Annotated in this window: 65 protein-coding genes, 1 pseudogene and 1 riboswitch (1 of these 67 running past the window's edge); of the genes and pseudogenes, 55 read left to right on the top strand and 11 right to left on the bottom strand. The window is 34.3% G+C overall.

Going from position 1 to position 57671, the window contains the following annotated elements:
- Positions 1-515: 515 nt before the first annotated feature.
- The 13 genes and pseudogenes from JOC48_RS15515 to JOC48_RS15575 all read left to right on the top strand — a co-directional run bounded on the left by JOC48_RS15515 (position 516) and on the right by JOC48_RS15575 (position 9899).
- Positions 516-740, top strand: coding sequence for a helix-turn-helix transcriptional regulator (locus tag JOC48_RS15515; RefSeq protein WP_163536240.1), 225 nt, complete (start codon positions 516-518; stop codon positions 738-740).
- Complete coding sequence (locus JOC48_RS15520) at positions 741-1025, top strand: hypothetical protein (RefSeq protein ID WP_204501225.1); 285 nt, start codon at positions 741-743, stop codon at positions 1023-1025.
- A 369-nt stretch (positions 1026-1394) separates the two neighbouring features.
- Positions 1395-2533: pseudogene (gene tnpB, locus JOC48_RS15525) on the top strand (IS200/IS605 family element RNA-guided endonuclease TnpB).
- A gap of 164 nt (positions 2534-2697) precedes the next feature.
- The gene (locus JOC48_RS15530) at positions 2698-3057 is read left to right on the top strand and encodes an alpha/beta fold hydrolase (protein ID WP_204501227.1); all 360 of its coding nucleotides are present in this window, start codon (positions 2698-2700) and stop codon (positions 3055-3057) included.
- A gap of 167 nt (positions 3058-3224) precedes the next feature.
- Complete coding sequence (locus JOC48_RS21315; RefSeq protein WP_239584416.1) at positions 3225-3530, top strand: magnesium chelatase domain-containing protein; 306 nt, start codon at positions 3225-3227, stop codon at positions 3528-3530.
- Positions 3531-3668: 138 nt separating this feature from the next.
- Positions 3669-4208 carry an RpnC/YadD family protein gene (locus JOC48_RS15540; protein WP_204501229.1) on the top strand — a complete coding sequence of 180 codons (540 nt, stop codon included), beginning with the start codon at positions 3669-3671 and terminating at the stop codon, positions 4206-4208.
- 108 nt (positions 4209-4316) lie between these two features.
- Positions 4317-4523, top strand: coding sequence for a hypothetical protein (locus JOC48_RS15545; RefSeq protein WP_204501230.1), 207 nt, complete (start codon positions 4317-4319; stop codon positions 4521-4523).
- A gap of 244 nt (positions 4524-4767) precedes the next feature.
- Positions 4768-5424, top strand: a complete 657-nt coding sequence (locus JOC48_RS15550; protein ID WP_239584417.1) for a thermonuclease family protein — start codon at positions 4768-4770, stop codon at positions 5422-5424.
- 548 nt (positions 5425-5972) lie between these two features.
- Positions 5973-7103: a phospholipase D-like domain-containing protein gene (locus JOC48_RS15555; RefSeq protein WP_204501231.1), complete on the top strand. Its 1131-nt coding sequence runs from the start codon at positions 5973-5975 to the stop codon at positions 7101-7103.
- A gap of 39 nt (positions 7104-7142) precedes the next feature.
- Complete coding sequence (locus JOC48_RS15560; protein ID WP_204501232.1) at positions 7143-7436, top strand: hypothetical protein; 294 nt, start codon at positions 7143-7145, stop codon at positions 7434-7436.
- A gap of 289 nt (positions 7437-7725) precedes the next feature.
- Positions 7726-8313, top strand: coding sequence for an ATP-binding protein (locus JOC48_RS15565; protein ID WP_204501233.1), 588 nt, complete (start codon positions 7726-7728; stop codon positions 8311-8313).
- Positions 8314-8317: 4 nt separating this feature from the next.
- Complete coding sequence (locus JOC48_RS15570; RefSeq protein ID WP_204501234.1) at positions 8318-8881, top strand: transposase; 564 nt, start codon at positions 8318-8320, stop codon at positions 8879-8881.
- Positions 8882-9263: 382 nt separating this feature from the next.
- Complete coding sequence (locus JOC48_RS15575) at positions 9264-9899, top strand: hypothetical protein (protein ID WP_204501236.1); 636 nt, start codon at positions 9264-9266, stop codon at positions 9897-9899.
- A 350-nt stretch (positions 9900-10249) separates the two neighbouring features.
- Here JOC48_RS15575 and JOC48_RS15580 read toward each other — a convergent pair whose 3' ends face one another.
- Positions 10250-10561: a hypothetical protein gene (locus tag JOC48_RS15580; RefSeq protein ID WP_204501238.1), complete on the bottom strand. Its 312-nt coding sequence runs from the start codon at positions 10559-10561 to the stop codon at positions 10250-10252.
- A 28-nt stretch (positions 10562-10589) separates the two neighbouring features.
- Positions 10590-10769, bottom strand: a complete 180-nt coding sequence (locus tag JOC48_RS15585) for a hypothetical protein (RefSeq protein ID WP_204501240.1) — start codon at positions 10767-10769, stop codon at positions 10590-10592.
- Between the two features lie 214 nt (positions 10770-10983).
- Here JOC48_RS15585 and JOC48_RS15590 point away from each other — a divergent pair, with 214 nt between their 5' ends.
- Positions 10984-11190 (top strand): hypothetical protein, encoded by a 207-nt coding sequence (locus JOC48_RS15590; protein ID WP_204501242.1) that lies wholly within the window; start codon positions 10984-10986, stop codon positions 11188-11190.
- Between the two features lie 142 nt (positions 11191-11332).
- Here the strand turns inward: JOC48_RS15590 and JOC48_RS15595 are convergent, their stop codons facing one another.
- Complete coding sequence (locus JOC48_RS15595; RefSeq protein WP_204501243.1) at positions 11333-11581, bottom strand: hypothetical protein; 249 nt, start codon at positions 11579-11581, stop codon at positions 11333-11335.
- 686 nt (positions 11582-12267) lie between these two features.
- On the opposite strand from JOC48_RS15595, the gene JOC48_RS15600 reads away from it, so the two are divergent.
- The 10 genes from JOC48_RS15600 to JOC48_RS15645 all read left to right on the top strand — a co-directional run bounded on the left by JOC48_RS15600 (position 12268) and on the right by JOC48_RS15645 (position 22202).
- Positions 12268-13587: an ABC transporter substrate-binding protein gene (locus tag JOC48_RS15600; RefSeq protein WP_204501244.1), complete on the top strand. Its 1320-nt coding sequence runs from the start codon at positions 12268-12270 to the stop codon at positions 13585-13587.
- Positions 13588-13743: 156 nt separating this feature from the next.
- The gene (locus JOC48_RS15605; protein WP_204501360.1) at positions 13744-14625 is read left to right on the top strand and encodes a carbohydrate ABC transporter permease; all 882 of its coding nucleotides are present in this window, start codon (positions 13744-13746) and stop codon (positions 14623-14625) included.
- A gap of 2 nt (positions 14626-14627) precedes the next feature.
- Positions 14628-15464: a carbohydrate ABC transporter permease gene (locus JOC48_RS15610; RefSeq protein ID WP_204501245.1), complete on the top strand. Its 837-nt coding sequence runs from the start codon at positions 14628-14630 to the stop codon at positions 15462-15464.
- Positions 15465-15558: 94 nt separating this feature from the next.
- The gene (locus JOC48_RS15615; protein ID WP_204501246.1) at positions 15559-16326 is read left to right on the top strand and encodes a sugar phosphate isomerase/epimerase family protein; all 768 of its coding nucleotides are present in this window, start codon (positions 15559-15561) and stop codon (positions 16324-16326) included.
- 21 nt (positions 16327-16347) lie between these two features.
- Positions 16348-17370, top strand: a complete 1023-nt coding sequence (locus tag JOC48_RS15620; RefSeq protein ID WP_204501247.1) for a Gfo/Idh/MocA family protein — start codon at positions 16348-16350, stop codon at positions 17368-17370.
- Positions 17367-18353: a hypothetical protein gene (locus tag JOC48_RS15625; RefSeq protein ID WP_204501249.1), complete on the top strand. Its 987-nt coding sequence runs from the start codon at positions 17367-17369 to the stop codon at positions 18351-18353. Before JOC48_RS15620 ends, JOC48_RS15625 begins: the two co-directional genes overlap by 4 nt.
- A gap of 60 nt (positions 18354-18413) precedes the next feature.
- Positions 18414-19559, top strand: coding sequence for an ROK family protein (locus JOC48_RS15630; protein WP_204501251.1), 1146 nt, complete (start codon positions 18414-18416; stop codon positions 19557-19559).
- An 84-nt stretch (positions 19560-19643) separates the two neighbouring features.
- Positions 19644-20282, top strand: a complete 639-nt coding sequence (locus tag JOC48_RS21785; protein WP_420829226.1) for a YesL family protein — start codon at positions 19644-19646, stop codon at positions 20280-20282.
- Positions 20283-20341: 59 nt separating this feature from the next.
- The gene (locus tag JOC48_RS15640; RefSeq protein WP_204501255.1) at positions 20342-21121 is read left to right on the top strand and encodes a sugar phosphate isomerase/epimerase family protein; all 780 of its coding nucleotides are present in this window, start codon (positions 20342-20344) and stop codon (positions 21119-21121) included.
- A 211-nt stretch (positions 21122-21332) separates the two neighbouring features.
- Complete coding sequence (locus JOC48_RS15645) at positions 21333-22202, top strand: sulfite exporter TauE/SafE family protein (protein WP_204501257.1); 870 nt, start codon at positions 21333-21335, stop codon at positions 22200-22202.
- Positions 22203-22974: 772 nt separating this feature from the next.
- On the opposite strand, the gene JOC48_RS15650 is transcribed toward JOC48_RS15645, so the two are convergent.
- The 6 genes from JOC48_RS15650 to JOC48_RS21560 form a co-directional block, all read right to left on the bottom strand.
- On the bottom strand, positions 22975-24075 hold the full coding sequence (locus tag JOC48_RS15650) for a hypothetical protein (protein ID WP_204501259.1): 1101 nt from the start codon (positions 24073-24075) through the stop codon (positions 22975-22977).
- Between the two features lie 255 nt (positions 24076-24330).
- Positions 24331-24663, bottom strand: a complete 333-nt coding sequence (locus JOC48_RS15655) for a DnaD domain-containing protein (RefSeq protein ID WP_239584418.1) — start codon at positions 24661-24663, stop codon at positions 24331-24333.
- Positions 24639-25070, bottom strand: coding sequence for a hypothetical protein (locus tag JOC48_RS15660; protein ID WP_204501362.1), 432 nt, complete (start codon positions 25068-25070; stop codon positions 24639-24641). Before JOC48_RS15660 ends, JOC48_RS15655 begins: the two co-directional genes overlap by 25 nt.
- A gap of 126 nt (positions 25071-25196) precedes the next feature.
- Positions 25197-25688, bottom strand: coding sequence for a competence protein ComK (locus JOC48_RS15665; protein ID WP_204501265.1), 492 nt, complete (start codon positions 25686-25688; stop codon positions 25197-25199).
- 92 nt (positions 25689-25780) lie between these two features.
- The gene (locus JOC48_RS21790; protein ID WP_204501361.1) at positions 25781-25915 is read right to left on the bottom strand and encodes a hypothetical protein; all 135 of its coding nucleotides are present in this window, start codon (positions 25913-25915) and stop codon (positions 25781-25783) included.
- A 5-nt stretch (positions 25916-25920) separates the two neighbouring features.
- Entirely contained in the window at positions 25921-26043 is a 123-nt protein-coding gene (locus JOC48_RS21560) for a helix-turn-helix domain-containing protein (protein ID WP_204501267.1), read from the bottom strand.
- A 233-nt stretch (positions 26044-26276) separates the two neighbouring features.
- Between JOC48_RS21560 and JOC48_RS15680 the strand changes: the two genes are divergently transcribed.
- Genes JOC48_RS15680 through JOC48_RS15690 form a run of 3 tightly spaced genes read left to right on the top strand, consistent with a single transcriptional unit; the run spans position 26277 to position 27578 of the window.
- Positions 26277-26768, top strand: a complete 492-nt coding sequence (locus tag JOC48_RS15680; protein WP_204501269.1) for a hypothetical protein — start codon at positions 26277-26279, stop codon at positions 26766-26768.
- A 32-nt stretch (positions 26769-26800) separates the two neighbouring features.
- Entirely contained in the window at positions 26801-27427 is a 627-nt protein-coding gene (locus JOC48_RS15685) for a hypothetical protein (protein WP_204501271.1), read from the top strand.
- On the top strand, positions 27417-27578 hold the full coding sequence (locus JOC48_RS15690) for a hypothetical protein (RefSeq protein ID WP_204501273.1): 162 nt from the start codon (positions 27417-27419) through the stop codon (positions 27576-27578). The genes JOC48_RS15685 and JOC48_RS15690 overlap by 11 nt, the downstream gene beginning before the upstream one ends.
- 19 nt (positions 27579-27597) lie before the next feature.
- Here the strand turns inward: JOC48_RS15690 and JOC48_RS15695 are convergent, their stop codons facing one another.
- Entirely contained in the window at positions 27598-27750 is a 153-nt protein-coding gene (locus JOC48_RS15695) for a hypothetical protein (RefSeq protein WP_204501275.1), read from the bottom strand.
- A gap of 108 nt (positions 27751-27858) precedes the next feature.
- Here JOC48_RS15695 and JOC48_RS21320 point away from each other — a divergent pair, with 108 nt between their 5' ends.
- The 21 genes from JOC48_RS21320 to JOC48_RS21570 all read left to right on the top strand — a co-directional run bounded on the left by JOC48_RS21320 (position 27859) and on the right by JOC48_RS21570 (position 46207).
- A complete protein-coding gene (locus tag JOC48_RS21320; protein WP_204501277.1) occupies positions 27859-28155 on the top strand; it encodes an NAD-dependent epimerase/dehydratase family protein in 297 nt (98 codons plus the stop codon).
- 1264 nt (positions 28156-29419) lie between these two features.
- Positions 29420-30148, top strand: coding sequence for an IclR family transcriptional regulator (locus tag JOC48_RS15705; protein WP_204501279.1), 729 nt, complete (start codon positions 29420-29422; stop codon positions 30146-30148).
- A 695-nt stretch (positions 30149-30843) separates the two neighbouring features.
- A complete protein-coding gene (locus JOC48_RS15710) occupies positions 30844-31905 on the top strand; it encodes an LLM class flavin-dependent oxidoreductase (protein WP_204501280.1) in 1062 nt (353 codons plus the stop codon).
- Positions 31906-31988: 83 nt separating this feature from the next.
- Positions 31989-32564: an NADPH-dependent FMN reductase gene (gene ssuE, locus JOC48_RS15715; RefSeq protein WP_204501281.1), complete on the top strand. Its 576-nt coding sequence runs from the start codon at positions 31989-31991 to the stop codon at positions 32562-32564.
- Positions 32565-32732: 168 nt separating this feature from the next.
- Positions 32733-33530 carry an ABC transporter ATP-binding protein gene (locus tag JOC48_RS15720; RefSeq protein ID WP_204501282.1) on the top strand — a complete coding sequence of 266 codons (798 nt, stop codon included), beginning with the start codon at positions 32733-32735 and terminating at the stop codon, positions 33528-33530.
- 4 nt (positions 33531-33534) lie between these two features.
- The gene (locus tag JOC48_RS15725) at positions 33535-34344 is read left to right on the top strand and encodes an ABC transporter permease (RefSeq protein ID WP_204501283.1); all 810 of its coding nucleotides are present in this window, start codon (positions 33535-33537) and stop codon (positions 34342-34344) included.
- Positions 34344-35198 (top strand): ABC transporter permease, encoded by an 855-nt coding sequence (locus JOC48_RS15730; protein WP_204501284.1) that lies wholly within the window; start codon positions 34344-34346, stop codon positions 35196-35198. The genes JOC48_RS15725 and JOC48_RS15730 overlap by 1 nt, the downstream gene beginning before the upstream one ends.
- Positions 35199-35303: 105 nt before the next feature.
- The gene (locus JOC48_RS15735) at positions 35304-36332 is read left to right on the top strand and encodes an ABC transporter substrate-binding protein (protein WP_204501286.1); all 1029 of its coding nucleotides are present in this window, start codon (positions 35304-35306) and stop codon (positions 36330-36332) included.
- A gap of 217 nt (positions 36333-36549) precedes the next feature.
- Positions 36550-36831, top strand: a complete 282-nt coding sequence (locus tag JOC48_RS15740) for a hypothetical protein (protein WP_204501288.1) — start codon at positions 36550-36552, stop codon at positions 36829-36831.
- A 46-nt stretch (positions 36832-36877) separates the two neighbouring features.
- Complete coding sequence (locus tag JOC48_RS15745; protein ID WP_204501289.1) at positions 36878-37747, top strand: carbon-nitrogen hydrolase family protein; 870 nt, start codon at positions 36878-36880, stop codon at positions 37745-37747.
- Between the two features lie 280 nt (positions 37748-38027).
- Positions 38028-38594, top strand: coding sequence for an amino acid synthesis family protein (locus tag JOC48_RS15750; protein ID WP_204501290.1), 567 nt, complete (start codon positions 38028-38030; stop codon positions 38592-38594).
- Positions 38595-38724: 130 nt separating this feature from the next.
- Entirely contained in the window at positions 38725-39639 is a 915-nt protein-coding gene (locus JOC48_RS15755; RefSeq protein WP_204501291.1) for an aldehyde dehydrogenase family protein, read from the top strand.
- 40 nt (positions 39640-39679) lie between these two features.
- Positions 39680-40630 (top strand): RpnC/YadD family protein, encoded by a 951-nt coding sequence (locus tag JOC48_RS15760; protein WP_204501292.1) that lies wholly within the window; start codon positions 39680-39682, stop codon positions 40628-40630.
- A 43-nt stretch (positions 40631-40673) separates the two neighbouring features.
- Positions 40674-40874 (top strand): hypothetical protein, encoded by a 201-nt coding sequence (locus JOC48_RS15765; protein WP_204501293.1) that lies wholly within the window; start codon positions 40674-40676, stop codon positions 40872-40874.
- 399 nt (positions 40875-41273) lie between these two features.
- Positions 41274-41486 (top strand): hypothetical protein, encoded by a 213-nt coding sequence (locus JOC48_RS15770; RefSeq protein ID WP_204501294.1) that lies wholly within the window; start codon positions 41274-41276, stop codon positions 41484-41486.
- An 18-nt stretch (positions 41487-41504) separates the two neighbouring features.
- Positions 41505-41633, top strand: coding sequence for a hypothetical protein (locus JOC48_RS21565; protein WP_275580756.1), 129 nt, complete (start codon positions 41505-41507; stop codon positions 41631-41633).
- 913 nt (positions 41634-42546) lie between these two features.
- A complete protein-coding gene (locus JOC48_RS15775; RefSeq protein ID WP_204501295.1) occupies positions 42547-42801 on the top strand; it encodes a hypothetical protein in 255 nt (84 codons plus the stop codon).
- A 213-nt stretch (positions 42802-43014) separates the two neighbouring features.
- A riboswitch (cyclic di-GMP riboswitch) is annotated at positions 43015-43098 on the top strand.
- A 70-nt stretch (positions 43099-43168) separates the two neighbouring features.
- Positions 43169-45013 carry a sensor domain-containing phosphodiesterase gene (locus tag JOC48_RS15780; RefSeq protein ID WP_204501297.1) on the top strand — a complete coding sequence of 615 codons (1845 nt, stop codon included), beginning with the start codon at positions 43169-43171 and terminating at the stop codon, positions 45011-45013.
- 14 nt (positions 45014-45027) lie between these two features.
- Entirely contained in the window at positions 45028-45240 is a 213-nt protein-coding gene (locus JOC48_RS15785; protein WP_204501299.1) for a hypothetical protein, read from the top strand.
- A 136-nt stretch (positions 45241-45376) separates the two neighbouring features.
- Positions 45377-46012: a response regulator transcription factor gene (locus JOC48_RS15790; protein ID WP_204501301.1), complete on the top strand. Its 636-nt coding sequence runs from the start codon at positions 45377-45379 to the stop codon at positions 46010-46012.
- A gap of 42 nt (positions 46013-46054) precedes the next feature.
- Positions 46055-46207 carry an aspartyl-phosphate phosphatase Spo0E family protein gene (locus JOC48_RS21570; protein ID WP_204501303.1) on the top strand — a complete coding sequence of 51 codons (153 nt, stop codon included), beginning with the start codon at positions 46055-46057 and terminating at the stop codon, positions 46205-46207.
- A 1357-nt stretch (positions 46208-47564) separates the two neighbouring features.
- On the opposite strand, the gene JOC48_RS15800 is transcribed toward JOC48_RS21570, so the two are convergent.
- Positions 47565-48437 (bottom strand): AraC family transcriptional regulator, encoded by an 873-nt coding sequence (locus tag JOC48_RS15800; RefSeq protein ID WP_204501304.1) that lies wholly within the window; start codon positions 48435-48437, stop codon positions 47565-47567.
- A 127-nt stretch (positions 48438-48564) separates the two neighbouring features.
- Here JOC48_RS15800 and JOC48_RS15805 point away from each other — a divergent pair, with 127 nt between their 5' ends.
- From JOC48_RS15805 to JOC48_RS15835, 7 genes are all read left to right on the top strand, one after another.
- Complete coding sequence (locus JOC48_RS15805) at positions 48565-50439, top strand: beta-L-arabinofuranosidase domain-containing protein (protein WP_204501305.1); 1875 nt, start codon at positions 48565-48567, stop codon at positions 50437-50439.
- Positions 50440-50523: 84 nt separating this feature from the next.
- Positions 50524-51786: an ABC transporter substrate-binding protein gene (locus JOC48_RS15810; RefSeq protein ID WP_204501306.1), complete on the top strand. Its 1263-nt coding sequence runs from the start codon at positions 50524-50526 to the stop codon at positions 51784-51786.
- A 49-nt stretch (positions 51787-51835) separates the two neighbouring features.
- Positions 51836-52756, top strand: a complete 921-nt coding sequence (locus tag JOC48_RS15815) for a carbohydrate ABC transporter permease (RefSeq protein WP_204501307.1) — start codon at positions 51836-51838, stop codon at positions 52754-52756.
- 21 nt (positions 52757-52777) lie between these two features.
- Complete coding sequence (locus JOC48_RS15820; protein ID WP_204501308.1) at positions 52778-53623, top strand: carbohydrate ABC transporter permease; 846 nt, start codon at positions 52778-52780, stop codon at positions 53621-53623.
- A gap of 32 nt (positions 53624-53655) precedes the next feature.
- Positions 53656-55296 (top strand): hypothetical protein, encoded by a 1641-nt coding sequence (locus JOC48_RS15825; protein ID WP_204501309.1) that lies wholly within the window; start codon positions 53656-53658, stop codon positions 55294-55296.
- 187 nt (positions 55297-55483) lie between these two features.
- On the top strand, positions 55484-57301 hold the full coding sequence (locus JOC48_RS15830; RefSeq protein WP_204501310.1) for a glycoside hydrolase family 127 protein: 1818 nt from the start codon (positions 55484-55486) through the stop codon (positions 57299-57301).
- A 273-nt stretch (positions 57302-57574) separates the two neighbouring features.
- A protein-coding gene (locus tag JOC48_RS15835) for a putative quinol monooxygenase (RefSeq protein ID WP_204501312.1) crosses the window boundary here: on the top strand, positions 57575-57671 show its start. Its footprint extends 185 nt past the window's final position; the window shows 97 of its 282 coding nt (coding positions 1-97); its start codon is at positions 57575-57577; its stop codon lies beyond the right edge, outside the window.

The raw sequence follows: 57671 nt of genomic DNA on the forward strand, positions 1-57671 counted from the left end.
GGGTTATTTGGAAGTTCTGTGATAGGTACTTCCATTTTACACTGAAAATGGTGGTTATTTTTCTTTATTTGAACCTATTTACTACACTAGGCACCACAAAAGGACAAAGGTCGGATTTGTCTATAATGGAAGGACACTTTTGTGGGGGATGACATGAAAGTATCTAATCTAATGAGAGTGTTCTTCTTTAGTTTTATGAACATTAATTTTTCTAATTCCATTATAAACATATCTCCCATCGCTTCATTTCTTATAAAAATAGGCTGTTCTCTAAAACATTGTGGTTTCGGTGAAAACTCATTAGTTCGGGAGAGTGGAAGGCGGCGACATCCTCTCTGTATTTTAGTTACCCCATTGACTTTTAAAGGTTTTATCATTTTTGTGGATTCTTCATTTTAAACTTAAAATGATAAGTATTTATAACTTAAAGAAAAAAAAGTTTTACTTTTTGACAAAAATAGTTTACATTAAGTTAAAAATATATTACAATAAACTTATCATTAGGAGGTTGAATCATGAATGAACATGGTGAAATTAAAAATCAATTACCAGTACTAAGAGCTAAAAAAGGTTATTCACAAAAAGATGTCGCAGAGAAAGTGGGTGTTAGTCGACAGACGATTGCTTCTTTGGAAAAAAATAAATATAACCCCTCACTCAAATTGGCATATGAACTTGCACTTTTATTTGAGGTGGAATTGCAAGAAGTCTTTCAATATCAATTAAAGGAGGAATTGTAAATGTTTTTCTATATTTTTCTTGGTGTTTTAATTGTTGCCATTACCTTTTGGTCTAAATTTCAATTTGGAGATGAAGGAAAGGATGAACGGGGACAAAAAATTCTTAACAGGTCTTATAAGATTATTTTTCCGATGTTTATCATTGGATGGGTGTTTGTTAGACTTTTCGAGGACTTTGTAATGCCATTAGATGGGGAAGGCTGGCGTATGGCTATGTGGTATTTAATAACGGGAATTATGATTCTGCATTCTGTTCTGATTTATATTTTCAGACGGGTTTATTAATCCATTTATCTATACTGTTTTACCCTTCGCTAGGATTATTGGTGAGAAAGTTGATTGTGTTAAACTTTACGTCAGTTGGCACCCTTTTTTCACTTTGAAAGGGACGTTTATAAAAATCAAAATAAGCAAGGTGAAAGTAAACAAGCATATATTTTTATCATTACAGGCGAGAAGACCCCATTCTCAAGGAGTGAGAAGGGCGCTAGCCTAATGAGTAGGGTGGGGATGAATCGCCTTCGGACAAGGGATAGCTTCAGCTATCTCCATTGTCCGACTGTTTAACTCGGTTCCTAGTCCTAAGTCAATTTTAATTAAACCGAACAAATGTTTGTATTTTTGCGAGTTGTATTGTATAATGAATAGAGAGAGATGGAGGTGAATGTATTGCTTGTCCATAGGGCTTATAAATTCAGAATCTATCCTAACAAAGATCAAACGAAATTAATCAACCGAACCATTGGTTGTTCTCGTTTTGTATTCAATCACTTTTTGGAAAAATGGAGAACTACCTATCTAAAAACTGGAAAAGGTATGACCTACAAAACGTGTTCTTCCCAATTAACCCATCTTAAGAAAGAATTGGATTGGTTAAAAGAAGTGGATAGCATTGCCCTTCAAACCTCACTTAAAAACCTTTCCAATTCGTATGCTCGATTCTTCAGAAAACAGTCGAAAGCCCCGCGTTTCAAGTCCAAAAAAACAAGGTCCAATCCTACACCACAAAACGCACGAACGATAATATTGCGATTGTTGCGAACAAAATCAAACTACCAAAACTCGGACTTGTTTCATTTGCTAAAAGTCGTGAAGTGGATGGTCGGATTATCAATGCTACGATTAGACGTCATCCAAGTGGTAAATTCTTTGTATCTATCCTTGTTGAAACAGATATAGATCCATTACCCAAAACATACTTATCTGTTGGTATGGATGTCGGATTGAAAGACTTCGCCGTTCTATCCAACGGAAGCATCTACAAGAACCCAAGATTTTTTAGCACCTTAGAAAAGAAACTTGTAAAAGTGCAAGCGTCATTGGCACGACGTAAGAAAGGTTCTTCTAACTGGCATAAACAACGAATCAAGCTTGCACGAATTCACGAAAAAATAACCAATATAAGAAAGGATTACTTGCATAAAATTTCTTTCCATATTGTCAAAAACCACGACATTATTGGTATAGAAGATTTGCAAGTATCGAATATGTTAAAGAATCATAAATTAGCAAAAGCCATTAGTGACGCGAGTTGGTCCATGTTTCGTATCATGCTAGCGTATAAGGCAAAATGGTATGGAAAACAGGTTGTCATGGTCTCTAAAAACTTTCCTTCAAGCCAACTTTGCTCTTGTTGCGGCTATCAAAATAAAGATATGAAGAATCTTGCGTTACGTGAGTGGGATTGTCCATCTTGTGGTGCACACCACGATAACAGGGATATGAACGCTAGCATAAATATTAAAAAGGAAGCAATAAGAATTCTAACCGTAGGTCCTACGGGGTTAGCCTAATCAAAACCGACTGTTAGGTTGGTGTTCTTAGGAATCTCCCACTTCAAACAGACCGTAAGGTCGTTAAGTGGCGAGAGGGTTCAATAATAGCTCCATATATTCACCATAAGGCACCTACGAATAACAGCGATGAAAATGGATGGGCAAACGTTAGTGTGCCTCGTATGATTGGATTATCAATGTTAAACCAAGTTGGCATTACTCACATGAATGATACAAATGTTATATCCTTTAATATGCCAAATGAATACCGTGATGGTACAGAGACTTTAGCGTACAGTTATCGTTTACAAATATCCATGCATCCTCGAGATGATTATAATCAAGATATTGCTTCGATGGATGGCGATGTACTCGTCCTAGCTGGAAGTGAAGATGAATCATTTCAAGCAGAAAAATATGATGACGTTTTTGACGTACATTACCAAACAGAAGTTGTGCTAGTAGATGGATTATCTCATTTTGCACTTATTCATAATGAGCAGGCACATGAAACAATAGCGGAGTGGTTAATCTCTCAATAGTTATTTAATGTGATAGTAATTTTGTTTTTGGTTAATCTATGTTGCTAATTCGATCTATAAATACTTCGTTTCATTTCTTTTTTCTTTTTATGTTTTCTCTTAAACAAGCATTCTTTTATTCAAAATCCCATTGTATGGAAAAAAACTAAATAATTGGAGGCTGATGTATGACTGTTAAGGTTACTAGTATTGGCTTGAAAGGTTTGGAAGGTTACCGTGTGCAGGTAGAGGTGCGGATTTCACATGATAAGGAATCGGTGGTGATTGTAGGTTTGCCGGATGCTTCTGTAAAGGAGTCTAGGGAGCGGGTGTTAGCATCGATAGCTTATTTTGATCTGGATGTGACCGATAAGAAGGTCCCAACTCCTTCAAAGCAGCAACAGCAATGGCCAAATCACTGCCGGGTCTTGCCGAAAAAATTAACTTTACAAAGAAGCCGGAATTTTTGCAGCAGGAGCTTTATCAAGAGATAATCAAATAAAAGAAGGGCAAACTAGTTGCAGATCAAATCGTGAAGGTATTTTTACACGTTAGGAGTATAAAATTTTATAGCTGAAGTTAATCGACGTAGTAAAAATTTTTAGGAACTAAGTATAAGCGCAACTAGGCGATTGCCTGCGCCTAAAGGCTTGGCACTAGCCAAGTTTTCTTTAAAAAGTGGTGAGGAAAAGTGGATCCTCATTCATATCGAAGTTCAAGGAGATACAGATCCTGATTTCCCAAAGCGAATGTTCCGTTATTATTACCGAATCTATGATAAATTTAATCGAGACACCGTTGCGATTGCATTATTGACAGACGACACCAAACGTTTTCGACCTGACACGTATCACAATGCTTTTGAAGGAACCTCTTTAACATACAAATATAATATGTATAAATTCTATGACCACGAAGAAAGTGAACTGGTCCAATCGAACAATCCATTTGCAATCGCAGTGTTGGCGGCCAAATATGCCAACGAATCCAAAGACGATGAAGAAAAAAGATATCGCTTCAAACGCAAACTTTTTCGAATGATTTTACAAAAGAGCAGTTATCCTCCAGTAGAACGCCGCATTTATATCGCTACACTCATTTACTTCATAGATTATTTACTTCAAATACCGTTAGATTTAATTAGAAAAACTTGGCTTGTCGCCAAGCCATAATGGCGAAAGCCTTAGTTTTACTTATACTTTCAACCGATTTAATTAATAAATTCTGAAAGTGCCAAAAAGTTAAGAGATGAAATAATCCAAACGAAGGAGGGAAAAGAAATGGTTTATGTGGATCGAGACAACTTACCACAGTCTTGGGCAGAATTGGAAAGAGTGTTTAGGGAAGAGGGAAAAGAAGAAGGAAAGGAAGAAAGTGAAAGATCAGTTGCGCGTAGGATGCTAAAAGATGGTATGTCAGTAGAATTAGTAGCAAAATATGTCACGTTATCCAAGGAAAAGATCCAAAAGTTAGCTGATGAGTTGTAGGATGTGAAATCGGGTGGTACTGGTATATGTATGTTACAGTAGTTATGGTCACAGAGACAGCTTGGAATTTGTCGAAGGTTGATATGTGGTAGGGGGATATGAGAGGTGTTCGCGCACTTCTCTTTTTTTCGTACTTTGGTAGACACTAAATAACTTGGTAGCCGCGATTATAGTAATAAGAGAGTTTAAAAGATTTCTTGAAACCGATTAGCTTTGTTTATTCAAGAAAGAGGGAGGAACTAAGTTGGAGCCATTATGCTTTAAAATTACTCTTGTCATATGTATGGAGGAGTGTGAGGCTGAAGAAAAGGGAAAATGTCATCACAACGATGATCATGATAATGATGTAACTGAACTTCCCGGGGAACTCGAATCATCTGAGATAGATACTCCCTCTTCATCCAAAATGCTAAAAAATGATTCACACAAAGATATCGCAAAGGTGATGAGAATTGTGGATGCCGATACGATTGAGGTGAATGTAAATGAAGACATGGTAGATGTTCGTTTACTACTCGTTGACTGTCCTGAAACGGTCCACCCAAAGGGACTAACTGAAAAATTTGGTGTGGAAGCAAGTGCTTTTGCTAAAAAAATACTTACAGGAAAACAAGTGCAGTTGGAATATGATGGTCCAAAATGGGATCATTATGGGAGAATTCTCGCTTATATGTGGGTAGATGGTAAATTGTTTAACCAAATGTTATTGGAAGAGGGCTTTGCGCATATCGCTTATGTATATAATCCTCCGTACAAATATTATGATTTACTCGCCAGAGCACAAGACAAGGCAAAAATTAGGAAAAAGGGGATTTGGGGGATTGTTGGAAGTGAGGGGGGAGTAGATTATCAAGGGCAGATGGATTTGTTTGGAATAGGAAGGGATGGTGGTTTGGAGTGAATGATAGATCGGCAAAAGCTAAGGTACAGTGACGTCCTGAAATTTGTCGAATGGAAACAGAGGAACTCTCTTTATGCTGAAGTTTCCTCTATTAAAAATAAGCCTAGCTGGATAACTTACCTCTTGCTGGTACATAAGTGCTAATTCTCGCCATAAAGCAATCACAGCCTCCTGATATAGTTTTCAAACGACCTAGCATTTTTGTTCGCTAAGAAGGTTGGAATGCCTTTTTATGTTTTCGATCCTTATGAACATATTAAAATTTTTTGCCATTACTTATTTCAATCAATTACTGATATAACTACCTTATATCCGGAATTAGCTAAATATTTAAATGACATAAAGCTACATCCTAATAGAGTTATTAAATAAATTTGTAAGTAAATCATTGTAAGCAAAAATATATATGGTGAAGAAGTAATGAAGGAACCCACTGAGTTGGTTGATTAAGCCACTTGGTGGGCTTTTTTATTTTGCTTATTTATCCATTAAGCTCTATCCTATTATTAATAGGAGTTTATTATTGACGGAATTCTAGGGGGATTATTGTGAAGAAAATTATTCATGATGTTAAGGGGGATGTAATTCTTTCTTATCAAGAGAATGGATATCAATCATTAATAGATCAATTTCAAAAGGCAAATTATATTAATATCGTAACCTATAATATTAATACTTATGAACCTAAAACAGAATTAATTAAAGAGCTTAGGAAAGTGGGTAATTCCACACCAATTACATTAGTATTAAACATACCAGCAAGAAGAGACGATTACATAAATAAGAAGACTGTCCAAATAGATCAAGCTGCTGTAAATGATGCAAAGAATAAAATTAAATACACACTAAATGTACTAGAACGATCAAAGTTTGGAGATTTAAATGTTTATTTTAATTTTGATAATCATTCAAAGCTCATAATGACTGATACAGTAGCTTATATCGGGTCACAGAATTTTTCTGATGCAAGTAAAGATAACTTTGAATTAGGGCTTTTAGTGAATGATCCAAGGGAAGTTAGTAAAATAAACTATAGAATTTTTGAAGAAATTAAAGACAATTCAATCCTTTATGCAACTTCTGAATATGCAATAGTAATGGAAGAGATAGCTGAAATAATGAGGGATTTATTACAAAATATTAGGCAAGATATCTTCACATTGGCAGGGGATGAGCCCTATATACCAGAAATAGAGGTAATAAATATTGATAATGCTTACTTCCCTAAACAAAAGTGGGAGGAATTTAAGGAACTTCATTACAGGTTTGAAGATATAGTAGATAAATTGGTAAATGACTATCCTTCAGAATTTAATAAAGGAAAAGCTGAAAAGAAAGTAGAACAATTAAGGGACTTGGTAGAAGACTTTGCATCTGAATTAGATGAACTTGCTAATTTTATGAATAACAGGGAAGAGTCTATGATGTGGAAGAAGTTTGAACAAATTGATATAGGGGAAGATGTTGATTCTGCTTTAGAAGGTGCATCAGAGTATGTAAGGAATTTTAAACATGATAAATTTCGTGATATAGAAGAAATAGGGGATGAACTAGTTCAATCTTTTGATGACATAGAACAATGCATTAATGATATTGAAACAGTCATTGACGAGATAAAGGATGCTATGATAAATAAATCTGTTTATCAAAATATAGATCTAATCAAGAACTATCAATAAAAATGAAATAAAAAAACAGTTTCATAACTTAATATGGCGGTGATAGATATGAATCCTAAGGTTATACCTAAAAACCAAAGTATGGATATGAAAGAAAAACACCAAGGTAAAGAAGAATGGAAGATGTTTGCAAGGAGAGTTCAAAAAAATCCTTTTGTTAAAAATCACCTACTATATAGAGAAAATCAAAAATGTTCTTGGTGTGGATGGAGTATTGATAAAGAGTTTGTAGTTCATCACATTGATTATGATCATGTATGTGAATATAAAATAATGAGGGAATATCCAAGTCCAACAGTTAAGCGCCCAAAAAAGAATGGTAAAAGTCCCTGACTGCGAATCATGCAATAGGGCTAACCCAAATTTATTTTCTGATTGCATGAGTAGGCTAACTCCAGTTCATAAATTGTGCAATTTTAAGATAGAAAAGAATATGGATTCAAGTAATTAATTCAATAGAAGGAACTCGTCAAATTTTGCTCATCACAATATTGTGGTGGGCATTTTTATTTTGGAATGAAAACCTAAGATTAGGTGGAACAGTGGATAAAACCCTATATATAGCGGGGGTGAATAGAGGGGGATATATTTTGCGTATTTTTATCCATTCGTCCTCACGGCGATGCTTAGGCAACCAATAGAGACAGGACAGGTAACAATCAGTCGTGCTGCATCTACGGTCACTAATCCTGCACAGTTTCTTCTTCTTGGTGCGATGAACCCATGTCCGTGTGGATATTTAGGTTCACGGCATTTCTATTGTACGTGTACACCAAAGCAGATTACCGCCTATACGAACCGTGTATCCGGTCCAATTCAAGACCGAATGGATATATTGCTGTACTTGCAAGTGGTTGCTTTAGATAAGGAATCCCCAGAACATAATGAAGCATCTGAAGTAATGAGAAATAGAGTAGTCGTGGCACGGGAACGTCAATATAAAAGGTACGGATCTGAGATGACAAATGCTGTAGCTGCACCAGAGGTAATCCTTCATTGTACGAAGTTAAATGCTGATCAACAGAAGATGGTACAACAATGGTCGACACAATATAACTGGAGTACTCGAGTACAAATGAAGGTACTCCGTATCACAAGGACGATTGCAGATTTAAAAGGGGAGGACTGTATATCGAATGATGCATTATGGGAAGCGATGACATTGCGGCGAACAATAAAAGGTAAGAATCCAAAATCGGTGGCGAGGTGACACAGTGGGACGGAAGAAAAGAATTTGGTTACCAAACTATTTTTATCACGTCGTTTGTCGCGGAAATAGACGTGATGCGCTATTTAGAGATGACAACGATTTTATCAACTTTCTTTATATTCTCGAACAAATCAATGAGCGCTATCCCTTTGAATTGGCCTCCTTTTGCTTAATGACGAATCACTTTCATCTGCAAATTCGTTCCCACCAGCAGGAAATCTCCAAAGTGATGGCCCTCGTTAATCGCCGCTATGCTAGTTATTTTAATACAAGGCATCACTTAACAGGCCATCTATTTGAAAAGAGATACTATGATAAAATCATCCCCAATTCAAAAGGTTTGTTAGACGTTAGTCGGTATATTCACCTGAATCCTGTTGCTGCCAAAATGATAAAAAAAGCAGAAGATTACCATTGGAGCAGCTTTCAAAATTATCTGGGAAGTGTGCACCCAAACTATGTTTTTTTAAAACCGCAGTTAGTCTTGGATTACTTTTCAGGGACATTAGAGGAGAAGCAGGAGAAGTATCGAGAGTTTGTAAGAGCCGGTACCTGTCACCACCCGTAATATTGAAAAAGTGAAGTATCTAATTTTCAAGAAAGGCTTCCCCTCAATTAAGCACTAGTATTAAACTGATGCTAGAAATCAATGAATTCGTAGGGGAAGTTGTCTTTGTTGCGGATAAACTAGTACCAGTGCAAAAAATTTAAGGTAACGTTTTTTGGTTAATCTGCTGAGGTAGCAGAGAACAGAAAGTTTATCAAGGAACGGTTACGTCAAGGAAGAAAGGCAAAAGTGGTCTACAGCAATCACTTCCGGTCCACATATAGATAAGCGAGCAAAATTATCCTTTATAGCTGATGAACTAGGATAATTATTTTTTGGGTTAAATAAAAATAAAGTGATGTTCTATTTCATAGGTTTATATAAAGGAGAGGGGAGTAATTAAATGTATCAAAATCAGAAAAGTAAGAGAGAAATCGGTTGGAAGTATTTTAATGATTTAGTAGAACCATATGGAGAATGCTTGTACCTTGATTATGGTGTAACAAAAATTAATCCTAAAAACATTATCGGATTATCCTATTCTGGTGTTGTTTCTGAAGAGAAGTTGGTGCGATTAGTAGAATTGGTAAATGCTAGTGGTTGGAATGATAATTCACCTCAAGACTTACATCTTCTACTGCTTCCAAATGGATACTTTACCGTTAGTACTGGAGGAAACCACAGAACTATATTATCCAATAAGATGGGATTGGATTGGATTAAAGCAAATGTTGAAGTGTTAATTCCATATGAACGCGTATCACCTGAAGTAAAGGGACAATTACAATCATTAGAAAAAACGATAGAAAAAGAAGATGAAATATTTACACAGGTATTTAAAGAAGAACAAGCTTATTATGATAAACTTGAAGAACCGCCAAGTGAATTACATGAAAAAAGAAAGCAACAAGAAAAAAAGTTAGGTCGTGTTGAAGAAGAAAAAAGGAATCTTATATTTAATGAAGCAAAACGATTAATGCTGCTTCCATATCAACCTAGATTAAAAGTGACAATAAATAAGATGAGCAGAAAAACTTAAAGGTAAAAATTATGTTTAGGTTTGGTGTCACCACCCATAGATTCAATGTTTTGTTAAAGACCATAGAAACGATTACATTAAGAATAACTTTAAGGTTTATAAAAGGATTGATACAGTGACGTCCCGGAATTTGTCGAGGATTGGTAATGAATAGACAGAAACCGGCAATATGGAATGAAAGGGTGATTAATATGAAAATTGGAGTAGCAGGAACTGGTTGATGTTGGTTTATCAAATGCCCTATATATAAGCTCAATATTAGGTATAGGCACCCCCTCGCAATTTAGCGGGTTTTTCGAAAAATATAGGGTAAGAGGTTTCATTCAGAGAGTGCCAGTTACTGTCCAATATTACTTATTTTCTTTTACCCAATTATCTATATAAGGTTTTAATGTTTTAATGAAGGTTATTGTCGTATCAATGTATTCTTGCTTAATCTGTGATTCATTCCATGTCGAAGGTTCGAATGGTATTTTATATACGAGCCCTTTCCATTTTTGACTCGTACAGTTTAATCTGCTTTTAGGAACCTCCATATCAAAGGCGATGTTACCTAATAGTTGATTGCCAAATTTTTTAAAGGGTTCCTTTCTCTTTGATAATCTGCTGTGTATATTCCAATCTGGTGTAAACATCCACCTAACGGAATCCGGACTATTCATAGTATAAGAGAAAGTATAAGCATCATCATTATGATATGGTTTTGATAACCACCCACATTTTGGCGGTGTCAATTTTCTTATAAATGGTTGAAGGTGATAAAGAATAACTTTCAAAAAGATTGCTTTGATACACATGATCTATTATTCCGTCAGCAATGTCACTAAAACCCTGTTTATACGCTTCACTTATCTTTTTAACGCTACCCATGTAAATCCCTCCCTTTTGATACCAATAAGTGTAAAGGAGAAAATTCAACTTTAAAATTGTTTATTTATTCAAACTACAACTTTAACTTAATTATAACTTTTCCTGGATTCATCTAGACTGGTTTCAGAAAGACAATTCTCAGGTACTGTCACAGTGACGTCCCGGATTAGAGATAATATTGATACTACTGCTTTAGCTAAAGCTATAATCTGTCATGTGTAAAATAGAACGTGATTTAATTGCGGAAAGAACAAAAGCTGGACTGGAATTTTCAAGGGCAAGAGGCAGAAAAGGAGGAAGATCTAAAAAGAACCAAAAGGACAGAGAACGTGAATTAAAGCTATATGATACTGAACAGTATTATGTCAATGGTATTGCTGAAATGACTGGTGCTTCAACTGCAACGATATTTAGAGAATAGAGAAAATCAGAAAGGCGCCAGTTAATAAATTAATGGCGTCATTTTTGTTAGGGTAAACAAGGGGGCGACTTATTGAACAACAAAACAAGTACATTATGTGTCTAATCTTTCTTTCCAAGTAGTAATTCTTTTAAAAATTTCTCTAGCATCTTTTGTGTAATTTATTTACTTCATCATATTTTTCCATAGTTGCGAATGTAGTAACATATAAATCTATTGCCTCTAGTACATAATTATTTTTGTCATAATGAAGCAAATCATACTTAATGTCATCAAATATATTAGTGTCGAATGTTACGTTAAGTTTGTGCTTGTGGGTTAAATTATTATTTCCGTGATCTTTCATTGCATTTAATGTTGAAGGGTGTATTTTTTCAATATTTTTCTTCATTTCATCATATAGAAAGTGAGTAATCATATTAAAAGTTAATCTTTCTCTTTCTATTTTATCCTCTTCTCTTCTTTTTCGTTCTTCTCTAACTTGTATGTATACAACTGAAAATGCAAGAAAAGCACTAATAACGGCACCTAAATAACTACCAAAAAAGCCAATCCAATTGTTATCTTCAAACTCTAATAGTTTTTGTAGGTGATGTCATCAAGGTTTAGAATATCACCATCATTAAGCTCAATAAGATTAAATCCATACTTCTCATAGATTGCTAGCTTCTTCTTCCTGCCGGCATCTTATGGTATGCCTTAATACATATTAACAATAAGGCAGGCTGAAGTGTAGGGAAGGAGTAAATGTTTTCAACGGATTGAATTGGGACTTTCTTTTTCGCCTCCCCCGTATGATAAATGATCGATGAACGTATTCCTTCATAAGAAGAGCCAGCTTCTAAACTGGCTTGCTTGATTAGCTGGTTAGAAAGCCATTCTTAAATTTTTTAGGTGTTTTTTGAAAGCGATTCCAAAAATGTATTGACTTTTGTTTCTTAGTTATTTTATAATTCACCTAACGATTAATTTAATGAATTAACTAATTATGGAGGTGTGATAATTATAAGAAAATGAACTGCAGATACCACTATTTGTTTGTCTAATTTTTAAATTTCCTAAAGGGGGTAATGGAAAATGATGCGAAAATATTTAGTTTTATTTACGGTGTTACTAAGTATAACGTTTTTAGTTATTGGTTGTAGCACAGAGGAGGAAAGTTCTAGCAACCAAGATAATACCGATGATCAAATTGAATTAACTATTGCATGGTGGGGTACATCTGTTCACCATGAAAAATATTTAGACGTAATAGAGTTATTTGAAGAAAAAAATCCAAATGTAAAAATTGTCCCACAGTATTCCGGTTGGAACGGATATTGGGAAAAGTTAGCTACTCAAGCTGCGGGAAGTAATCTTCCTGATGTTATCCAAATGGATTATTCCCGTTTGAATGAATATGTATCAAGGGATTTAATTAAAGATTTGGGGAAGTATCAAGACGAAGGTATTTTAAATTTAGAAGATGTTAGTGAATTATATATAGATAGTGGAAGCATTAACGATAAATTATACGCAATTGCTTTGGGGACTAATTCTAGTGTGCTTGCTTACGATCCGGCAATGTTTGAAGAAGCTGGTGTGGAGCCCCTTGAACCAGGATATACATGGGATGAATATGTGGAGACAGCACGAGAGTTAAAAGATAAATTAGGTGATGAAACCTATGTGAATATCATGGATGGATTAGGGGATGGATTTATCCATTACTTAAGACAACATGGACAATGGTTATACAATGATGAAAATACAGAAATCGGTTTTGATAAGCAAATGTTAGTTGATTATTTAAACATTTTTGAGCCATTAAGAGAGGAAGGTGTTGTACCAACACCAGAAATGGTAGCAGCTGCCGCTAAGGGAAATGAGCATAGACTTATCATTGATGGAGAGTCACCGACAGAATTAATTACTAGCAGTCAAGTTTCTTTTGTTCGAGAATTAACTGGTCGACCTATTGAATTAACTACACTACCAGATTTACCTGGAGGAGAAAAGGGACATTTTATTAAACCTAGTCTATCGTTCTCCGTTACAACTCATGCAACAGATGAAACAGAAAAACTTGCTGCTGAGTTTATTGATTTCTTCACTACTAGTAAAGAAGCAAATGATATCTTGTTAGGAATTAGAGGAACTCCTATTTTCCCTGAGATGCAAGAGTATTTATATCCAAAATTAGATGAGGGCACTCAAAAGGTTTTTGATTATATCACGTTATTGGAAGAGGAATATGCAAGAGAATTGTATCCAGTCCCACCAGCCGGTCAAGGTGAGATTGATTCTCTATATGATCGTTTAATGGAACAATATCGATATGGGAACATTTCTGCTGAGGAACTTGCAGATCAGTTTGTATCAGATGCCAATGAGATTCTGGTTGAAGCTAGCGAATAAAAAAGGTGTGCTTAAAGTTATTTTAATTAAAATAACTTTAAGCACCCAAATTTACGAGTAAATAAAGTTTATATTGAAAGGAGGAATAAGGTGAGTCAACTTAGAACAGATTTATCTACCAACATAAAAACAATTAGTTCAAGAAAGAAAGTTGTAATGAAGAATATAGCAGGTTTTTTATTTATTTCCCCATGGTTAATTGGGTTTATCGGATTTGTAATTGGACCAATGATAGCATCTTTTTATCTCTCATTTACTAGTTATGATATGTTAACAAGTGCAAAATGGGTTGGTTTAAAAAACTATATTAGTATGTTTACAGATGATCCAAGGTTTTGGAAGGCATTGATTGTTACATTGAAATTTGTTGTTATAGCAGTTCCGTTGAAATTGGCTTTCGCTTTATTTGTTGCAATGCTATTTAATACTTCTCATAAAGGTCAGGGGTTGTATTCTACGATTTATTATGTTCCTTCTATATTAGGAGGAAGTGTAGCTGTTGCGGTTATGTGGCGACTGTTATTCGGTCGGGATGGTGCGGTTAATGCAATGTTAGAGGGAGTAGGCTTAGGTATTATTACCACAGATTGGATAAATAGTCCGGATTATGCATTATCTGTAATAATTTTATTAATAGTTTGGCAGTTTGGGGCACCTATGTTGATTTTTTTAGCAGGTTTAAAAAATATACCCAAGGAGTTATATGAGGCAGCCGCAGTAGACGGAGCTGGATTTATATCGAGGTTTATTAAGATAACTATACCTATGTTAACACCTGTGATTTTTTTTAACCTTGTCATGCAAACAATCCATGGTTTTATGATATTTACCCAAGGTTATTTAATAACAGGTGGTGGTCCACTTGATGAGACTTTATTTTTCTCACTTTATCTTTATGAATCGGCATTTGAATATTTTAAAATGGGATACGCATCTGCTATGGCATGGATAATGCTGTTGATCATTGCTTTTTTCACTGCCGTAATTTTTAAAACTTCAAAATCATGGGTTTACTATGAATCTGAAGGTGGGCGATAAATATGAAGGAAAAAATAAATAGTATAACATACCACACATTTGTCATTCTGTTTGGGTTTGCAATGCTATACCCGATAATTTGGTTAATAGTAAGTTCATTGAAGCAAGACTCGGAAATATTTGCTAATGCAGCTTCATTATTAATTACTTCTTTTGAGTTTGAAAATTATACAAAAGGGTGGCAAGGATCAGGAGGTCAAGGGTTTGATGTGTTTTTTAGAAACTCAGCGTTTGTAACGACATTCGTGGTAATAGGGACCCTTTTTTCATCTAGTTTAGTTGCTTTTGGGTTTGCGAGAATAGATTTTAAATTTAGAAAATTACTATTTGCATGTCTATTGGCTACGGTGATGTTACCGATGCAAGTAACATTAATTCCTCAATATATTCTGTTTCATAATTTAGGTTGGGTAAATACCTATTTACCTTTAATTGTTCCGGCATTTGTTGGCGGTATTCCATTTTTTATATTCCTAATGATTCAATTTATAAGAGGAATACCTAGAGAGTTAGACGAGGCTGCAGTTATGGATGGTTGTAGTTATTTTGGGATTTTTTGGAGGATTGTATTACCCCTTTGTAAGCCTGCGTTGATAACAGTGACAATATTTTCATTCATGTGGACTTGGGATGACTTTTTTGCCCCTTTAATATATTTGAACGAATCAAGGTTATTTACAGTTTCATTGGGTCTTAACATGTTTGCTGATCCAGATACCATGACTCAATGGGGACCACTTTTAGCCATGTCAAGTCTATCGTTGTTGCCACAGATAATATTGTTTTTATTTTGTCAAAAGTATCTAGTAGATGGAATGGCTACAACAGGATTAAAATAATCAATTTTGATGTTGACAAAAGATAAATAGTTTAATAATATTTAATTTAATTAATTCAATGTTTTAATTAATTGTTTGGATAGGAGGTAGAAATATGAAATTAGGGTTAAGAATACCGGATATTAAGAATTTAAGTTTAGAGGAAAAAGTAGATTTAGCAGTTGAGTGCAGATTAGATGCTATTGAATTATCCGCATCTGAGTTAATGGATCACGACATCACTAGACGACTAAAAGAATACGCAGAAAAAAGGAATATCACTATTACATCTGCAGGAATAGGCATAGATTTATGTAACCCACAATCCAGAGATGAAGTAAGGGAAAACATGAAATTAATTTTAGAAGGAGCAAAGATTCTAGGTGGTATTCCTCTTTTCAGCCGTACAATGGTAGCTGATGAAGGAGTGGGGCAGGAAGAAACTTGGAAAAATGTAATCGAATTCACAAGGGAAATTACTGAAATTTGTGCTTCTGAAAACATTACATTTTCAATTGAAATTGATCATTCACCATGCTTTGTACACAACCTAGAAAGGTTTGAAAAATTGTATAAGAAAGTAAATCACGTCAATCTTCATTTAAATTTCGATCCAACAAATTTATTAGTAAATGGAAGCGATCCATTTGAATCCATTGAAAAGTGGGGGCATTTGTTTACAGGAGGACATATAAAAGATGGGGTATTTAGGACAGATAAAAGGTCAGAGGTTCCATTAGGCCAGGGAGAAGTAGATTATTTAAATATTTTTAAAGCTTTAGAACAAAGAGGGATTGATTTAACTTTTCAATTCGAACACTTGCAACATCCTGATGAAGTAAAACAAGCAGCAACATATATGCATGGGTTGTTAGGGAAATAAAAAAAGGAAAGGAGAGCTTAAATGACAATAAAATATGGAATTATTGGTGCAGGACGTATGGGATCTCATCACGCTAATCAACTTATGCAGATGAGTGAAGCTTATATAGTAGCAGTTTGTGATAGTGATGAGAAAATAGCAAATAATCTTGGTAATCGAACCAATGCCAAGGTTTATACAGATTATCATAAGATGCTAGAGGAAGAGTCCTTAGATGCTGTATATTTATGTACACCCGTGAGAGGTAGACTTGAGCAAGTTGAAGCCATCACTTCAAAAAAAGTGAACTTATATATAGAGAAACCCTTAGCTGTTAGCATTGAAGAAGGAGAAAAGATTCAGACATTAGTAAGAAAATCAGGGATATTTTGTACGGTTGGTTTTCAATGGAGATCCATGGATATTGTTAAAAAAGCTAAAGAAGTAATCGGTGATGATCCTATTTCTCTAATAACAGGTAGATACTATTGGACTGTACCTCTCGTCAAATGGATTCAGCAAAGACATCTGGGTGGTGGTCAAGTATTTGACCAAAATATTCATATGGTAGACCTAGCTATTTACTTTGCTGGAGAAGTTGACCATCTATATTCTGTATTTACACAGAAGGTAACGACAAAAGAAATGGAAAATTGGGATGGTTATAGCAGTACTGTTTCATTTAAAAATAATACAGTTGGTAATTTCTACTCAACATATGGCCTATACCCAGAAATTGATGAAAAACCATTTTTAGATATTATTCAAAAAAATCGTTTGGTTCGTATAACAGAAGGTCAATTGATTATTAAAACACCTGGTAAAGAAGAAAAGCTTATGAATGAGGACAGGATTGCTGGAATTAACTATGACTTTCATCAAGCACTTTTGAAAAAGGATAAATCTTATATATTAGCGTCAATTGAAGATGGTTTTCATACATTAAAAGTTGTATTAGGAGCTAATTGCTCAGCTGTACAAAATAAAATAATTGATATAGCCGATCTAAATAGTTTTGGCCTAGAAGACTTAAAAAAATTGAATGTAAAGGAGAATGTGAAATGAGTACATTAAAAACATCATATAAAGATAAATGGAGTGCAGCCCCACTTTTTAACCCAGAGGATGGAAAGGTTGTTTGTTCACCAACTGGAGAGGGTGTTGGGTATTGGGTTGGGGCACCTACTATTATGTTTGATGATAAGGATAGCACGTTTTATTTATATTATAGAGTAAGACAGCCAAGAGGATTCGGTGATGACGAAAGAGGGTTTGAAGTAAGGATAGCACGTAGTTTAGATGGTGAAAATTTCCAGGATGCATGGAGCGTCCATAAGAAAGAGTTAAATTCAAGTTCGATTGAACGTTCAGCACTCGTAAAAATTAATGACAATTTGTATCGTTTATATATTAGTTATGTTGACCCGGAGGATAGTAGGTGGAGGATTGATGTTATAGAATCAAAAACTCCTGATTCATTTGATGTTAAAAAGAGACAAAAAGTACTAACTGCAGCTGACCTTGCTGTAGAAGGGGTTAAAGACCCCTATGTAATAAATGTAAATGATAAGTATTATATGTATTTTGTTTTTGCCAAGGGCTTAGAAGATGCAGAAGATACTGATATGCATAAAACTGGAGATGTTCATAATACTGGTCTAGCTGTTGCACCAACTGGTTTAGCTATAAGTGAAGATGGAATTAATTTTAAATGGATAGATACAGTTCTGCCTGTTGGCATGGATGGATGGGATAAATATCAATCTAGATTAACAACTATAATTCCTTATAATAATGCTTATACAGTATTGTGGGATGGAAGTGTTGGAGTAGAGCAAAATTATGAGGAAAAAGGGGCGGTAGCTATTACTTATGATTTAAGAACATTTGCTAAAGTCAACTATAATGAACCACTTTTAGAAACAAGTTCTAAGAAAGCAGTACGTTATGTAGATGCATTAGTTTTAGATGGATATATATGGTACTATTACGAATATACAAGGGATGATGGAGCTCATGAACTAAGGTTATATAAAACAAAAATATAAAAGGTTATGCCCTAGTTCTATACTAGGGCATAACTAATATTTAAGTTAGGAGAAGTGACAGTGAGTAGAATTGGTCAGAACTATTCTAGAGTAAAGCAAAATAATAAATTGCTAATATTACAAACATTATTAAGAAATAACATGATGTCTAGGCAACAAATTGCAAATAAAACAAAGTTAACTCCAGCTACTATTACTAATATAGTGGGTGAATTAATTGAGGAAGGATTATTAATTGAAATAGGGGACCTACCTGATCAAAAACCACGTGCAGGTAGAAAATCTGTTGCTGTTGACTTTAACCCCAATACCATTTATGTAATTGGATTGCATATTCGGACAGATAGAATAGAACTTGCCATTGTTAATTTAAAAGGTCAAGTCATTGCAGATAATACAGTAAAATTTCCTGAGAATACAGATATACAAGGTTTCTTGGATTTAGTATCTAAATTAATTAAAGAAATAATAGATCAAAACCCTACTATTAATATTATGGCTATTGGAATTGGATCTGTAGGACTAATTAATTATAAAGATGGAATTATTTTAAATATCCATCATTTAGGGTGGGAAAATCTTGATATATCAACATTTATTTCTGAAAAATTCAAGTTACCTGTTTATGTAGATAACAACGCGAGAGCAATGACGTTAGCTGAAAGAATGTATGGAAATAACAAAAAACTTGAAAATTTCTTATTTGTATTTATTGGTCATGGAATAGGTGCTGGTTTAGTAATTAATGATGATGTATTTAGAGGCGGAGTAACAGGTGCGGGTGAACTTGGTCATATGTCTTTAGTGCCTAATGGAGAACCTTGTTGGTGTGGAAATAAAGGTTGTTTAGAAAGGTACGCTTCTGAATCATTCATTCTAAAAGAGCTAAAATTATCCTCTATTAATGAATTTATCCAGTTAATCAATAATAAGGACCCTAATGCTTTTCATTTATTAGAAACTGTAGGAAAAAGAATTTCAATTGTACTCACTTCTTTTATAAATATGTTTCATGTTGATAAAATAATTGTTGGTGGAAATTTAGTACAAAAGAATAATGAATTAATACAAGAGCTTGAAAAAATAAATCAATATTCCTTTTTAGCTCGTAAAGAGGAAGTGCAAATTGAAGTTTCTATTCTTGGTGAATATATAGGAGTAGTAGGTGCTGCAAGTTTAGCTTTATATAATCATGTGTTTCAATGATATATCTATTGGGGGAAAAGGAGTGGAAGTTCAGTGCAAACAAATGGGACTGTAGGATTTTTTTATACGTTTTCGGAATGGATAATGCGGTTATCATTCATCAATTTAATATGGATAGTTTTTAACTTCCCCATTGTATATTTAGTTATTACTTTGTATGTAGCAAAAGATCTAGAATCTTTGCTTACATTAGGTATTTCTATTGTAGTGTTAATACCTTTTATCCTTTTCCCCTCTACTTTAGCAATGTTTGCAGAAATGCGCAAAATAATCATGAAACAAAATAATTCATCTACAATTAAGTCATTTTGGAAGTCTTATAGAGAGAATTATAAAACCAGCGTTCTATGTGGCAGTTTATTATTAATAGTATGGATTATTTTTGTTATCGATTATTATTATTTTGTATTTCAAGTAAATGAATTATTTAAATATGTATTTTTTTTCTTACTCATTTATTTGGTTGCGTTTACACTACATGTCATTTCATATAATATTCATTTCAAAACTAAGTTGATTAATTCGTTTAAAAAGGTTGTATTCATAACGTTTGGATACCCCTTCTTAAGTTTTGGTATAGCAATTTTTACATTTTTACTAGTATATATAAGTTTTAATGTTTATACATTTTTTATTCTGTTCTTTATGGGTTCATTAATTTCTCTAGTTAGTTTTAGCTCATTTTATTGGTTATATATAAAAGTAGTAACTAAAAGTCAGTAACGTTCCTTTTTAAAATGTTTATTGTTCGTTTGAAAAGTGCTTACTAAGGGAGTGTGTAAATGATATTAACATGTCATGAATCTTTAGTGCCAGGTAATAGTTACTTAGAAAAGTGTAATAATTTGGCGGAAATTGGCTATTCCGGAATCGACTTGTTGGGTGATACTGTAATTAAACATATTAAAGATCTTGAACAAGCGACTATTGAAACAGAAATTAAGCCTACTGCTATATATTCAAGATTAGGTAACCACTGTTTACTAGATGATACAGTTGATGGTAGATTACAAGCCTTAAATACATTAAAACAAAGAATGGAGGTAGCTTCATTAGTTGGTGCTAAAGCGGTTATTTTTGTACCTATATTTGGAGTGGCGAGGATTCGGCCAGAAGCTGAGGAATTTGTTCTTATTACATTACTTGATGAGATTGCTCAATGGGCAAAAGGATCAAAAGTTTCTTTAATTCTCGAACCTCTAAACAAAAAAGAGACAAATTTTGTCTATCAGCCTAAGGAAGCTGCTCGGATAGTTCAAGCTATTGATAGTCCGGTAGTAAAAACGATGGTAGATACTTATCATATGGAAATGGAAAATCAGGATCCTGTTGAGATGATTAAATCTGTTGATTCAAACATGGGGTTGGTTCATTTTTCAGATACGAACCGTTTATTACCAGGTAAAGGAAAGGTTAACTTTAATAGAATAGTAGATGCCTTACAAATGATTGGCTACAATGGTCCAATAGGGTTAGAGTGTAAAGGACCAGTATCCGTATCAGAACTTGAAAATACAGCTAGTTTCTTGAATGGAATTTGGGCTAAAGCTGCCAATTATTAATTCGTATTTAGGAATGAATTTTGTTGTATGAAAATGAGATAAAATAAGAGGTTACTTATCACATCGGTAATATTATATTAAATAAAACTAAATTTCAAAAAGTCCGACTTCCTAATTGAGTAACTATAAAAAGAATTTATACAATATATATATGTAGTATTTCACTAATTCCAGATAAAAGCCTTTAATATTTAATTTAAGGAGTATTTTAATGATTTTATGGGCGTTACCTCTTGGGGTAGTAATAGGCGTTATGTCTGGTTTTTTTGGAGTTGGAGGTGGATTCCTTCTTACTCCTGTTTTGTTATTAGTTGGTTTTACACCGGTAGGAGCTATTACCATGAGTTTGCTTTACACCATAGCTACTTCTGTATCTGGAGCATGGGCACACTTTAAACTCGCAAATATTTATTGGAAGGGAGTTCTTCCTCTTTCCGTAAGCGGAGTAATTGGTACACAAATCGCTCGTCCGGCTGTTATGTGGTTAGAAAGAATAGGATTTGATGAAATAGTTATCCCCGTACTTTATCTTGTTCTACTAGCTTATTTTGCTATTACTATGTTTACAAATAAAAAAATTGAAACAAAAGAAGCACCAACTTCACCATTGAAGTGGAAATTTTTAATGATAGGAATGCTAGGAGGCTTTACGTCTGGAGCGTTAGGTGTTGGTGGAGGGTTTATCATGGTCCCGCTATTAATAACGATTGCTAAAATCCAACCAAAGTTGGCTGTAGGTACTTCTCTTATAAGTATCATTTTTATCGTAACCGCAGGTTTTCTCTCCTATGCATTTAGTACCAAGATTAACCTTGTTCTCGCTTCTTACCTTATTATTGGAGCAATTATTGGTACGCAACTAGGACCGAGATTTACAAGGCTCTATTCGAATAAACAGATCCAACTGTTATTAGGTGGATTATATGTCGTCACGTTTCTTAGTGTATTCCTAAAATTAGTGAACTTAACAATTGCAGGATTAATTGTTTTATTGTTCTACGTTGGTGTACTAATCGTATTTTTTGGCATCCAGCAGGTAAAGCAAGCTCACAAAAAGAAAATGGTAGATGTTAATTCTTAGGAAGATGGTACCTGTCAGATTATGGTGCATCACACTCGTAAATTGGTGAAGTTTTTCAAGGAGTGGGATATTCCCTTTGGGAGTTGCTGGTATTTATTTATCAGCAACTTCTTTTAGTTATGAGAAGTTCTTTTCATGATATTCTCTTTCCTTCCATTACTAGTGGTGAAAAAAACGGATCACCTTTTTGACCTAGTTCAAACTTTCCTAAGTGATTAGTGATTCAATGGAAGGCTTTGATTGTTCAGGAAGTATTCAAGTATAGTCAGTGACGTCCCGGAATTTGTCGAACAAGTGAATCTCCCTATGACTACTCGTGAAACGGTGAATTTTGTCGAGAGATTAAAAAACAGGGAATTTTTTATTTTTGTTTATCTATAAGTATGCTGATTACGGCTATAAGAATGTACCACTTCAGCCATGTTTCTTACTAGTGATTGTCACAAGGTTTACAACTTGTTGCAAAGGAGGTTAACGGTGGAGTAACGTCAAGTAAATACAAATTTCAACATTAAGGATTTTGAAAGATAAAATAGTCTAATTCCCTCCGCATTTGTTTCGAGGGGTCTAATAGAACTATTGAAAAAATAAAGGTAGAAGGATTTCGACAATCAAGGGTCGAATGTTGAAAATCATTAGTCTAATCAAAATAAAAACCTTTGATTAAACCCAAATGGAACCCCCTAGTACATTGTTTTTCATAATCCTTCCCCAATAAATAATAAACCAGGTTAGTTTAATTTTTTATGAAATCGTTAGAAATTACTTCTTCTTATAAATAATCATCTTCTTCTACCTTTATCGGAATTAGAAGGTTCCTCAATTTAAGTTTCCAGGTACCATAATTAAAATCTTTTCCCTCTCTTAAATCTATAACACCCTTCTGTATATTAGACCAATCCTCTATCAAACTACTTGGTATAGCGTCTTCTTTGTCCCTTATTTTCTTTAACGTTTCTAAATGCCTATTTATAAGTTCTTCATAGGTGACAGAGGTTGTTCCTTTTCTAAGTTTTCGTTTATATTGATGATGCACTCTCTGTAATTCGTTTAATCGATTAATTTGCTCTTTGAATAGGGGTAATCCAACGCTCATTTGAGAATAAATATCCTCAGGTATTTCTGTGTCTGCATATGATTCTAATGAACAATAGTTTATCCCTTTACTTATTAGTTCTTTGATTTCCCTTATACCTTCATAACTTAGATCCCGAAGAGCGTTCCGTTTCTCCGTGTCTAGTGTGTTTAAAAACGATTCAATCTCAAGTCTTTCTTTCTCCCTCATTTCTTCTTCTTCTCTTTTTAATTGTGTTTGTCTTCTTTCTTCAAGTAATTTAAAGATACTAGTTAACTGTTTGTTTGAAAGAGGTAACCCTAATCTAATTTGTTTTAATAGATTTTCCGGAATATTGATCCCTTCATATCCTTCAATTAAGGTCTCTTCTCCATCCCTAAACTTTACAAGTATTTCATCTCTTTCTTCATTTACCTTATAAAGTCCATTTTTAATAGCATTAATTATGTCAGCTGACAACCCTGTATAATTTTCAAAACATGTTTCACCTAACTTATATCTCTTATTTTCCGATGAATGAGTAACGATATACTGAAAACGTAATGGTGTACCACATTCACACTTATAATAACGATTACCATAGCCACTATCTAAAATATCTTCTAATACCCAGTCTTCTATCCTGTCCTCAAGGTCTTTTATATCATTTCCTACAACTAACCCTTTTTTATTTGCTAATACCTCCAACCACTTATCCTTTTTACTTTGATTAACGAATTGGATAATGTGCTGTCTTTGTTCGTCATTAAGGTTATTCATTAATTCCGCAACTTCTTTTTCAGTTAACAAACGCCCCATTTGTGCTCACCTACCTTTAATTTATTGAATAAGTACCCTTAAGGAATATATAAACATTCTCGGGTCTATTAAGTCAGCCATGCGACCACTGTTTATTAAATCTAAAAGTTCAATTCTACCTAACTATTCAATTAATACCTGAATTTTTCCTTCTCCTTTTCTACAAAAAAGAAAGGTATTGTCACAGTGACATCCCGGAATTTGTCGAACAGGTAGGTTGACGCAGCTGAAGGAGATCCCCCGTTGTTTCGGTCTTTATCCCAACTCCTTTTGCATGCAATAATCATTCAATAAATCAGCAACATCTACTTGTTGTTTTGCTAAGACTGACCTTGTGGGTGAGGCTTTTTTGTTTTGCGTAAACCAGTCAGGGATGATTTCTTGCTTTTTAGCTTGATGTGGGCGTGGATGCTTTTGTTTTTTTTGTTTTTTAAAAGCGGATGCTTCTGCTTGTGCTTCTTCAATAGTTGCGATTCCTTTTTCGGACCATGACTGCAGGATACCTTTGACATAACTCCAGGAGGCTTTATTATGTTCAAGTGCTTTTTTCATTGCTTCGATTATTAAAACATCACCGAACTCAGACATCCACTTCTGAAGCTCAGCTTGTATGTATGGAGTAGGTTTTCCGAAGTTTTCTTGATAGAACACGAGCGCGCCAGTTGTTGTTGTCTTGTTTTGTTTATGTTTTGTCTTTTCTTTTCTTGTTTATTTAATGGGGCAGTAGTTTGGTCCATACGTTGGTTCGTTGTCTCGGTCGTAGTCTGGTTCGCACTGTCGTCTGTACTGTGGTCCAATATGGACGACAAGCTTGTTAGTTGATAAATAGGTGCTTGATTGCCACCCCTTGATTGAACAGAAATATATCCTTTTTGCTGCAGCTCTTCTCTTGCTCGCTTTAAAGAGCTTTCCTTTAGACCAGTTTTTACCCGTAGGACGGATGCTGCGACTGTAAATTGCTTCTTCCAGCCTGCTTTATTATTAATATGGATCAAGGCATACCATAAGATGCCAGCTGATGGGGATACAGGATTGGTTTCGATTTGGTTTTAAAATGCATTGATTTCTTTGATATAGTTCATGGAGGACTTCCTTTCGAGTCTTATTGGGAATGGTGTTTTTCACACAAAAATAGAATGACTAGAAGAAGATAGCATAGTGATACATTCAGCGGTTCGATACATTTGCTTGATTAATCGGTAATAGGATTCATTCATTGCTAGATTTTGACCATTTTTGAATGTAATGGTGGCACGGTGATGGGTTTTCTTAGAAGAAGGATGCGGCTTAATCGAAGCAATGTGGTGATAAAACAGCCATTGGCAGTTGAAGTTAGTCGGAGAATGCGTCGGAAAGGCGTAGATGTTTTTCTCTAGCAGGATGGGAATCGGCACTTTCTTTCTCGAATTCGTTAAGTACATCAACGAAGCACGGCAGCCTTCATAGGAGGAACCGGCTTTTAAACAGGCCATTTTAATAATTTCCAGCGGCGTCTGTCGAACGAATAAACGCTGATCCGCTTCCATGACAATCGTATCGTACTCCACCTGTCTGGAAGGAAGTAATGCGATTGTTTTTTCGTTTACGTCATACGTGGGTAAAATGTTTGGCATAGTGGGGACACTCCTTTTTGGGGTTATTTGATTGTTAGATTGGCTAGTTTTTGGCAGGTGGATAGAGAAAACTAGGAGAGAGGTGCTATTAATCAGGTGGAGGTTCTTTCCATTTGTCTTGTAATAATTGGATCTAAACACTCTACCAGTTCATTGAAGTTGAGATTAAGCGCCTTAAGTATCCTTAATACAGTGCCAAATGATGGGTGTGTTAGGCCACGCTCTATTTCACTTAAATAGTTACACTGCTTATATTCGCTCTTTCTGCTAACTTCGCCTGTTTTAAATCGATAGCTTGTCTATTCATTCGAATGTACTTTCCAAGCTCTTGCTGAAGTATTTCCTGATTATCCAATCTTATCCGCCCTTTTTTGAACTCATTATCTATTTATGGATAAAATTGGTACACAAGCTATAGATGGAATTTGGTAATATATGTAAAAATAGACGAAATAATTTTAAAACGTATGGCTCGTTAGGGGAGGTTGACCATTGATGATGTGGAATAGAGGGTAGAGTTTGGTAATTTATTCATAATTTTTCAAATTTATGTTAAAATTAGGAAAAATGATAAAGGCTGTGGAAAGTTTGTCATCAAATGAAAAATGGACTGTAGAAGAGTTATTAAAGGTTACTAGTAAACTAGACGATTACATAGAGAAATATAGGGATGTAAAAGATAAGAAAAATGAACCCTTTCGTACGAAAGTTAGAATATTTGCCATTTATAAGTTTTGGGACATAATATCTTATTGGCGGACTTTATATCTAGTGATAACATTTCTTTTTATTATTATAGGTGTTCTTGATTATATTTTTTTCGGTTCGGTTGTTATAGACACAATTAAAGAATTTTTTTTATTTCTAGTTAGTAATAAGTGGGTTACTAGAATGTTAGTAGTAATTGCTTTTTTATGGGTGTCTTATGTTGCGTTAAAGTACAAAGCAATAGTAGGGATGCTTAATATTAATGATGAAAAGTATGCCAATTACGAAACGAAGAAGAAATATTTAGAATTCTTATATGATTCACTTTTGCCTCTCGTTGATGATCCGAGAAATTCTTATTTAGAGACCTGAAGGATAATCTTAAGGCACTAGAAACTGAAGAATTGATTAATTTAACAAACCAATTACAAAGAGAGAGAGAACGCAGAGATGAAGACAGGAAATATTATCATAGTAAGATAGAAAGCCTTGATAATAAAGTAGACGAAACAAGAAGAATCAATATTGAAGAATTGGACATGCACATAAATCTTAATGGGAATTTAATGGAACTTTTAGATAAATACGAAAGCCTGCTAGAAGATTATGTAAAACACAAATTTACTGTATCATCCATTAAATATCCGGAAGGTCATGTTGTATATTCTAAGAATAATAAGGGCTTAAAACAATATAATCAATCCAATTGCAAAATTAAAATGGATGATTACATAACGAGAGAAGACTATAAAACTACCAATGATGCTAGGATAATTGCTGCATACGATCCTAACAGATATTTTGCACATGATAATAAATATATTGGACTTTATTATAAATTTGATGATGTAGAATGGATCGTAGCTATTAATAAGGATGAAGAACTTAAAAAAGAATTGGAAGGTAACGAAGAAGATGTTAAGATAATATTAAGAGATATTCACAGTCTAGTATTCTACTATATGTATTTACTATTAGAAGTTGAGAAAGGTAAAGTCAGAATCAGAAAGGGTGTAGAAGATGGCAGTTAAAGAATTGCAATCCTCTCGAAAAAACACAGTCCCTCTTAGTAGACAAGAACATTATAAAAAATTAGCTAATAAAAGCAAAAAAAAACTCAGAAAAAATTATGGCACTATAAAAAGTGATTTAAAAGAGATGCGTAAAGATATGAAAAAATAGGACAGGCTGGCTTAGTATGCTAGTTCTGTTTTTTTTTGTAGTATTTTTTTTCCGTTTTAAGTTCTTTTTGTAGTTCATCCCATTTTTGTATGATTAAACTTCTTCTTTCTGAAAGTTTATTTTTTAGTAATTGTCTATTATTTTTGGGGATGTCTTTATTAAACTTTTGCATAAAATACACCTCTTAGAAAGAATTTTAACCAACTTTACTAATAGATATTCGAGAATATGGCATTTATGATGTCGTTTTGTGGATCAATCACAATGGAGGAAGGATAAAATGGCTATTTTAGTTACGGGCGGTGCAGGCTACATCGGTAGTCACACCGTCTTATTTTTACAGGAGCAAGGGGAACATGATATCGTTTTAGACAGCTTGCAAAAAGGGCATCCGGAAGCGTTGCACGGTGCTGCTTTTTACGAAGGGACGCTGCAAGATAGTGAGGTACTGGATGAAATTTTAACCAACCAAAGGTATAGTCACAGTGACACCCCGGAATTTGTCGAAAAGGATGGGGAAAGCTCTGTAGAGAAAATTTTGCGGGAGTTTTTTTATTGGTATAACCGTATCAATTGAACCTTCAATTATATATTATATTTATGATTGTTAGTTCATATAACAAGCCCTAATTCCTTACGAGGAGTTATGGTTTTTTAAATTTGGAGGGATAAATAATATCAAACATTTAAGCTAACCGATGCAGAGCCTGTTACTATAGTTGCAAGCTACATATCCTTGGTTACTGATCTGTATCTTCACTGGAAACAACAGTGAGAAATTATCTTATCCATTGGACGTAAAATAAGTGATTTAATTGAGGAATTTTTTATGGCAAATCTCAACAAACAAGCTGAATTATTTGTTTCTAATTACATGATGTGACTGTCAAGCAATTGGGTGAAAATCATATGCTTTTACCTACACAACAAACTACACTATTTTTTGTTACGTTACCTGCGCCATTGTAACAACCATTCGTGATTCGGCCAATGAAATTTATCACCATTGCCATACTTTTTACCACTCTATGACAAAGATAAATTACTGTCGTTTACCACTGTATACCTTAGTGTAATTGATGAGCACTATACAAACTAGGATACATTCTAGTGCTGCATCGTAGACCAATACTGTTCATGAAGAATCCTAGAAGACTTTGTGAAAGAGGAATAAAATCAAAGGTTGGACGATCACACAATTGAAATTAAAAAATTACCCCCAAAAAGTTTGAAAAAATTTTTTGTTGAGTATTGCGTAAGGTATTGTCACAGTGACCGCCCGGATTTTGTCGAAGGTTAGTAAGGTGAATGGTTATTCGTGATATTTTTGTCTTTTTCTTACGGAAGTAAGCGTCAAAACGCCCACCTTTGAATCAGATGTTGGCTAAAGAATGCTTTTTTAAGATTTAGAAGCTGGGGAATCATCAAAGAAATCCCACCTACTAATGCAGGGGGATTTCATTGATGATTTATTTAGATTTATTTGAACGCGTTATTCTTATTACGGCCATAATAATAGAGCCGCTGCTGTCTCACCTGTATGGTTGCTGGAGAGCTGCTAGGATTATTATAAAGAGAATAATGTATAATTTATTGTTAATTAACTCTTATTTATGCTTTGGTACAATTTATACGTAAGGGTGGTGTACCCATTTTTACTAGCATGAGTAGAATTTTGAAGGATTTAATTTTATAATGTCGAATAAAGTAATACAATTAAAAATGGGGTTATGTCATAATCATGCTTAATTGATTAGGCGGTAGTGATTATCAAGGTGAAGAAAAATTTTAAAGGATAATCAAAAAGTTTACGTAATATTTGATAGGGGAGGTGAAATATTATGAGTGCTGAAAAGACATTAGAGATATTAAATTTGTTTGATTTTAATACAAGGGAGTTGACGGTTCCACAAATGGCAGAAATGCTTAACCAACCCCAAAGTTCAGTATATCGAAATCTCCGCCTGCTTAAAGTAAAGGGATTTATTATAGAGAGTAATGGTAGTTATAAACTAGGATATCGTTTTATTAAGTTAGCAAATATAGTGAAGAGTGATATTAGTATTGGATCTATAGCAAGACCTATAATGACACAATTAACTAAAGATATTGGGGAGACATCGATTCTGTTAATAAGGTCAGAATATAATGCTGTTTGCTTAGAAACTATTCCATCTCATCAACCAATTAAGGTTTCTTCCGAACAAGGAGGAATTTTACCTTTGTACGGAGGTGCAGCTTCTAAAATTATACTTGCACATATGGAAGAGAAATTTGTAGATGAGTTATTTGAAAAAGGTTTAGTAAAAAAACATACTGAAAATACAATAGTTGACCCAATTTTATTAAAGAAAAATTTGAAAGAGATAAGAGAGAAAGGCTACTGTATTTCTGATAGTGAAATTGATTATGGTGTGGTTTCTTTAGGAGTTCCAATTCGTGACATGGAGAATAAAGTAATTGCTTCATTAAGTATTGCTGGTCCAAGGGATCGAGTTTTGAATATGGATAAGGAAAAAATAATTAGCAAACTAAATAATGCTGTTAAAGAGGTAAATAAGTTCATATGATCTGGGATGTTAATAAAAGGTAAGTGTCTGTTCAAGGAGGCTATCCCAAAAGACCATACTTTTGCCCTTAATGGGTCTACTTTCTATTATACTATCTTTTGGGTGATATTATTTTTTAAAATAAAAATAGCCTCCATTAGAAGTTCTTATTTAGTTTTTTGTATAGGATTCCTCTTAAAGAAATTATGAGCTAAATGAAAAGGATTCCTCCCCCATAAGTCATCTTTTTAAAAGTACTCAGTTATTATGCGATTTGAATATCTTCAGAAAACTAGTTCAATATATTTTAATTTCTATGATAAACATACTATTTTTTATATAAGATTTCCTTTGGTAAGGTAAAATGATCGTGTATGAATAAACCAATTCATCCAACTTTCTGTATAAATAGAGTGTTAACTTTTCCTACTCCTTTAAAACTTCTAATGGTATCGACTTTTGCATACTCCTCCCATCGTTTTGGTAGTTCACTTTTGAAAAACATAGTAATAATTTCTGACAAGGTAAATGATTTTTATGTAATTTAAATATATATTAAAGTTAATAATTGATTATCAATTATTGATAATCAATTAATGATAAGTAACTATCAATTATTGATAACTAACAAGTTGCTGATGAAAAAAAGGGGGATATACTACTAACAATAAAAATCAGAATAATTTTAATTTTTAAAAAATGAAGGGGAGATTGAAATGGATTTTGGTATCTTTTTACCTATTGCGAATAATGGATGGATAGTTTCTAATAATTCGCCACATTATATGCCTACGTTTGAATTAAACAAGGAAATTTCAGTTATGGCTGAGAGAATGGATTTAGATTTTGTGCTTTCGATGGTGAAATATCGAGGTTATGGAGGGGAAACAGAACATTGGGATTATGCGATGGATTCATTTAACTTGATGGCTGGAATCGCAGCGGTCACAAGTAAAATCGGTATTTACGCTACTGTACAACCATTGACTCTTAATCCTGCAATAGCTGCAAGGATGGCTGCTACAGTGGACGACATTAGTCAAGGAAGATTTGGTTTGAATGTTGTAGCTGGATGGAATAAATTTGAGTATTCTCAAATGGGTTTATGGCCTGGGGATGATTATTATCAATATCGTTATGAATATACAGATGAATGGTTAAGCATTGTAAAAGAGCTATGGAGAAATGGGAGAGTCACACATCATGGAAAATACTTTAATTTAGATGATTGTTTATGTCAGCCTACTCCTATTACAAAGCCAAATCCACCTATTGTTTGTGCAGGTATGTCAGATACTGGACTCCAATTTACGGTTAAACACTGTGATATTAATTTTGTTGTTGGAGACTTGGAAACGATCAAGAATGTAAGTACAAAAGGAAAGATTCTTGCACAGAAAGCCGGTAAAAGTATCAAAACGTATGCATTATATACAATAATTACCGCTGATACAGATGAAGAAGCAGAAAAAATAAATGAGCAATACTTAGCTGGATCAGCTCAAAGTAGTTTAGCAGGGTTGAAGGCGGCATCAAGTAATGATAAGGGATCGATGAAGGAGACCTTTACTGAAAAACTAAAGAATGTCTATATGTGTCCTCCTATTGTTGGTTCACCAGAGACTGTAGTTGACTACATTGATTATTTATCAAAGAACACAGATATTGATGGTTTATTATTTACATTCCCGGACTTTATCAAGGGAATGGAAAATTTTGAGAAAGAAATATTGGCGAGGATTGATGAGAAAGGTCTGAGATCTAAAATTGCAATATGAAGCAGCTATACTTGTTAGTATTCTTCATGAAGAAAATAATTGATTCGTTAGCTTAAACCATTTTTTTAAAAGGAGAGATAAAGGTGAAGAAAATTGTTGTTATCTCAGGATGTCCTTCGAATTCTTCTAGACTCTATGGTGTTATTGATCAAGTTATAGAAAAGTTGGAACAAAGAGAAATGGATGTAGATCACATAGAAGTCTTTAATTTACCAGCCGATGATCTTATTCACGCAAAATTTGATAGTGATGAAATTAAAGCAAGTAATTCTTTAGTACAGCAGGCAGATGCTGTAGTTATCGCTACACCCGTGTATAAAGCTTCCTTTTCAGGAATATTAAAATCTTATCTTGATCTATTACCTCAAAAAGGTTTAGAGAATAAAAATATATTTCTTATTGTTATGGGAGGAACAATTGCCCATCTTCTATCAATAGAATATGCTCTTAAACCGGTACTTTCTGTTTTAGGTGCCACACATATAGAAAAAGAGGTCTTTATTCAAGATAGTCAAGTCGTTTGGAATGATCATGGAAAAGTAGATTTATCCGAAGAGGTAAATCAACGTTTAGAAACTTCCATCAGCAGGTTTATGAATAATTTAATTATGGATAATGAACGAGGGGACAAAGTCACTGCATTAATTAACAAAGCTTAGTTTTCCATGGTTTAAAGAGAGGGTGCCTGCTTGTTATGGACCCTAAAAGACTGTTCTTACTTGCAACATTTCGAGGTTACTGGGTTTTGTAAGGTTTAGTAGTCTTAGAAAACCTATCATATAGCCGTTTCTTGATCTATTATACAAATTAATAGAAGGGAGAATCATATGGACGTGAAGCTAGAGTATGAAGAACCTACCGTTGAAGTATCTGTAAGAGATGTTGACAAAGTTTTTAAGGGAAAGGACAAGGAGGTTACAGCATTAAAACAAGTTAGTTTTAATGTTCACAAAAATGAAGTTGTCTCACTTCTTGGTCCGTCAGGCTGTGGTAAATCGACACTGCTCCGTTTAATGACAGATCTACTTCAGCCTACTTCAGGTAGTATTTCGATTGAAGGAAATGACCCTAAATATGCTAGATTACAAAGAAAGCTCGGAATTATATTTCAAACAACAACGTTATTCGAATGGAGAAATGTAAAGGAAAATATTGAGTTACCACTAGAAATTATGGGAAAAAGCAAGCGGGAGCGTTCAGAAACGGCGCTAGAAATGTTAGAACTGGTAGGACTTTCAAAATTTATGAAACAATACCCAAGACAGCTAAGTGGAGGAATGCAACAACGTGTGGCAATAGCGAGGGCTTTGTCATTAGATCCACCAATACTATTTATGGATGAGCCATTCTCGGCATTAGATGAATTTACGAAAGAAAAGCTTCATCTCGATTTGATGGAAATTAAGCGGAAAACAAAAAAAACAATTATTTTTGTAACACATAGCATTCCTGAAGCTGTGTTTTTGTCAGATAGAATCATAGTACTTTCAGCTCATCCTGGGAGGATTCATTCCATCTTTGAAATAAATCTTGGTTATGATAGAAAGCCTGAAATAAGAGAAACTAAAGAATTTTTTGATTATATTACACAGGTTAGAAGTTGTTTTTATGAGGAAGGAGATTGAGTAAATGGGCTCATTGGCTAAAAGGCAGAACCACTTTGTTTCTACTTTATTATGGATGATTTTTTTAGTAGCAATTTGGGAATTCACTGCATGGATATTGCATAGTGTTGTCCATATAAACTCAGCAGAAACTAAATGGCCATACTTTCACGATCTAGTAATTAATATATTTCAAAATATACCAGTTTTGTTTGAACAGGGAAGTATTACATTCGGAAAGGCTGCGCAAGGCTTTATTATAGGTACTTTAGCAGGTATGTTACTTGCTTTAATAATGAGCTTTTCAAAGTCGGTTAAGTACACTCTGTCTCCATATATTATCTCTTCACAAATGATTCCGGTAATAGGACTAGCCCCTATTATATTTGGTATATTAAGGGATCCGGATTTATCTCGTATAGTGACAGCAGGTTATATAACTTTTTTTCCAGTGACTATTAATATGCTCCAAGGATTAGAAAATATAAAACCGCAACAACTTGAATTAATGCGATCATATGCCACTCCATCTTGGAAAATGTATACAAAATTCAAGATAATCGCCGCACTTCCGAACCTGTTTTCAGGTATGAAAATTGCTGCTCCTCTAGCGGTTACAGCTTCCGTTGTTGTGGAATTAATGGGGGCCCCTAATGGGATTGGTGTTTTAATGTTAAGCAGTTTATATTATGGTGAGGCTCAAGCTCATATGTTCTGGTCAGTTATCCTAATCTGCGTATTCATCGGTATTGCATCTTTTATATTTATTTTACTATTAGAGAGAATTATAACTTCCTGGCAGCCGGAATTTCACCGAGAAAGGAATGAGACTTGATGAAACCCACTTCTGTCAATTCTATTGAAAGTAAACAAACAGTGGAAGCTGAAAGTAAACTTAAAAAAATTACAACCTATAATTGGATTTTTAAAGATTACCTGTTTAAGAAATCAGTAATTTTTCCAGTTGTTTTCGGTATAGTGTTTTTATTTTTTTGGGAAATAAAAGTTTTTCATATGATTTTTAATCTTGAATTATATCAACTTCCAACACCTATAACTATTGTACAATCCATGATCGAAAATTGGTTAACTCTTATGTTTTATTCAGCATATACAGGAACAGAAATTCTTGGAGGATTTATTTTAGGTTCATTATTAGGATGGATTATAGCTATGCTTGCGTCTTTATTTCCAAGTATCGGCAAGGGAGGAGTGACAGTGATTGCTTCTCTAAACGCTATCCCAATTGTTGCACTTTCACCAATAATGAACAATTGGTTTGGTGATGGTATTGGATCTCGGATAGCAATCGTAACTATTTCAACAATGGCGGCAATGGTGGTTAATGCGTATAAAGGCTTTCAATCCATTGATGGCAACTATCTTGATTTGATGTATTCTTATGCATCTCGAAAGAGTCAAATTTTTATGTTGTTACGCTTTAAACATTCTTTACCATATATATTTGCTGCATTGAGAATCAATGTATCTGCCAGTATTATAGCTGCATTAGTTGGAGAATTTTTCATCTCTTCCAAGGGACTAGGATTTTTATTATCTGATCAAATTCAAATTGGGAATATGCCGTTAGCATGGAGTTGTATTGTGATTGCTTCTCTTATGGGAATATTATTTTATAATGCTGTTGAAGTAACTGAACGTTTATGCATACCTTGGAAAAATTCATAAAGATAAAATGATAAAACAACAAAGAAGATTAGCACAGTAAGATAGCCATGTAAAATATTACAGTGTGGATCAAAAGTGTAAAAATATATTTTTAGGAGGAAAATCATGAAAAGAATATATTCTAATGTTTTTTTTACTTTAATACTAATCTCGTTGTTTCTATTGTTAACCGCTTGTAATCAAGAGGCTAAAGGTACTTCTGCTGATAGTTTAGAGGAAGTCTCGATTCAATTAAAATGGGTTCCGCAGGCGCAATTTGCTGGTGTTTATGTGGCAGATGATAAAGGATTTTATGAGGAAGAGGGAATTGATATTGAGATTGTTCCGGGTGGTCCGGATATTGTACCTGAACAACAAGTAGCTAATGGAGTAGCAGATGTTGGCATAACCTCTCTTGAAGGGCTTCTAGTTAATCGTGATAATGGATTACCACTCCAATCAATTGCACAAATTCAACAAGTAAGTAGTAAATATCTAATAGCAAAAAAATCAACAGGTATTGATAGTCCTGAAGAAATGAAAGGTAAAAAAGTTTCAACATGGATGGGTGGTAAACAATTCCCTATTTTAGCGTTTATGAAAAAATATGGAATAGACCCAGAAAATGATATTGAATTAGTAAAACAAGGCTTTACTATGGATCAATTCTTAAATGATCAAGTTGATGTAGCTACTGCAGCTGCTTATAACGAATATTATGTGGTGCTAACTAGTGGAATGGAAGAATCCGAATTAAACGTATTCCCATTAGAGGATGCAGGTGTAGGTTCAATAGAAGATACTTTGATAGCAAGCGATGAATTTGTTGAAGAAAATAAAGATCTTGCTATAAGAATTGTACGGGCTACTCTCAAGGGATGGCAATATGCCATTGATAATCAAGATGAAGCAGTAGATATTGTTATGGATAATATTATAGATGGCAGCTCTAATCGAGAACATCAAGAATTCATGATGAGTGAAATGGCGAAACTTATCAAACCGGAAGGATTCACGGATAAACAAATGGGTATGTTCGTGGAAGAATCTGTAAAGCGTACGGCAGACCTTGCATATGAATATGGGCTGATTGAGGAAGAAGCAGACTTGGAAAAAGCTATTAATAAATCAATATATGAAGAAGCAGTTAAATAAATATTTTAGCTCGTGTGTTAAATGTTTTTTATAGTTAACTAATAAATCTAATGATTTTTAAACAAGTGATAATAGGTGCGGGAGGCATTGGGGAAGAAAGTAGAATACTAACATCCTAACCATGTAAAAGCGTTAAATAATTATGGAGGTAGGATGTTAGATAAACCTATATTTTTCCTTGATCCTCGGGACAAAATTTTATGAAGGAGGTACAGAAATGTTATTAGATACAAAAGATACTATACATTTTACTGATTTCTCTTTTATTAAATATTGCACGGATAAATATGGGATTAATAGAGGGATTTACAATACAATTGATGCTTGGTTTTATAAAGAAGGCATTACTAATATTATACAAAGGCGTGTTAGCATTCTATCATTTCTTAAGTTTGTTAATGAGGAATCTGTTGTGAAGAAAAATCGTCGTAAATTTGGTCCTGGGGGATTAACAAAACAATTACAAGTGTACAGTACTTTAACTTCTAAAAAGCGATAAAACCAATTTTGTAAGAATAAAATCTGTATTGAAAAGGGGTTTAAATATGACTAACTTAGTAAAGATTGCCACTGTCTCAATGAATGTAGCATTTAATAAAAAACAAAATTTAGATAAATATTTGGATTATATTAAGAAAGCTTCACTTGAAGGAACTAAACTGATTGTGTTTCCTGAGCAATCCTTACAGGGATACTTGAAAAGTCTTCATTCTATGGATTTAGATAATGTGAATTATCAGCATAAAAATGCAGAAGTCATTCCTGATGGTCTTTCTGTTCAGACTTTAATAAGGGCTGCAAAAGAATATGATATATATATTGTGTTTGGAATGACAGAAAAAGACAGAGAACGACAAGATATTCTTTATAATTCAGCTGTATTAGTAGGACCTGAGGGTTATATTGGAACATATCGTAAAGTACATCAGCCAGGAGATGAAACTCATGTATTCACTCCTGGAGAAGAATTTAAAGTCTTCTCAACAGAAATTGGAAACATAGGCCTACTTATTTGTTTTGATAAAGCTTATCCTGAGAGCTCTAGAGAACTTGCATTAAAAGGGGCTGATATTTTAATTTCACCAACGGCATGGACAATGCCAGCCGCTGGAACTGACCAATGGAAAGGTTATTACGATGTTCTGGATCAAGTACGGGCATTTGAAAACCAGTTATGGTTTATTTCTTCAGATATGTGCGGTCCTCATGGAGACCATAATTATTATGGGCACAGTAGGATTGTAGATCCGACAGGGGCAACAGTTGCTGAGTGTGGATATGAAGAAGGTGTTGCTTATGCGGAAATTAATATTAGGGAAGGACTTTTACAGGCTAGGACGTCACTCGGTATATTATTAAATTTAATTAAAAACAGGAAGCCTAGTGCATATCATTCGATACCTTCTAATGTATAAGAATTAGGACTTCATACTATAGTTGCCTAATGTAAGGGAAAAGTAGTACAGTAATACTCCAAATGGAACAGGGGTGAACAAAAAGAATAATTCTCATAGCTAGGTTTGAACTTTAATTGGATATATTGAGCAAGGCAACTCTAAATAAGGTTGTCTTGCTTTTAAAATAATAACTCTATATTCCGAATATAATATATAAAAATATAAATTTGACAGTTTTAATCACATTCTACTAGTTAATTTTTTTGTAAGAATTAGATAAATAGAAAGGAATGTTTAAATGGAGGTCAATATTCGAAAAATTGTTACTTACACTGAAAAAATTTATAAAGAAGGTGGAGCCTCACTTGAGCGGCCTATAAAAATAGCAACAGCTATGGCAGTAATTAAGAATCCATATGCTAATCAACCATTCCAAGAAGACTTAAGTGAATTAATCGATTCTCACTGTCCAGTGTTGGGTGATATGTTAGGAAAAGAAGCTGTTGAATTATTAAATGAAGAAGTTGAAGCATATGGAAAAGGGGCTTTAGTAGGAACTTCCGGAGAAATTGAACATGCTTCAGCACTTATTCATAGTTTGAAGTTCGGAAATCCATTTAGACAATTAGTAAATGGGGAAAGTTTATTGCCTTCATCCGAAAAAAGAGGAGTGACTGGCTCCTCTATTGACTTAGCTATAAAACATAAAACTGATCCAAAAATACGCTCTCATCATCAAACATTTGAGGTGCGTATTCCTGATGCGCCCTTACCGGATGAGATTGTGGTCATATGTGTGGTTGCAAGTTCTGGTCGTCCGCATCCTCGTATAGGAAGCCTCCACGATGAATTAGGTGAAAAGTGATTATTAAATGGATGCTCCTTGGTAAAGTACCGAGGAGCTAAATACTGCAGTTTGATTCTACGTTAATGGTAATAAAATTTTTTTAATAGAGTAATTAGCAGCTGGTTTTTAAGGGGAAGATGCTATCATCGTGAAGCCTGCAGAGAAGACACCTTTATCAGCAATCAAATTAAAAGAGGTTTTAGTACGTGCTGGAATTCCGTATGATGCTTATCAGGTTATTACTGGTGATGGTCCAAGACTCGGTAAAGTATTAATTCATCATTCAGACGTTAAAAAAATTACTTTTACTGGAAGTCCCGAAGTAGGTAAATTGATTAAATCTCAAGTAGGATTGAAAAAAGTCACCTTAGAGCTAGGCAGTAACTCAGCTATATATATAGATAAAAGTGTTCATTCAAAATTAAAAACAATTGCAAAGCAGTTAGTCGTTGGTGCATTTTCATATAATGGACAAGTCTGTATTAGTACACAGCGAATCTATGTACACAAAGGAATAAAGAAAGAATTTGTAAAGTATTTTAAAGAGGAGACAGAATTATTAAAGTATGGTGATCCAAACGATGATAATACGGACTTAACAGGAGTCATAGATGAAGAGTCTCAGAAACGCTTATTGGATTGGATTAAAGAAGCGGTTAATGAAGGAGGAACATTAATAACTGGGGGAAAGCAGAAGGAAAATGGTTTAGAACCAACTATATTAACCAATGTTTCACCTGATTCAAATGTTTCTCGTAAGGAAGTATTTGGTCCAGTAGTAATCGTTAATAGTGTAAATAATTCATCAGAAGCGTTATCAGCCATGAACGATAGTGACTATGGACTGAATGCTGGTCTTTTCACTTATCATTTACCTTTAGCCTTAAAGTTCGCCCATGACTTAGAAGTGGGTCAGGTATTAATCAATGATATACCGACTTTACGATTTGACCATATGCCTTATGGTGGATTAAAATCGTCAGGCTATGGATATGAAGGAGTCAAATATGCAATGAGAGAAATGGTCAACATGAAATTTATTAGTATGAATTATCAGTTTTAGATAGATAATTTGCTTGTTACCACCTAGTATAGTTACAGTGATGGCGAGGAATTTGTCAAAGTTTGTTGTTAGTTGGGTGATTAAGTTCACCCTGTTTTTTCTACCAAATCTCGCCGAGGAAATTAATTTTTCTAGAAAACCGGATTTTTTACAACAAGAGCTTTTTCAAGAAATAGTAAAAGAAAAAAAGGGAAAACTAGTTGCCGATCAAATTGTGAAGGTATATTTAAAAAGTGGTGAGGAAAAGTGGATCCTCATTCATGTCGAAGTTCAAGGAGATCCAGATCCTGATTTTCCAAAGCGAATGTTCCGTTATTATTATCGAATCTATGACAAATTTAATCGAGACATTGTTGCGATCGCATTGTTAACAGATGACTCTAAAGGTTTCAGGCCTGACACACACCACTATTCCTTTCATGGTACTTCATTAACGTACCAATATAATATGTATAAATTCAATGATCACGAAGAAAAAGAACTAATTGAATCAAACAACCCTTTTGCAATCGCAGTGTTGGCAGCAAAATATGCCAACGAATCCAAAGACGACGAAGAAAAAAGATATCGCTTCAAACGAAAACTTTTTCGATTAATTTTGCAAAAGAGTAGTTATCCTCCAGTAGAACGCCGCATTTATATAGCTACACTCATTTACTTCATTGATTATTTACTTCAGATTCCGTTAGAATTAACCAAAAAATTAAGAGATGAACTCATCCAAACAAAGGGGGTAAAAGAAATGGTGTACATGGATCGTGAAAATTTGCCAAAATCTTTGGCAGAGTGGGAGAAGATTTTTAAAGAAGAAGGAAGGCAGGAGGGAAAGCAAGAAGGAAAAAAAGAGGGAAAAGAAGAAGGAAAGGAAGAAGGTAAAAAGTCAGTGGCGATTGAACTTTTAAAAGCAGGTATGTCTGCAGAGTTTGTAGCAAAGCATGCGAAATTGCCAATTGAAAAGGTAAAGGAAATGGCGGATGAACTGTCGAAGTAATCATTTTTGGTGCCTGTCATCACCCATAAAGGGGGTAAAAGAAATGGTGTACATGGATCGTGAAAATTTGCCAAAGTCTTTGGCAGAATGGGAGAAGATTTTTAAAGAAGAAGGAAAGGAAGAAGGTAAAAAGTCAGTGGCGATTGAGCTTTTAAAAGCAGGTATGTCTGCAGAGTTTGTAGCAAAGCATGCGAAATTGCCAATTGAAAAGGTAAAGGAAATGGCGGATGAACTGTCGAGTTAATCATTTTTAGTACCTAGTCACCACCCGAGAATTGGTGAATTTTGTCGAAGGGGGATTAATAGTTTAGATTCAGAAGAGGACACTTTCATTATAATGGGTTCCATTGCGAGTTGCTCGCATACTGATCAAGATACTATTCACGGTGCATTTTTTTAGCAAACGCGCTGAGAATTCACACAAAAATTACAAAAAAAGGAACTTAGAATTTGTACCTATGATTCTATCCAAAATGCACACGACGCAGCGGCTGAAATAAATCCGGATGCCCTAATCATCAGCGAAGGATGGAGAACTTGAACAACTATCTCGAGTTTGTTGAGTTTATTAATTAAAGATTAGATGGAGGATTCCTGTAGATAGGTCCTCTTTTTCTTTGTTTCTGGTTAATTAGGATCCGGATTGAATGAAAGTAAATCTGGGGTTGGTGCGCATAAACAGGGGAAAGGTGAGAGTAAATACTTGAAAGGTGCACAAAAGCTTGTGAAAAATGAGAGAAAATCGCGTGAAGTTACGCATAAACGTGGGAAAGATGAGAGTAAACCCGTGAAAGGTGCTCATAAGGTGGTAAAAGTTGAGAGTATAAATTTAATAGGGTTATCGTTGATGTTATAAAAAAAGGTGGCGTTCTAAATGGCTTCTACAATCAAAATGATTAATCAAGGTATCGAAAAACAAAAGACTGAATATTACGCAGAAATCAGGAAAAGCAATGAAAAAAAGTTAAAAGCTATAAAGGAAAAAGAAATTGAAACAAAATGAAGATGAAGTTATTTCACATTCCTAAAGGTGTGCGCCACCCGGAAATTGGCGGATTTTGCCAGAAAATGAGTGGTGAAAATTACTAAAGAAGTTGCTGATGTTTTATATATTAGCAGCTTCTTTTAGTTAAGGCGGATTTTTTTGTCGTGTCTTTAAACTTCTACATCCATCCAATCACTTCCTATCATGAACTTTTAACTTATTTTGCGTAATGCTCCTGTCGTAATTTTATGGTGTTGATTAAGTACGGTGATTTTCTGTGAGCATAAATGGAGGGAAAGTGAATGTAAACGCGTGTGTGTTGTCGTCTTTCTAAACAGAAAGAAATAACCGTCCCCATGACCAAGGATGACGGTTACTTCTTTGCCAAAGGAATACATTTGGTCAACCGCTCTTTATGCGGTCTGTAGTTACGTTACCGGGTGGTACCAGCCACTCGGTATTCTTTATTATATTATAAATGTAATTATAAGTCGCTAATGAAGAGTCGGTTGTGGGGAGGCGATCTACTTTCCCAGACAAGTTTAGCAATTCATCTAGGAAAGGGAATTACTTTCAAGGATGGAAAACTAGTGTTTAAATTCTTTTTTAGTCATCTTGGACACTACTAGAATTTTTATCTTAAGTATAAAAATCCCCATTCTCTGGTGTCTAATTTTTAGACTAGCATCACCTTCCCCTGATTCACGAGATCAAACTTTTAATAAAGAAAATCTATTATAAGGGACTGTCAGGTACTGTCATAGTGACACCCGGAATCGGAGGAGAGTGCTCTTTCGATAGGTCGAGCTATTGTTATCAATATTTCACATGTTCATAGATTTTATCATTATTTCTGTTAAATTTGTGTGAATAGCTTATCCAAACTTATTATCACTTTCATACATTGTTTATAAATGAAAGGAGGGATAATATGTCGAAAAAATCAAATGAAAGTAAAATCCAACAAACTCAAGGGCAAGAAGGATGTTGTCAGGGTGATGAACTGCTATGTGTTTCTATTCCCAGTCCCATTACCATAGTGTTTCTAGGACTTGAGATACAAATAGAACTACCGTGTATAAGAATTAACTCAGAGGAGAATTTAACTTCAGAGGAAACACAGCAAATATTAGGCCTGCTGACAAACCTACTAGGAAATATCGGAGAAAATATCAACCCACAATAAACTATAAGATAGGAGGTCGCTGTTATTGGCAATCTCCTTTTAATATTACATGTCGAAAGGGGTCTGACCCTTTTCGACATGGACATCTGAATGGGACAAAGGACCTGTCCCCATGTCCCGGAAATTGTCGGAATTTTGTTTCTTTTTATTGCTTTTTTTGATATATTATAGGTACTTTAGTATAGATACAAAAGAACTAGAAATAAATAATTGAAATGATAATGGCAAAATTGTGGAAACACAGTGACGCAAAACTACAGGGGCTAAAGCGAAATGCAATGCCAGCCAGTTACCGTTTCAGGATAAGCACATCCTGTTTAAATCGGGATGTGCTTTTTTCAAGTATTCAGAAAAAGGGGATTAAGATATGGCTAAAATGTCTAATTTTAAAAAACAGCATATAGAGTCGATGGTTCATAGTCACCATATCTTAGAAATGCTCGCTAACAATTCCTCGACTTTTAACATACTTGAAGAATTGGTTTCTATACTAGAACATGCAATACCGAATTCCATGTGCTATATCTATTTGAAAAATAATAATCGGAATATTTTAGATAACGGAATTGGTCCGAATCTTCCCAAGAAATATATTCAATCGATAGGTAGTATAAAGGTGGGTCCAGAAGCAGGGGCTTGTGGGAGAGCAGCATTTTACAAAAAAAATATAATCGTTTCAGACATAAGCACAAGTCCCTTGTGGAAGGAATATAAACCATTAGCACTAGGTTATGGGCTTAAAGCCTGTTGGTCCATTCCTATTTTCTCTCCGACAAATAAGGTGGTAGGAACCATTGCTGTTTACTTTACAAAAAAATATAGTCCGGATTCAACAGAGTGGAAGAGAATAGAGCCGTATATAAAGTTGGCAGGTATTGTAATTGATTACAAACAATCAGAATTAGAGATAGAACAAATCCGCCAATATGATTCTGTAACCGGGTTACCTAACGCTATTAAATTTAAGCAAGATGTAAAGCAGGTATTGGACCAAAGCCAGCTTAGAAAAGAGCAAAGCAAGTTCGCTATCGTTTTTTTAGATCTAGACCGATTTAATGTAATTAATACCTTAGGGGGCTATCAATTTGGAGATATTGTACTAAAAAAAGTAGCTAAGACGATATCCCAGAGTCTAGGTGAATATAGCTTAATAACGAGGTGGAATAGTGATAAATTTATTTGCCTTATTCCTTATACGTTTAACAAAGATATACAAGCAAATATTTCCACAATTTTGAATAACTTACACAAACCTCTTGAAATAGAACAACATGAATTTTTTATTAAAACAAGTATAGGAATAAGCTGTTACCCAAAGGATGGAACGGATGTTGAGTTACTAGTTAAAAACGCCGAGCTTGCAATGAAAGAGGCAAAGAGTAAAGGTGAAAACAAATGCATCTATTACACTTCCTCCATGAATGCCAATTTATCCGAACAAATAATTATAGAAAAAGATCTTCGTCATGCTATAAATCGAAATGAATTTTTATTATATTATCAACCTCAGCTTGACTTGTCTAACAATCAAATTGTTGGGCTAGAGGCTCTTATTAGATGGCAGCACCCTAATTTACAGTTAATGGCGCCAGATAAATTTATGAAAGTTGCAGAAGAAACGGAATTAATTATTCCAATTGGAGAGTGGGTTTTACGTACTGCTTGTAATCAAATGAATTTCTTAAAAACGAAAGGGTATCCATGTCGATTATCGGTTAACCTTTCAAGTATACAGTTTCTTCAAGATAATTTAGTAGACATGGTACAAGATGTAATCACGGAATCAGGAATAGATCCAAACAATTTGGTATTAGAAGTAACAGAAAGTACGCTTGTAGAAAACTTGGATGTCACGGTTGATCAATTAAAAAGGTTAAAATCCATAGGAGTTCAAATTGCCTTAGATGACTTTGGAACTTTATATTCTTCTTTAAATTACTTAAAGCATTTTCCGATTGACATTATTAAGATTGATAAGTCGTTTGTCAGAAATAGTGCATCTGATAAGCGAGATATAGAAATTTTGAAAACAATTATTCGATTAGGGAAAAATTTGAAGTTAAAAGTTTTAGCTGAAGGTATAGAGACAAAGAATCAGTTAGAGATGCTTAAAGCATTAGATTGTGAGGAAGGACAAGGTTACCTTTTTAGTAGGCCATTAGCAATGGAAGAATTCATAAAAAATTTATATACAGTGGGAAATGGAATGTAAAGGAGAATGGAAAGATGGAGATGGCTAATTGTCCGGAGTGTAATCAACTATTTATAAAGGATAAACATGAAATTTGTCCTCAATGCTACCAGAAGGATGCCGAAGCTTATAAAGAATTAACGTCCTTAATAAAGGAAAAACCTTCTATTCCATTAAATGAAGCTTTTGATCAATTGGATATTTCTTCAGATACCTTTTTACGTTGGAGGAGGAATGGAAGGATTTAGGGATAATATCCTAAAAACTAACGCAAATGCAGTGTATGTTTTTACATAGGCTATCCCGTATATGGATAAGGCTTAAAGAAACGCCAAAGTAATGACAGGATATAAACGGAAGAAAACATAAAAAGGGTGAGACAGCATGAAAATGACTATTATTAAAGAACCGAATCTACTAAGAGACGGAATTATAAAGATATTACAAGAATACTTTCTCGAACATGAAGTTGTAGCATATGGATCTAAAGACTATTTGACACTACAAAGGGAAACGAACGATGAAAACGGGTTAGTAATCATAGATTGTGATACAGCAATTAACCTTTTTTCGACAATTGATTTCTACAAAAACAAAAATAAAAAAGTGATTGTATGGATATCGAATAGGGACGATGTTAGGCTGATAGATTTATTCCAATTAAACCTGGATGGATATTTTTACAATGGCATGGAAAAAGAGGAATTGTTAGCTGCTGTTCGCGGCGTAAGAGATGGAATACAGTATATCCATCCAATTTTATCACCAGTCCTATTAAAGGATTATGCTCGATTGCATAAGACAACTCCCGATAAACCAGTTGGGGTGTTTTCGGAACGCGAGTGGGAGGTAATAGAATTACTGACACAAGGGTTTAAAAATGAACAGATTGCCAAATTACTTTTTATTTCTGTTGAAACGGTTAAAAACCATGTCAGCCAAATCCTAAAAAAACTGGGTGTTCCTGATCGGACAAATATTGTATTAACTGCAATAAGAAACAATTGGGTATCCATTTAAGAGGATTTCATTATTATCAAATGATGAACGCGAGGATAGACTATGACCAAGAATAGAAGGAATCTTAGAATTCAAATTGAATTAAAGCGAAAAGAAATGATTCAATGCGGGAAAAAATATGGTTTGGATCATCACAAAACATTATACACAAGTAAGGAACTAGATATATTAATCAATAAATTTTTAAAAAAATAGATGTTGATTTAGTGGGAAGGGAAGACAATCATACATCGATAAAGGAATAAATAGACATTTGGAAACCAAACATATATGGTACAACCTTATGTAAACAACACCTCTGAGTAGTCGCCTCATAAGTAAAGTCTTTCATTTGAAATTGAATGTAAAGGAGAGACGTTCATATAATGATCAATTTTAAAGAAATACAAACTTGCTACAAATGTAAGGAAGAAAAACACCACAGTGAATTTTACGATAAAGGAAATCGTTTTATGAGTTGTTCGGATTGTCGTAGCCAGAGAATCCATAGAAGAGAATCAATTAAAACATTATTGGAGAGAGAGCAAAAAATAAAGAAATATGGTGCACTCTAATTTTCCGCATGGTACCGTCACAGTGACGCCCCGGATTTTGTCGAAAGGCATCCGGAAAGCTCTGTAGAGAAAATTTTTGCGGGACTGTTTTATTGGTATAACCGTATCAATTGAACCTTCAATTATATATTATATTTATGAATGTTAGCCCTAATTACTTACGAGGAGTTAGGTTTTTTTAATTTGGAGGGATAAATAGTATCAAACACTTGAGTTAACCAATGCAGGGCCTATTACTATAGTTGAAAGCTACATATCCTTGGTTACTGATCTTGATCTGTACATCGCTATCAACCGAATCTGAGAAGTCGGTACTAGGTGCCCCATTCATGTTTGGTTTCTTTTTGAAAATTTTCCAGGGATTATATTTTTTGAGATATTAACCGATATCGGGTACCCAACCCTAGATTGAAAGAAGGATATCAGGGAACCAGGGGTCGGTTCTTCCCCTTCATATGTTAAAGGATGTAGAGTGTATCGTTGTCCACCATATTGAGGAGGCGGTTCAGATATAGGAGGACAAGAGTCTTTGTCGTTCCAACCTCAATCATCTCCAATGGAAAGTCTATCAAACTCCCCAAATGCTTATCAAAATGGTTTCTAGAAATGAAATGTGTAGTCGATCTGCGTTTTCATTTATTTTTCCACCTGATTGATGCTTTCGTGTACTATCACTATCTCTAACGTAGTCACGTAATACTTTTCTGAATCCACCATTGGCTAGGGTACCTGTGTCACCACTCGGAAAAATTAGTGGATTTTGTCGAATGAGTGGTTAGGTGGAATTGTAAGGGATTGTTGATTTTGTGAACAGCTGCTCACAAAATCTAGCAATATATTTACTTGGAGATAAAAAGTTCCTTCCCCTTCTTTTCCTTTTGTTTTTAGTTGGTTCTGGTTCGTAGCTTTAATTATACTGATAATATTAAGATAAATGCTGTTATTGTTACGTTAGAAATAATTGAATAATCACACAATACATGAAGTGCTTTATTTAACTATTTTTTTCCTAAATATTTTTTTCTAAACTTACTTGGGGCTATGCCCTCATGTTTTTTGAATAATCTTGAAAAATAAGCAAATTGAGAGAAACCACATTCTTCTGAAATCTTCTCTACACTCCACTGTTTAGAAACTAGTAACAGTTTTGCATGGTCCAGTCGCGTTTTATTTAAATATTCAATAGGAGAGTATCCTAAAACTTCCATCATACACCTGGAAATATGATTTGGATGAAAACTTAATTCTTGACCTAATTCCTTATAACCAATCTTTCTAGTGAAATTTTTCTTTATAAATGAAGCAGCCTCCTCAGCGATAACTACAGATTGTGAGGATTTTTCAAGTTGATTTAGAGAAGATAATTCTTGTAATAGTTGTTGGAATTGTAATTGTTGTTGCCATTCCCATGAAGGTCTAACTTCTGAGTTAACCTTTAAAATTTGTTCACAAATATGCTTGAAATGATCCCAATTTTGAAGCTTAGAAAGCTTTTGAAGTGTTATGGGGAACCTGTGTTCCTTGAAAGGGTGGAGTTTTAATTCCAAAAAATCTTTATGGTTAGTATTGTTAGTTTGACTTTCATTAACTACTGACCATTGAGATGGATTAAAATGAAACCAATAAAAATGTGTTTCTTGCTTACAAGGATAGGTTGAAAAATGGTGCCCATCTGGATAAAGGATTAGAGACATACCTTCTTCAACTACATATTCTTGATTATTCTCTCCCATGAATAGACACCCCTTTGTAACTATTAGCAAATCGAAAAGGCCGATATTGAAGCGTGTTGAATGAGTCTCCCCTATTTTATAGGTATCTTCACCAACTGCAATAAGACTTGGCAAGGGTGGAGAGAAAAATTGTAGCATATGTTTCACATCCTTATTGTTTGAATTGTGCAAATTTTTGTTTAAATTAATAGTTTTTATATTGAGATTATAACATTAAGATAGTACTAGAAACATTTTTAAATTAATTTAATTAAGGAGGTAAACGATGGAGAAAACTAGTGAATTAAAGTTAACGAAAACTCCATTCCAATCACTACCCCTTGGAACTGTCAAGCCTATGGGATGGTTACAGAATCAGCTAAAAATCCAAGCAGATGGTTTTACAGGACATCTTGATGAACATTGGGATGATGTTGGTCCAAATAATGGCTGGCTTGGAGGAAATGGAGATAGTTGGGAAAGAGGTCCTTACTACTTAGATGGTTTAGTTCCACTTGCTTTTTTATTAGAGGACGAAAAACTTATTGATAAGGTAAAGGTATGGATTGAAGCAACCTTAGATAGTCAAAGAGAAGATGGCTCCTTTGGCCCTAGTAATTTAAGACAAAATAATAAAACTGTAGCTGACCAAGATTGGTGGCAAGAAATGATTATGCTGAAAGTACTTACACAGTACGAGGAAGCTACCAATGATAAAAGAATTGTTCCGTTTATGCAAAAATATTTTCAATATTTATTGAAAGCGCTGCCGAAATATCCTTTGAAAGAATGGGCTCAAGCTAGAGGGGCGGATTTATTATTATCAATCCACTGGCTATATGAAAGAACCGATGATCCAAAGTTGTTGGAATTAATTGATATTGTTGAAAAACAAACGATAGATTGGACCGGAATTTTCTCTAATTTTCCTTACTGGCGAAAGCAGAATGAATGGGATCACCGGATACATGTTGTAAATGTTGCAATGGGAATAAAAACCCCAGCCATGTTGTATCGAAGCAGCAAATCAGAATATCAAAAACAAGCAATTTATAAAGGGATTGAGAGTTTGATGACATATCATGGGCAAGCCCATGGAATGTTTTCAGGTGATGAGTGGCTGTCCGGAACGCATCCAAGCCAAGGAGTCGAATTATGTGCGGTAGTTGAATACATGTTTAGTATGGAGAATTTAGTTAGAGTTATTGGAGATGGAAAATTTGGGGATATCCTTGAAAAAGTTGCTTTTAATGCACTTCCTGCAACGATTTCTCCTGCTTGGGATTCACATCAATATGATCAACAAGTAAATCAAGTTATTTGTAATTCAGCAAATCGTCCATGGGTAAATAAACCGGACTCAAACACGTTTGGTTTAGAACCTAATTTTGGATGTTGTACCTCAAATATGCATCAAGGGTGGCCTAAGTTTACAACTAGTCTTTGGATGAGTTCAGAAGATAATGGATTAGCAGTAATTTCTTATGCACCATGTCAAGTTGAATTTACTGTTTCCGATAATGTTAAGACCAGAATTAATGTAAGTAGTGATTATCCATTTCGAGATAGTGTAAGTATGGAAGTCAATTTAGAAAAAGACGCTACGTTCTCAATGTATTTACGAGTACCAAACTGGTGTAAGCGTTTCAAAGTAAAAGTTAATGGCATCGATCAAACCTATGAAATGAGTAATAATTTTGCACAAATAACTCGTACCTGGAGTGATAATGATGTTGTAGAAATAGGTCTACCAATGAGTATTGAATTAAATGAACGTAATAATAATGCTGTCAGTGTGCAACGTGGACCTTTAGTATATGTATTACCTCTTGAAGAGCAATGGGTTAAGATTCGAGAAAGGGAAAGATTTCATGATTGGGAAATTTATCCTAAATGTGCTTGGCAATATGCCCTTATTGCTGAAAAAGAATTTGATGTCAAGTTTGAAGAAATTAAAACTCAGCCGTTTAACACGGATTCACCAGTAAGGCTACTCACTCAAGGAAAATTACTATCTAATTGGATAATGGAAAATAATTCTGCAGCTGAACCACCATTTAATCCGAAATTATTTCCTGGTACAAATGAAGATACAATCGAGCTTATACCATATGGTTGTGCCCGTTTAAGGATTGGAGAATTTCCAATTTTGAGGAATTAAACATAAAAGAATGTATTTTATTAACATTATTGTAAGCCCTTACAACATTTTGGATTATTAGTTTATATAAAGGGGAGTAAAAACATGTTTAATAAAAAGTTAGGTTTGATATTTCTTATCGTTGCTTTTCTGGCTCTTGTGGGTTGTGCTTCTGGTTCATCAGGTGAAAATAGCTCATCTGATGGAGATAAAGAGCTTTCTCTTTGGGCAAGAGAAGCTAGTGCGGATTTAATGGGCGATGCAGTAGAAGCGTTTAACTCAAAGGACAATGGAATTAAAATTAATGTTAAATCAATCCCAGCCGATAACTTTTCAGATCAACTGGCAACTGCTTATGCTTCTGAATCAGCACCAGATATTGTAGCGATAGATTTAATTCTAGCTCCTTACTATTCTTCAATAGGTGCATTTAAAGATTTGTCTGAGAGATATGAGAGCTTAAGCTTTAAAGATGAATTAAATCAGTCAATGCTTAATTTAGGTGAAAGAGAAGGAAAACAATATGCATTACCTTATAGTTCAGACGTTTCAGCTTTAATTTATAACAAGGATCATTTTGAGGATGCCGGATTAGACCCTGATAGCCCTCCTGAAACGTGGCAGGAATTAAGGGATTATGCCAACCAACTGACAACTGATGATCGGTTTGGATACGTATATTCTGGAGGTAGTGCAGGTGGCCTAATGTTTACTTTTATGCCTTATGTTTGGGGAAATGGTGGTGCAGTTTTAAGTGATGACGGAACTGCAGCGGAAATAAACTCACCTGAAGCAATAGAAGCTTTACAGTTTTTCACCGATCTAACTCAAACAGATAAAGTTACCCCTGAAGGAGTTACTACTTATGTTAATGAAGCAGAAGATGCCTTTACTTCAGGTAAGGTAAGCATGATTGTTTCTGGAAACTATGTTGTTGGTAAATTAAATGAAGATTATCCAGACTTAGATTATGGTGTGGCGTTAATTCCAAGAAATGAAGGAAAAGAACATTCTTCATTCAGTGGTGGAGAATTAATTGCTATATCTAAGTCAACAGAATATGTTGATGAAGCATGGGAGTTTATAGAATACGCACTTACCGAGGATGTGCAAGTAGAGGCATTTGCATCTAATGGAATTATCCCAGTAAGAAATGATTTTGTAGAAAATAAATATTTTAAAGAAGAGCCAAAATACCAAGTGTTCGCAGAAGCAGCAAATTATGCTAATGCACCTTATACAACTAAATATAACGAATTATACAATCCTATTTTAAGCGGTCTTCAAAAGGCTTTTAGCGGGGAACTAAGTCCTGAAGATGCCGTGGTTGAAATAAGTGATGGTATAAATGATGTATTAAACAAATAAAAGGAGAGAGGATATCCTCTTTCCTTCCTTTTAAACAAGGAGGGCACTTATGAAAACAGCTATTAATCAGAAATTACTAATTATTCGAGGTCAAAAAAAAAGAAATAAGGTTAAATTAGGGAGTTTTCTTTTTATCTTACCTGCTGTAGCACTTAACCTAATTTTCTTTATTTATCCTTTTTTACAAACGTTACGTATGTCCTTTTATGAATGGCCTCTTATGGGAGAAAAAACATATTTAGGTCTTTCTAATTTCACACAAATATTTTTAGATGGGCAATTTTGGACTTCCTTCTGGTTTACAGCTAAATATACATTAATGGTCACACCTCTTATATTTATTATTGCATTTAGTCTAGCTCTATTAATAAATAAACGACTACCAGGAGTAGCATTCTTTAGAGCGGTTTATTTTGCACCAGTGGTTATTTCAATGGTTTCATCCGCACTTGTATGGTTGTGGATTTATAATGATTTATACGGTGTTCTTAATTACTATTTGTTGAATTTGGGTATTGTTAATGACCCAATTCTTTGGATGGGGCATGCGAGTACATCCTTGCCAGCTATTTCTTTTATGATTACATGGAAAATGGCAGGATTTACAATGATTATCTTGCTTGCAGGTCTTCAGTCTATACCAACTGAAACATACGAAGCGGCGAGTATAGATGGTGCTTCTACTCTGAAAAAGATACTTTATATTACAATTCCCATGCTAAAACCATCAATTGGGTTAGCCTTAATTGTATCTGTAATTGGATCAGTACTTGGGTTTGAACAGTTTTTAATAATGACAGGTGGAGGTCCATCAAATACAACAACTACTATTGTCCATTATATCTATAATCAGTCGTTCAAGTATTTTCATTTTGGATATGGTTCAGCGATGACTGTGATATTACTAATTGTTTTAGTTGTCTTGAGTTACATTCAATTAAGGGTACTACGTAATCCAGCTGACCAATAATAAAAGGGGCGTTATTTAAAAATGAGTAGTTTAGTAGAAGCTTTTAAAAATCATAAATCATTTTATATCATTAATATAATTATAAGCTTGTTATTTCTCTTACCTATAATATGGACACTCAGTACTTCTCTGAAAATAACAAGTGATATTACTAGTTATCCACCCAAATGGATACCACCTACATTTTCATTAGATCATTATAAAACTATTTGGACATTTGAGAATGGTATTTTTTCTCTTTACTTTTTAAATAGTGTTATTTTAACAACTTTTACTGTTATTTCGGTTGTATTTATTAGTAGCTTGGCAGGTTATGGTTTCTCTAAGTTAAAGTTACCATTTAAAACTCTCTTTTTTATAATGATCTTGGCTGCGCTAATGATTCCTTTTCAAAGTTTACTAATTCCACTCTATTCAATTATGAAGGATATAGGATTATTAAATACTCGTTTGGCGCTTATTATTATCTATACTACCTTTCAACTGCCATTCGGTGTGTTTATGATGAAAAATGCATTTGATGCAATTCCGACAAGTTTAAGAGAAGCCGCTCTTATTGATGGATCAAGTGAATATAAAACGTTCTTAAGGGTAATGGTGCCTCTTGTATGGCCTGCAATGGCTACAGTAGCAATATTTTCTGCATATACCACTTGGAATGACTTTTTGGTTGCACTTGTATTTGGTGTAAATGACAATGTCAAAACTTTAAATATTGGTTTAACAAATATGGCAATAGGTCAGTATGGTACGGATTGGGGACTATTAACATCAGGATCCATGATTAGCATTTTACCTATTATCATCCTGTTTATATTCTTACAAAAATATTTTATTAATGGAATTACGAGTGGTTCTGTAAAATAGTGAACTTAGAGGTAGAAAGTGAGGAGTTCATTTTGCAACATTATAGTTTTGATTTGAAAGACCCTACATTTGATATAGCAGGTCTGACAATAAGTATTCATCTACACACAATGGAGAATATTTATGGCTTAGATCCTAGTTTTACTAAGCTATATACTCATGGGAATAAATGGTTGATTAACTGTACTCAACTTAGCTGGGCGGGACAGCAACAACAAGCTACAGGATTTTTTAAACTGGAAGCTATTAAAAATGATAAAAAACAGATTGTTATAAAGATGGAAGCTGAAGCAAAACAAAAAATTAAGTCGGTAAAGTTATTAGTAAAAAACCTAAACCCAATGTCTTTCTATGAGACAAAAGGTGAGGAAAGGTTTTCAGGTCTCCAGTCGGAAGGAGTATTTTATTACCCATATAATCCTTTTGCATATAATCATAACTTAAAAGTTCCTCTTCTTTCTCTAAGAGACCATACTACAAATCAAATAATAAGTGTTAAATCTGAAGAGAATAAAATAAGAGCTAAGCGATTTGTTTATTATCCTGAATTGCAAGGACAATATAAAGGAACTTATACTCTAGAGCTAATACATGATGAACTTGCAGTAGAAATGGCTAGCAGAATTTCTATTCCAAGTTGGATAATAGATATGGATTCAAACCCAAAAACATTTTTAAAAGATTATCTAGCTTTTGCAGAATCAGAAAAGGGTATTGGACTAACTCCTTTTGAAAAACGAAGTGATTTTCCAGAGTGGTTCCGTGAGGTTTCTTTAGTTCTCACGCTCCATGGAATGCATTGGAGCGGTTACGTATTTAATTCATATAAACAAATGCTGGAGATAGTGAAGTATGCTACTGAGCGTATTGAGGGAAAACACATTCTTGTCTATTTACCAGGGTGGGAAGGAAGATATTACTGGCAATATGGAAAATATCGTCCTGATCCTCAACTAGGAGGCGAAGACGATTTTGCTCTTTTATGTCGTGAATCAAGTAAATTAGGTGTCCACATGATGCCAATGTTTGGATCCAATTGTGCTAACTTAACATTCGATAACTTTGCTAAATATGGCTTGAATTCTTTAATGAAAACTCCATCCAGATTAATATATCATGTTGGGGAGCCAGATTGGGATTTGAGTAGACAGAAAGACAATGGATGGCAAGCTTTTTTAAATGTTGGAGCACCAGATTGGAGAAGAGAATTGACACGACAAATATTAGAATTATATGAGACATACCAATTTGATAGTATCTTTCTCGATTTAGTTCATCATTGGTCAAATGATCCTGATTATGAAGTGTTTGAGGGTTTAAAAAAACTAAAAAAAGACTTAACGAACTACACAGATTTATTTGTAGCTGGAGAAAATTGGTACGATGGGTTATTAAGTATTTTTCCATTGTTCCAAGTAAGACCTAACTTGAAACAACCTAAGTGGGTAGGAAGATATGCGAAGACAATGGCTCACTTATTGGAAGCAGAGCCGAGTAGAGGAAGCACAGGTGTACATGAAAGAGGCTATACGAAATATGAAAGAAGACTGTTACAAGAGAGTTATATTCCTACCATTGCATTTGTAGATGGTACTTTTGAAAATGAAAAAGAAGAGTTCAACGCTATAATTAGGCAAGGTTTAAGATATAAAAAAGAATATATAGATAGTTAATTTATAACTGGATGTATAGCTTTAATTTGTGGGTTAATCAGTGTTTTTATCTAAACTCGAAACTCTAAAATAGAAATCGAATGATAGAATTTTTATTTGGAAATTATTCAATCTATCTTTTTGGTAAGATTCCATTCGAGAGAATCCTAATAGTATTATCTAATATGCTAATAAAGGGGAATAAAAAATGAAGGATTTAAATGAAAAGATAGTCAACAATCAATTGGAACCGATATCTTTTACAAATGTAACGATCCATGATAAATTTTGGGAACCTCGCTTGAAAACGCATAAATCGACAACTCTTAAAGCATGCCTTGATCAATGTGAGAAAACAGGAAGAATATTAAATTTTGCAAAAGCTGCAGGTCATATGCAAGGTGAATTTGAGGGGATCTTTTTTAATGATTCCGATGTTTATAAGGTATTGGAGGGTGTTGCTTACTCACTAATGTCTCATCCTGATCCATCATTAGAAGAAAAAGTTGATGGCATAATTGACGAGATAGCGTCGGCCCAACAAGAGGATGGGTATTTATTATGTTATTTCATTTTAAAGGAACAGGATAAGAAGTGGACAGATATGGATAAACATGAAATGTATTGTGGAGGTCACCTTATAGAAGCTGCTGTTGCATATTATAATGCAACCGGAAAGCGAAAACTTTTAGATGTGGCATGTAAACTGGCAGACCACTATGATAATACTTTTGGTCCAGGAAAGAGGCATTGGGTTCCAGGTCATGAGGAGATTGAACTTGCGCTCGTAAAACTATATCGTCAAACAAAAGAGGAGCGATATTGGAAGTTAGCAAATTGGTTATTAGAACAAAGAGGACACGGATACGGTAAAGGAGTAATATGGGATCGAAAGGATTGGGGACCTGAATACTGTCAGGATGATAAGCCAATACGTGAAATGACTGATGTTAGCGGTCATGCTGTTCGTGCTATGTATTTATACACTGCAATTACCGATATTGCAAAAGTAACTGGTGATCAAGGTTATATTAATGCCTTAGACAGGTTGTGGGAAAGTGTCGTACTTCGAAATATGTATATTACAGGAGGAATCGGACCTTCCAAACATAATGAAGGATTTACAGAAGATTACGATATGCCAAACGATACCGCATACTGTGAAACTTGTGCTTCAGTTGGCATGGTTTATTGGAATCATCGAATGAATTTATTAAATGGTGATAGTAAGTATGCTGACGTTGTTGAAAGAGCGATGTACAATGGAGTGTTATCAGGAATTTCTCTATCCGGAGACAAGTTTTTTTATGTGAATCCTCTTTCTTCGAATGGGACTCATCATCGGGTTGAATGGTTTAATACTTCTTGTTGTCCAACCCAATTATCAAGGTTTATTCCATCTATAGGAGACTATAGCTATGCTTCCTCTGAACAGGGAATATGGGTTAACCTTTATGTGGAAAGTAGCGTCTCAATTCCTGTTGAAGAAAGTCATGTTGTATTAAGGCAGAAAACACATTACCCGTGGAACGGGAAAGTAGAAATAACTGTGGAAAGTGATAGAAAAAATAACTGTGATCTCAACCTTCGATTTCCAGGGTGGTGTAAGAGTGCACAGGTATATATTAATGGTGAACCGGTACAAAAGCTTGTTACAGAAAAAGGATATATAAAGCTTAATAAGACTTGGGAGCCCGGAGATACAGTAATTGTAAATTTTGATATGCCAGTAGAAAGAGTTCACGCTCATCCTAAAGTTAAGGCGAATGAAGGAAAGGTTGCTATTCAACGAGGTCCATTGGTTTATTGTATTGAACATGTTGATAATGAAAAAAAATTTGAATCTATAGAAATAACACCAGATACAAAATTTTTAGTCAAACAGAACCCTGATTTATTGGGAGGTATTACAACAATTCATGGTATTAGTGAGAAAGATAAAGAATTTGTAGCTATTCCGTATTATGTATGGGATAACCGTGAACCAGGTCCAATGAATGTGTGGATTAATGAAAATAAAAATTAAAATATTTCTATTTATGGATCCTAAATACAAAACGCATTATAGTTCCAGTGACGACCCGGAATTTGTCGATTGGATTATGCAAGAGACAATGTCTATAAAATATAATAATACTTAAAGCCCTGCGTAAAAATTTCTGCAGGGCTTTTCTCATACTTTTATTCAGGGACAAGGAACCTGTCCCTTTGTCCCATTAACCTTTTTAGAGGGGATAGAGCTTAAAATTATCCATTCCTAACTTTAATATAATATTAAATTATTTAAGGAGGAATTCTCATGATAAGAAGAATTGCTGAATATACAGTGAAACCAAAATCAGTTGAGGATGTTGAAAAAATTGTCAAAGAATTTGTGCTACAAGTTAAAAAGAATG

This window comes from Aquibacillus albus, assembly GCF_016908325.1.
Classification (GTDB): domain Bacteria; phylum Bacillota; class Bacilli; order Bacillales; family Amphibacillaceae; genus Aquibacillus_A; species Aquibacillus_A albus.

Bases quoted from the DNA above. Each gene is read 5' to 3' on its own strand.
- JOC48_RS15515 (WP_163536240.1), top strand. From the start codon at position 516: ATGAATGAACATGGTGAAATTAAAAATCAATTACCAGTACTAAGAGCT.
- JOC48_RS15520 (WP_204501225.1), top strand. From the start codon at position 741: ATGTTTTTCTATATTTTTCTTGGTGTTTTAATTGTTGCCATTACCTTT.
- JOC48_RS15530 (WP_204501227.1), top strand. From the start codon at position 2,698: ATGATTGGATTATCAATGTTAAACCAAGTTGGCATTACTCACATGAAT.
- JOC48_RS21315 (WP_239584416.1), top strand. From the start codon at position 3,225: ATGACTGTTAAGGTTACTAGTATTGGCTTGAAAGGTTTGGAAGGTTAC.
- JOC48_RS15545 (WP_204501230.1), top strand. From the start codon at position 4,317: ATGGTTTATGTGGATCGAGACAACTTACCACAGTCTTGGGCAGAATTG.
- JOC48_RS15565 (WP_204501233.1), top strand. From the start codon at position 7,726: ATGCTTAGGCAACCAATAGAGACAGGACAGGTAACAATCAGTCGTGCT.
- JOC48_RS15575 (WP_204501236.1), top strand. From the start codon at position 9,264: ATGTATCAAAATCAGAAAAGTAAGAGAGAAATCGGTTGGAAGTATTTT.
- JOC48_RS15580 (WP_204501238.1), bottom strand. From the start codon at position 10,561: ATGAATAGTCCGGATTCCGTTAGGTGGATGTTTACACCAGATTGGAAT.
- JOC48_RS15585 (WP_204501240.1), bottom strand. From the start codon at position 10,769: ATGGGTAGCGTTAAAAAGATAAGTGAAGCGTATAAACAGGGTTTTAGT.
- JOC48_RS15590 (WP_204501242.1), top strand. From the start codon at position 10,984: ATGTGTAAAATAGAACGTGATTTAATTGCGGAAAGAACAAAAGCTGGA.
- JOC48_RS15595 (WP_204501243.1), bottom strand. From the start codon at position 11,581: ATGAAGAAAAATATTGAAAAAATACACCCTTCAACATTAAATGCAATG.
- JOC48_RS15600 (WP_204501244.1), top strand. From the start codon at position 12,268: ATGATGCGAAAATATTTAGTTTTATTTACGGTGTTACTAAGTATAACG.
- JOC48_RS15605 (WP_204501360.1), top strand. From the start codon at position 13,744: ATGAAGAATATAGCAGGTTTTTTATTTATTTCCCCATGGTTAATTGGG.
- JOC48_RS15610 (WP_204501245.1), top strand. From the start codon at position 14,628: ATGAAGGAAAAAATAAATAGTATAACATACCACACATTTGTCATTCTG.
- JOC48_RS15615 (WP_204501246.1), top strand. From the start codon at position 15,559: ATGAAATTAGGGTTAAGAATACCGGATATTAAGAATTTAAGTTTAGAG.
- JOC48_RS15620 (WP_204501247.1), top strand. From the start codon at position 16,348: ATGACAATAAAATATGGAATTATTGGTGCAGGACGTATGGGATCTCAT.
- JOC48_RS15625 (WP_204501249.1), top strand. From the start codon at position 17,367: ATGAGTACATTAAAAACATCATATAAAGATAAATGGAGTGCAGCCCCA.
- JOC48_RS21785 (WP_420829226.1), top strand. From the start codon at position 19,644: ATGCGGTTATCATTCATCAATTTAATATGGATAGTTTTTAACTTCCCC.
- JOC48_RS15640 (WP_204501255.1), top strand. From the start codon at position 20,342: ATGATATTAACATGTCATGAATCTTTAGTGCCAGGTAATAGTTACTTA.
- JOC48_RS15645 (WP_204501257.1), top strand. From the start codon at position 21,333: ATGATTTTATGGGCGTTACCTCTTGGGGTAGTAATAGGCGTTATGTCT.
- JOC48_RS15650 (WP_204501259.1), bottom strand. From the start codon at position 24,075: ATGGGGCGTTTGTTAACTGAAAAAGAAGTTGCGGAATTAATGAATAAC.
- JOC48_RS15655 (WP_239584418.1), bottom strand. From the start codon at position 24,663: ATGTCTGAGTTCGGTGATGTTTTAATAATCGAAGCAATGAAAAAAGCA.
- JOC48_RS15665 (WP_204501265.1), bottom strand. From the start codon at position 25,688: ATGCCAAACATTTTACCCACGTATGACGTAAACGAAAAAACAATCGCA.
- JOC48_RS15690 (WP_204501273.1), top strand. From the start codon at position 27,417: ATGGCAGTTAAAGAATTGCAATCCTCTCGAAAAAACACAGTCCCTCTT.
- JOC48_RS15695 (WP_204501275.1), bottom strand. From the start codon at position 27,750: ATGCAAAAGTTTAATAAAGACATCCCCAAAAATAATAGACAATTACTA.
- JOC48_RS21320 (WP_204501277.1), top strand. From the start codon at position 27,859: ATGGCTATTTTAGTTACGGGCGGTGCAGGCTACATCGGTAGTCACACC.
- JOC48_RS15705 (WP_204501279.1), top strand. From the start codon at position 29,420: ATGAGTGCTGAAAAGACATTAGAGATATTAAATTTGTTTGATTTTAAT.
- JOC48_RS15710 (WP_204501280.1), top strand. From the start codon at position 30,844: ATGGATTTTGGTATCTTTTTACCTATTGCGAATAATGGATGGATAGTT.
- JOC48_RS15720 (WP_204501282.1), top strand. From the start codon at position 32,733: ATGGACGTGAAGCTAGAGTATGAAGAACCTACCGTTGAAGTATCTGTA.
- JOC48_RS15725 (WP_204501283.1), top strand. From the start codon at position 33,535: ATGGGCTCATTGGCTAAAAGGCAGAACCACTTTGTTTCTACTTTATTA.
- JOC48_RS15730 (WP_204501284.1), top strand. From the start codon at position 34,344: ATGAAACCCACTTCTGTCAATTCTATTGAAAGTAAACAAACAGTGGAA.
- JOC48_RS15735 (WP_204501286.1), top strand. From the start codon at position 35,304: ATGAAAAGAATATATTCTAATGTTTTTTTTACTTTAATACTAATCTCG.
- JOC48_RS15740 (WP_204501288.1), top strand. From the start codon at position 36,550: ATGTTATTAGATACAAAAGATACTATACATTTTACTGATTTCTCTTTT.
- JOC48_RS15745 (WP_204501289.1), top strand. From the start codon at position 36,878: ATGACTAACTTAGTAAAGATTGCCACTGTCTCAATGAATGTAGCATTT.
- JOC48_RS15750 (WP_204501290.1), top strand. From the start codon at position 38,028: ATGGAGGTCAATATTCGAAAAATTGTTACTTACACTGAAAAAATTTAT.
- JOC48_RS15760 (WP_204501292.1), top strand. From the start codon at position 39,680: ATGGCGAGGAATTTGTCAAAGTTTGTTGTTAGTTGGGTGATTAAGTTC.
- JOC48_RS15765 (WP_204501293.1), top strand. From the start codon at position 40,674: ATGGTGTACATGGATCGTGAAAATTTGCCAAAGTCTTTGGCAGAATGG.
- JOC48_RS21565 (WP_275580756.1), top strand. From the start codon at position 41,505: ATGGCTTCTACAATCAAAATGATTAATCAAGGTATCGAAAAACAAAAG.
- JOC48_RS15775 (WP_204501295.1), top strand. From the start codon at position 42,547: ATGTCGAAAAAATCAAATGAAAGTAAAATCCAACAAACTCAAGGGCAA.
- JOC48_RS15780 (WP_204501297.1), top strand. From the start codon at position 43,169: ATGGCTAAAATGTCTAATTTTAAAAAACAGCATATAGAGTCGATGGTT.
- JOC48_RS15785 (WP_204501299.1), top strand. From the start codon at position 45,028: ATGGAGATGGCTAATTGTCCGGAGTGTAATCAACTATTTATAAAGGAT.
- JOC48_RS15790 (WP_204501301.1), top strand. From the start codon at position 45,377: ATGAAAATGACTATTATTAAAGAACCGAATCTACTAAGAGACGGAATT.
- JOC48_RS21570 (WP_204501303.1), top strand. From the start codon at position 46,055: ATGACCAAGAATAGAAGGAATCTTAGAATTCAAATTGAATTAAAGCGA.
- JOC48_RS15800 (WP_204501304.1), bottom strand. From the start codon at position 48,437: ATGCTACAATTTTTCTCTCCACCCTTGCCAAGTCTTATTGCAGTTGGT.
- JOC48_RS15805 (WP_204501305.1), top strand. From the start codon at position 48,565: ATGGAGAAAACTAGTGAATTAAAGTTAACGAAAACTCCATTCCAATCA.
- JOC48_RS15810 (WP_204501306.1), top strand. From the start codon at position 50,524: ATGTTTAATAAAAAGTTAGGTTTGATATTTCTTATCGTTGCTTTTCTG.
- JOC48_RS15815 (WP_204501307.1), top strand. From the start codon at position 51,836: ATGAAAACAGCTATTAATCAGAAATTACTAATTATTCGAGGTCAAAAA.
- JOC48_RS15820 (WP_204501308.1), top strand. From the start codon at position 52,778: ATGAGTAGTTTAGTAGAAGCTTTTAAAAATCATAAATCATTTTATATC.
- JOC48_RS15830 (WP_204501310.1), top strand. From the start codon at position 55,484: ATGAAGGATTTAAATGAAAAGATAGTCAACAATCAATTGGAACCGATA.